Consider the following 43,829-nt stretch of genomic DNA (forward strand, 5'->3'; position numbering starts at 1 on the left):
CCCGAATGCAGCTATCCGCTGATCGCATTCATCGCGCTCACCGGTTGCCGAATGCGCGAGGCATTCGGGATCGAAATCGAGGATGTCGACTTCGGCAGGCGAGTTGTTCGCATCCACCCGAACTCCTGGCGGAGGCTGAAAACGCCTAGATCGACACGCGCCGTGCCGCTCTGGCCGCAACTCGCGGACGTTCTGTCTGACTATCTTGGCGAGTACGGCTCGCGGCTGAACAGACTCCTCTTTCCATCCGAGCGTCTGTTGGCATGTGGGAGGGAGGGATTGATCACAGACTCCCGAAAGATGCTCGACACGCTCGGCAGTCGGGTCGGTTTCCAGCCGGGAGAGGTGCGCTGGAACAAGCTCCGCCACGGCTATGCAACCGCCCGGCTGCAGACGCTCGACCGCGGAGCTCCCGTGTCGACCTTCACCGTGGCGCGCGAACTGGGCCACACGGGCGTGCACCTGGTCGAGCGGATTTACGGCCACTTGGGCGAAGTGCGTCACCGCTCAGAAGTGGTGGAGTTCCGAGTAGAGCAGCATCTCGACCGGTTGTTGCCACTGCTAACGAACTTGTTGTATAGCTTCTCTCTACCTCTCTCGGAGCCGTCTTCAAGCTCGACGTCCTACTAGGCCTGCTCGTCCCGATCCGGAACACTCGAGCAGAACGGCCTTTGAAGCACGCCCTCCGGTTGGCAAAGAAGATCGGTGCCCCGAGCCGACCACACGATTCTACGCACGATCAACACCGCCAAAAATCCAGTAGTGGAGCCGATTTCCACGAGAGACTACCGAAACGATTACTCGATGCACGCATGGCTGCCGCTGCGGCGTAGTTAGCCGTAGGTCAATCTTTCGAGCTACGATGGAGCAGAGATCGCCTCGGGTGGCGTTAAGCTCAAGCAAGAGTCTAGCTTACAATGGATCACGCATCCTCGCCCGTTGCGGCTCTCATGAGGGCAGATCAGCGGGTTTTTGCACCGATTTCGCAGTTCTTTTCACACAATTCTGCGCACGGAGCCGCTGAACTGGACGCTACAAACAGAAAAGCCCCCGCCGTAAGTTACGGTGGGGGCTCAACTTAGAGTACGCGCCAGGCTGGACTCGAACCAGCGACGTACGGCTTAGAAGAGCATAGGCGCTGTCACACGGCGTCACCGAGGGTGCCTAGATCCCACGGCTTTACTACGTTTCCGTCACCCAGCGTCACCCAGCAGCACGCGATAACTGTAAAAGATCTGCGAAAATTTCCCCTCCAGCGCAAGTGGCCACGGGGGGCGACGTGTAAGGGTGGTTCACCGAGCCCGATGCGGCGCTCCGCCGCTTGCAGTACCCGCTGGGAGAAGGGAGCGCGGGCCGGAGCGCCACCCGTCCACGCTGGATAGGACTGGCTTGGAACGGGTTTGTTGCGGTCCGGAGTGTCGGGAAGATCACCGCGGATGGAATCGCGCCTGCCGGAACGGCTACGGGGATGCCCCAAGCGAAAAAGTCGGGCGCTTCATAACTTGGGTGTGGAAACCGGGGTATCCGGAATGAAACAGCCCCGGTTCATTCCAAGTCGGGTCGACTCCCTCGGAACTTCAATAGGACCTGGTAGATCTCGGGGACTAGTGTCCTGAATCACAAGTCCGTTGCCTGTACAGCCGCGTTCCCGCCCGCATGCAGGCCGCGGGTCCGCAGCGCAGGTGGGAACGAACTAATTGATTCAGGACACTAGCATCCCCAATGCTGCACGCTCCATCGCCGAAGTACCGACCACCTGGAGGAGCGCGCTTTCGAGTCGCTCCAGCCCGGCCGGACAGAACTCGGCTGCAAACTCGTCCATCACGCCGCTGAGTCGACGCGCGTCTAGATCGGCGAGCATCGGTTTTCCCGCGCTAGCGGGTACGCTGAGCCCGAGCAGGTGGAAGGCCGATTCGCGCGCCGCGTACGAAAAAAGTCCAGCGACAAGCACTTCGCTGCCCACGTCTTGGAAGATCGGGCTAAACGCTCCTGGATCTTCGAGGAGGAGCCAGAGGCGCGTCGTCTGTCTCATCTAGACGGCACTGAAGCTCAGCTTTTGCCGCGTCGGGATCGATGAGGACCCACTCCAGCAAATCCTCCAATTTTCGGGCGGCGGCCTCCAACCGAAGAGCGTGCGAAACATAGAACGGGGCGCTCGGCTCGATTAGACAGGGGCTGTCGCCTGCGTCCCGGGGCACCTCACGCCAGACTTCCGCGACCACGTAGGTCTGGGGACAGCGGCCGCTCGGAGACACGAATCGCAGTACCGCTCACGACGGCGATCAGCCCAGTGTCGGACAGCGCGTCGAGGGGTCGCCACGAGCGGAAGCTCGTTCCCGGGGTCCAGCCGCTCCTCGTTGGTCGCCAGCCGACAAAGCTTGATGTAGGACGCGCGAATCGCCCCCAGCGTGGAGCACCCGGTTACTGCGCATCGTCCTTCCTACCTGGCGAGTACGGCGATGCGGAAGGCACCTGTCCGATGCGGGGCGCTCACCAGCGCGTCCCGCTCGGTCCCGTTGAGCAACGTCGACCGAGGATGCGCAAGGGGGGCACCTCCCGCGGGTCGCGATCCCAGAGGAGCTCTCCAGCGCTCCGTGGCGACTGCGTCCGTGGCGCGGGTCGCCGCGCCACCGCGGCGCCCCGGAAGTGGCGCGATGTCCCCGCGGAGATCACGGAAGACGGCTGCTGACCGGATCTCCCGGAAGCGGCGGGCTGGACCGGTTCCTCACTCATCGGAGATTCCATCGTCCTGCGGGGGCGAGCAGCTTTCCAGGCTACCGCACGGCTGCGCCGAGTACGGAGCCCTCAGTTCCGCGGGCACAGCGGCTCACGTTTCTGTCTCCCATGAATTCAGCCCACTCCGGGTCCGACATCTCCCGGTTCGCGATCCTGCACGCCATCGCCCTCCATGACTCCGAACGGAGATCCCAGATCAGGACCTCCCCGGTCCCGCTGTTCGTCGCCAGCCAGAGGCCGAGCGGACTGAAGGCGAGTCTCTGGTCAACTCCGTAGGCTCCGGTCCGCATCTCTCCGAACAGCTGGCCGGTGGCGGCGTCCCAGAGTCTCACCCTCCCCTCCGACCCTGCCCATGCCAGGATGACCCATCGGGACTGAATGCCAGCACTCCTCCGTAGCCGTCGTTCGTCGTGAGCTGGCGGCGGAGCCTGCGCCGGCGGGAGACGTCCCAGAGCGAGACACGGCGGTCCAGCGTCCCGGTCGCCAGCAGCCGGCCGTCGGGGCTGAACGCGAGGCCGCCGATCCCGGCGCTGTCCGGAAGCGAAGGCAGTCTGCTCCCCGTATCCGCGTTCCACCGATAGACGGTACCGTCCTGACTGCCACCCGCGAGCACCCTTCCGTCCGGAGAGAACGCAACACGGTAGATGGGGCTGGGCTCCTCGGGCTCAGATGGAGGTGAGCGACCGCCTCCCGCCCGCTCGCCCTCCCGGCTCCCCACCCTGGCGTCCCACCCCTCCAGGACCCGGGGGAGCGGCTGCAGCGTCGTGAGGTCCCGGCGAAGTACGGTACCGTTCCCGCTCCCGACCGCCAGCAAAGCGCCATCCGGACTGACCGCGACGTGCCAGGGGTACTCCGTGTTCGGCAACCCCCACACCTCATCCGTCTTCCAGTCCCAGACGACCACGCGGTCCTGTCCGGGGAACGCCAGACGCCGGCCATCCGCATCGAAGGCAATGCCGCGCATGGCGACGTTGCCCTCTGGAACGAAGCGAGCAGACGGTCGCCCCTCAGCTCCCAGACCGCGACACGCCCATCGCCGGCGGCTGCCAGCAGCGCTCCATCGCGGCTGAAGGCGAGGCCCGCCTGGCGGGCCGCAAAAGGGAGGGACCGGGCGAGCCGGTTCCGGATGGCAATGTTCCAGAGGATGACCTGCCCCTCGGAGTCTCCGCTGGCCAGCGAAGCGCCGTCGGGTCCCACGGCCACGGCCAAGATGTTCCCGTCGGCACCGGCTGTCGTCCGCCCGTACTCGCGGCCGGAAGCGACATCCCAGGAGATCAGGGTCCTGCCGCTCGTTCCCGCTGCGATCAGCCGCCCGGCGGCCGTGAACGTGATGAGCGCAGCCGCGTACCGCGGGGGACGCGCCACTCCCCCCGTTGTTCGGCGCGTCGCGGGATCCCACGCGATGATCTGCATGGTGTCCGCGGACGCCAGCGTCTTCCCGTCGGCGCTGAAGGCCAGGCCCACGACCGACGAGCGATGGCCCGTGATCGGGATCCCGTTCCCACCGCGCACGTCCCACAACACGATCTTTCCCTGGACGCAGCGGGTTCCTCCCCATTCCTCCTCCTGCTCCACCGTGCGGCCACATCCTCCGGAGGCCAGCGTGTTGCGGTCTGTGGGGCTGAACGCCACGCTCGCGTGGAGGTTCTCCGTGCCCTCATAGAGCGTCGACCACGCTGCCGTCGAGAAGTCATAGATGCTGATCGTCTGGTCGATTGCACCGGCCGCCACACGGGTGGCGGACGGATCGAGGGCGACCGCCACGATCGTAGAAAGGTTCGCCTTCGGTGAACGGATGGGCTGGCGCGTGGCCACGTCATACAGGGTGACCGTGCCGTCGAAGTTGCCGGAGACCAGCCGCTTGCCGTCGTGTCCGAACGTCAGGGCGTAGGCTTCTCCGCTGCGTCCCCACAGGTGGCCCACGAGCTCCGGGCTATGGACGAGGCTCGCCAGGAGCGTTCGCCGCGCGTCGAGCGTGGGCGCGATCCGGTCGCTCGCCAGCGAGAGAAGGAGCGCCCGATCGAGCCGCCGGTCCCGGTAGCTGAGCGCCTGCGCCGCGAGCTGGCGCGCGAGGGCGATGTCGCGCTGGCGCAGCGCCCTCCCGCGCTCGATCCAGGCCCACGCCGTCAGGGCGAGCAGCACGGCCGCAAGGGTGACGAGCGTACCCACCGTCCCCCGCCGGAGCTGCCGGCGCCGCGCCAGGCTCCGCTCCACGAAACGAAGCTCCCGCAGGTTCAGGCCGCTCGGCCCGCCGTCCAGCCGGGCAACCTGGTCCAGGCGGGGATCGTCGTCCCAGAGTCGTGCGGCGGGTCCATCTCCCCGGGTCGAGAGCCGGCGGAGGATGCGCCGCGCGCCGGCGCCGGGCCACGCCCCCAGGATCGCGCCGTTCTCCCGCCCGTCCGGCCGAGCCTCGTCGTCGCTGGTCACAGGATCCCTCGAGGGTGCAATGAACCCGGCGGGCGCCACCGGGCGTTCCGGTGAAGGGTACCATCCCTGATTCAAGGAGGAGCCACGGCCCGCAACCCGGGCCCGGCAGCGACATTCTATCCGACCCCGTGCCGCGGGCCGCACGCCGGCCGGCGCGGGCTGCACGAACCTCCAAGGCCGCGACGGCGGTGGAGACACGGTCCCGCCGCAAGGGCACGTGCAGCGCGCGATGCCGACTGCTTCGACCCATGGGAACTCGCCGCCGTCCGGCGTGCATCCCGGCTCACGGCCCCCGCCACCGCCCCACGACGACGCCGGCCAGCCCGTCGCCCCCCGCCGCGGCGGCGTTCAGCTCCGCGCGGAAGCCGCTGCGGACGGCCGGGTAATCCGGGATGCGCTTCATGACACCTTCCCCGTCCAGGCGCACCCCCATGAGTCCTTCCCCCAGGCGTGCCGCCCACGCGGCCGAACCAGCGGCCGGCGGAGCGACCGGCCAGGCGCGCACCACGCCCTCGTCGTCCAGGGTGAGGAGCCGCTCTCCCGCGCTGTCGAACGAGATGGCGACCACCTCTCGCAGGTGCGGGATCCCGTCGACCAGCGGCGTGCCGGTGGCCGCATCGAGCACGATTACCTCGGTCGCGTCCCCCCCGCCGCGGAGCAGCGCCAGCCAGCGCCCGTCCGGGCTGACCACCGCCACCCGGCTTTCGCGGAACGCCGGGCGTGGGGCAACCACGGCGTTGCCACGCCGCGTAGCGCGCACGGTGATTCCCTCCGTGGACCCGATCATCCGGAACGATGCGGCAGGCAGCGTGACCACCACCGACGTATCGCTGTCGCGGTGGACGGCGGTCGCCGCACGCAGGAGTGCCGTCGCCACGTTCCGGTCGATCCCGCTCCCCTCCTCCGCGTGCATCCGGGCCTGCTGGGTGTCTGCGGCGCTCCACTGCTGCAGCACGCGGCTGCTGAAATCCTCCAGAAGGTAGGCATCGCCGCCCGCGCTCATCGCCACCACCATGGCCCCGTGAAGCCTCGAGTCCCGCCAGAGGGGCACGCATCGCTCAGCATCCCATCGCTGCGCGCGCACGGTCACCATCTCCAGCTGCCACAGGAGCGTCGCGGTCTTCCGGTCGGGCCCGTACGCCGCGGTACGGATCCCCCCCTGGACCGGGATCCTGCATCGGACCTCGCCCGTGCCTTCCAGCAGGTAGAGCGCGGCACTGTCCCCCTGGAGCACGGCAAAGGCAATCCCGCCGCCGTCGACGCTCCAGCGAAGCTCCTGGACGGCGCGCCCCGGGACACGAAGCGGACGCGCCCAGAGGGGTGCCCCGGTCCGTGTATCCGCTACCGAAAGGAGCACGGAATCACCAACGAGGATGGTGGCCGCCACTCGCGAGCCGTCGGGTGAGAACGCGCCTGTCGCGAGCCGGTCCGGGAGCGCGACTCGCGGGGAAGATTGCTCGTCGAGTGGAAGCGGATGCCAGAACATCACCACACCATCGCGGGTGGGGAGCGCGATCCGCCCATCAGGCCCGAACACGAACGAACCCGCGGCATGGCGGCCGGGCGCCACCATGCGCTCACCCCGGTGGAGCAGCGCATCGGTGCCCATGGCCCACACCCGGGCGACCCTACTCCCGTCGACGGCCAGGTAGCGCCCGCCCTCGAGCAGGGCAAAGCCGTTCTGCGCGCGGTCCCGAAGCACGGTGACGGCTGAATCCGGGCCGTTTCCCCACCGGTGGACGGCGAATCCGCTGTCGCCGCGGGTGACCACGGACCCGTCCCGGCGGACTTCGGCGATGTGCTCGTGGGCGGTTGCGACCGGCGGGGTGAGCGGCGCTCCGGTCAGGGGGTTCCACGTCCGGAGCCGGCGGTGCCGTGCCGTGGCGGCGGCGGTGTCGCTCCGCGGGACCACGTTGGCCGTGAGCACCGCGACCGTGCTGGAGTCCGGGCCGAACGCCACGTCCAGGACCGGATCCGGGTGGACGAGCGGCCGCCGCGAGAGGACTCGTCCCGTCGCAAGGTCCAGCAGCCGCGATTCGTAGCCGCGCCCGTTCGAGGCCGCGCGGGTGAGGAGGACCCAGAAGCGCCCGGGAACGGCGAGCACGCCCACGCTCCGCGCACCCGTCGGGTCCGCGAAGCCCGTCGCGCCCGGGCTGGGCCGGCCCTGGAGGTACGTTCCGACCCGGGCGGGAACCATCGAAAGCATGGAATCGATGTCGGCCACGACCCGCCCCCCCTCCACGTCCCACACCCGCAGGCGCAGGTGCGACGTGGAGTCGGAGGCCAGGTCCCACTCGGCGAGGAGGAGGCGCGATCCGTCGGCGCTGAAGGCGAGGATCTCGGGCTGCCATTCGTGGAGCTTCACCATCCGCGTGGCGCCCGTCTCCGTCTCCCACACGTACAGCAGATCCTCCGGCTCCCGTCCCTCCTCTCCGCCGTAGGCGAAGGAAGCCGCCAGACGCCCGTCCTGACTGAACGCCTCGCCCCCCTGCGCCAGCCAGCGCCCCTTCGCGGTATCGAAGGGCGTGGGGAGCGGGCGCCCGGTGCGTGTGTCCCAGACCCCGAGCCACGCGTCCGGCACTGTGGCCGCCACGTGGCGCCACTGCGCGTCGAAGGTGTAGTACGTGACCGGGACCCCCAGATGGAGCACCCGGTCGGGGGCTCCGGCGGCCAGGTGCGCCGCACGCAGCGCGTACACGCCGCGGCGGGGGTCGCGGCCGGGCGACGCCTCGACGGCCGCCGCGAGGAGAAGGAGCGCCCTGCCGAGGTCGCCGCCGGACTCCGCCTCCTGCTGAGCGGCGGCGAACCGTTCCCGCGCCAGCGTAGACTGCGCCTCCGTCGCCGCGGCGCCGCGGAGGTAGGCGAGAACGGCCAACGCCGCTCCCACCCCGGCCGCCAGAACGGTAGCCACGGTGGCCCGAAGCCTCCTCCGTGCCACGCTCTCGCGCAGGAACGCCGCTTCTCGCGCGTTGAGCGCCAGAGGTGAGATGGCGTGGAGACGGCGTACCGTGTCCAGCCGTGCGTCGCGATCCCATAGCCGGGAAGGTCCCGCCAGGCGGGGCATGATCCGCCGCGACATACGCCCGGGCGGTCGCGGGGGCGGGGCGGGCCAGTGCCGGGAGCCGCTCACCGCGCGGCCCTCGCCACAGCTTCGTGCCACTCGCGCGCCGCCTCGCCAAGACGCCGTAGCAGGATCAGGTTCGCCTGCTCGTCGGTGATCCACTTGGAGAGCCGGTCCCACCCGCGCACCAGTTCGTCATGCGCAGGCTCCACGTACGGCTCCCCGTCGGCTCCCGTACCGCTCACGGTCAGCCGTGCTTCGCCGAGCATTGCCAGCACGTGCTTCACACGCTCGTTCTCCTTCCGGTCGTCGTACTCTAGCTCCCAGAGCGGGACGCGCCGACGCGCCACCTCCCCGCCCTCGAGCGCCACCATCCGCAACATGATCCGCCGCAGCGTCCCGCGGTGGTGGTCGTCTGGAAGGGTATCATGAACGCGGTTGGCGCTGGAGCGGAGCGATCCCACCACCCCTCCGATCCCCCTGTAGTCCTCTTTCCGCATCTCTCGGTCGTCCGCGCCGTCCGCGATGGCGCGCCGGTACAGCTCACTCAGAGTGAACGAGAGCAGCGGGAGCCCACCCGGGGCGTCCACCACCTCGTTGATGAGGTTTTCCACCAGCTCGGGAGGGTTGAAGAAGAGGACCTTGCGCTCGGCCGGCCGCACGATGATCTCGCGAAGCTCGTCCTGCGTGGGACGGCGGACGAAGAACCGCGCCTCCCCCCATTCACCCCGTACCTGAGGGGTATCGAAGACAGGCTCGAAGTCCGAGCGCAGCGTGAGCACGATTCGCACGGCGTCCGGGCACTCGCGCTTGGCACGCCACAGCAGGCGCATGAACAATCCGCTCTCCACCTCCTGGTGCCTCGCCTGCGTGACCAGCTCTTCCAGTTGGTCCACTACCAGCAAGACGCGCCGGCCGGGCGCGCGGCGCCACCACTCGCTCACCACTTCGGCCAGCGTGCTCTCCTCCACTCCGGGGCTAGGACCGGTCCACTGTTCTTCCGGGGGAATCTTTCCGGTCGCGGCGAGGGGGCTGTCACGCAGCATCCGGAAGAACGTGACCAGGGGGGACTCGCCAGGGCGAAACGGCGCGGGCGGCGCGTCCTCCCGCAGCGTGGGCGGGCCGTCCGAAGACGTGGGCCATCCTTCCCGCGGCGTGGGCGCGGGAAGGATCACGAGCCACGCATTCTGCTCGTCCGCGATCCTGGCGAGTAGTCCCGCACGCACCAGGCTGGACTTTCCGGAACCGGATGCTCCCACGACCACGGTAAGCGGGCTGGTTTCCACCTTCTCCCGAAGCTCCCTCGCCTGCTCGTCACGGCCGAAGAAGAGATCCCTGTGCTCTTGGCCGAACGCCTCCAGGCCTCGGTACGGGTTCGCGTCCTCGTCGAGCGGAGGAGCCTCCGGGAGGCTCGGCTCGCGCCCCGGAACCCGAAACACGTACTCGCCCGTGCTTTCCCGCCGCAACGGCCACAGCCCGGGCGACTGCCGCGCGTGAGGCACCAGCGCGGGAAGCGAGTCCGCCAGGTAGATGTACAACTCGGCCGCCGTGATCACGCCCTCTCGCCCGGGCAGAGGCGGGTCAGCGCCGCCATTGCCACCGCGCGGGGCGAGGGCGCGCAGCAGGGCAGTGGCGAACGGAGAGTGGGTGCCGCTTTCCAGGCGCACGCCCACCGGTGCTCCCACCAGAACGTCGACGGCCCGCTCGTTGAACGCGGCGGAGGTGATGAGCTGGTACGCCGGGTCCCGCACGAAGCGCTCGTAGCGCTGGCGGTACAGCCGTGGCGCTCTACGGACGTCACGAGTGCCGGACCAGCGCATGGCTCCAGCGAAGCAGCAGTCCATGACGACGAGGAGATGCCGGGAAGGGAGGGCGAGGAGCAGGTCGTGGACGGTACGCATCGGCAGGAAGGTTCGATCGTCGTCACGCGCCGCGTCCTGCGGAACCAGGTAGCCGTCCAGGTCCTTACCGTCGGGATCCACCACGCCATGGCCGGCGAAATAGAAGAGCACGCGGTCCTCAGAGCTCACGCCGGGGTTCTCGCCGGCGCCCTGAAGCCCCTGCAGCGCGGCCAGTATCCCTGTCCCGGTCGCCTGCGCATCGGTGAGGCAGGTCACTTGGTAGCCGTGGTGGCTCGCCAGAAGCACCGCGAGCGCGCGAGCGTCCTGCGTGGCCGTACGCAGGGGCCGGATGTTGTTCGTGTAGGCATTGATGCCCACGACCACGGCATGGCTGTGATTAAACTCGCTGTTCATTAGAATCAGGGCTTCTGACGTATCTTTAGAGGATCAGTGGGATCGTTCAGGCGTGGGCAGGTGCGCTCGTAGCGTAAGGCCGGGCCTACGAAACCTCGCCATTTTTTTAGCGTCAAGTTGCGTCCGACCCGGTCGCAGATTACTTCCGCGAGCGAACCAGAGGCTGCAGGCCAGACGCGGATGCGACCATCGTGGCCCGCAGCGGCCAACAAGCCGTCGGCGACCGCGACCGCGTTCGCCAGTCCACCCCGGTTCAGCAACACGGCAGGCCCGCCGCTGAAAGGCTCAATTTCCCAGAGGAGAACGCGCTCGTCCTCGCCCGCCACCACCAGCATCCCAGACCCACGGTCCCATGCGAGCATGGCAATTCCGCGCGCGCCTGCACGCAGACGACCGGAACCGGGTTCGTCCACCCTCCACACCCGCACCTCGCCGGCGGAATCGTAGCTGGCCGCCAAGCGCCTACCGTCGGGCTGGCCGCGAGGGAGAGGACGCGCCGCGGCCGTCCCTCAGTGCGGAGCGCGTGCTCGACCTGCTCCGGTCTCTCCAAGCGGCGCACGCGGACGCCGCCGTCTGCCCCGCCGGAGGCGAGCCATCGCCCCCGCGGATCGTAAGCCAGAGCAAACAGCCAGCCCGCGGAATCTCGAAGCACTCGCGCCGTTTCGGCTGGCCGGCGCGTATTCCAGAGTACCAACGTCGAGTCGTCGGCTCCCGACGCCAGGGTGTGTCCATCTGGTGCGAAGGCCACCGCCCACACGGCGCCCCGGTGCCTGCGCATCACACGCGGGGGGGCACCCGGTGTCCGGAGGTTCCAGACACGCACGGCGGAATCCGCCCCGGCAGAAGCCAGTATCCATCCGTCCGGCGTGAACGCGAGAGACGTCACCCGCGAGCGGTGGCCCTGCAGTTCGCCGGGTAGCGCACCCGCCCTGGCGAGGTCCCACAAACGCACCGCTCCATCGCTGCCGCCGGACGCGAGGAGCCGTCTACCCGGCGCGAACGCAAGCGCGAAGGTGCGCGGCCGGTGTCCGGGAAGTTCCAGGGGCTCCGCGAACGCGCTTCGGAGGTCCCACAGCACCAGCCGGTCGGAAGGTCCGATCAAGACCATGTGCTCGCCCCGGCAGTCGAAGGCGACATGTACGGCCAGGCGGCTGGGAAGCGAGCGCGCGCGGGAGCCCAGCGCGCCCGCGCTGGCGAGGAACTCGACGGAGTCTCCCCACGCGCTCGCGAACTGCCTCCGTCCGGAAGTCCACGTCGGCTACATCGACAGCGAATCGCCGGACGCCGGCCGATGCTCCGGTCCCACTTGGACGCCAGAACCGCAGGCTGGAGTCGGCACCGGCCGAAACCAGACTGCCCCCGACCCCGAACGCCAGCGCGCGAATGCCCCCCGCATGGCGGCCCAGCACCCGGGACGGCGTGCCCGGATGGGAGAGGTCCCAGACCCGGACGGTCGAATCGGCTCCGCCCGAGGCCAGCCACGTTCTCGCAGAATCCACCGCGAGGGCGTACACACCTCCCAGGTGGCCACGGAGGAGTCGGGCCCGGGGATTTGCCTGCCGGGCGAGGAGGAGCGCGCGCTCGTCGTCGCCGAGCGCACCTTCGAACTGCCGGGGAGCCTGGATGGCCAGCGTGCGTGCCGTGGCGATCAGACTCTGGCGCCGGGCCTACTGGCGCTGCACGTAAAAAACACCAGCGGCCCCCAGGGCGCCGACCACCACTCCCACGGTGAGGACCCGCAGTTGGCGGCGCCGAAGCGTACGCCGAGTTTCGCTCCGGGCGACGAAAATCCGCTCCCGGGTGTTGAGGTACGGCGTCTCTCCCGCAGGCTCACCGCATGGGATAATTGAGGGTGGCCGTCCCAGAGCAGTCCTTCCGCTGCACCGGACGCATCTCCACCGAGGAGGGCTCTCACCCGCCGACCCCAATTCCGCATCCAGGTGAAACGGGATCGTCGAATCAGGCCTGGAGCCATTCGAATATCTTCTCGCGGGCAGCCCTGCTCCCGAAGAACCCGCTGTGCGCCACCCCGTCGGACTTGGTGAACAGGAGTGGGCCCTCGATCGGGAAATACCCGGAGCCGCTGAGGTTGTGGACACCCCGGGTCGGCACCACCAGGTCGTTCTCGACTCCGAAGACGCGATCCATCAGGCGGTCCTTCACGAAGTCGCGCCATCCCGGAATGGTGGGCTCGTAGTCGGCCGCGAGCGCGAAGTACCGCGCGTCGCCTCGCGGTCCCGAGTTGAGCTGCCGGACGAAGTCGCCATCCGGGACCATGGAGCGCAGCCCGGGAAGACCCGCCACCACACCCACCGCCAGCTGCTTCGCCACCGTGATCACCCCCTCCAGCACGTCGGTCACCCCGTTGTCGGGGAGGAAGTTCAACAGATTGGTGTAGCTGTCGAGCATGTCGCCCATGTGACGGGTGTCGGCCAGCACGGTGCCGGCGTTGGGGGCGGCGGCGAACACCACCTTGTGCGCGCGGACGCGTCCGGACCCCTCCGGGCCGACATCCGGCCGCTCGGCCAACACCCGCGAAACCAGTCCTCCACGTGAATGGCAGATGATATCCACGTCCAGAGTCAGTCCCGCCGGGATACGTGACAGGAACCAGCGCGCGTTCGCGAAAGGATCGTCCGACAGAGTGAAGTGATCGAGCGCGAAGACACGTCCGCCGTACAGCTCGTGCAAGCGGCGGACGTCGTCGAGCGGCAACGCACCGAAAGCGGAGTGCGCGCGGCTGAAGGTACCGTGCACGAAGAGGAGCGCCCGGCCGGAGGAAAGCGATTCCCATTCCGCCGGCACGATTTCTCGCCCGTCCGGGCGCGCGTAATCGTCGGGGGTGAAGGTGCGTACGCGGTACGGGCGCCGAGCTTCCTCCCACTTTCGCGCGAAGTGCTCGCCGACGCGGCCGATCAGCGGGTCCAGCAGGGGAAAGACCAGCACCTTGAGGAGCTTTTTCCCGGCGGCTCCCAGGAGCCCGCGAGTCCCGACGGACGGATCCGCGGCCGGGACGGCGCGCCGCACCCTGTACGTCCGCCACCCGTCGCCCTGAGCCTCGCGCGCGCCGTCGACCGGAGCGGCCGCGAAGTTCCACGTCAGGACCTCGCCCTCGTCGGCCGCGAGCAGCATCTGCCCGAGCCCCGGCCCCGGGCCGGGGACCTCCACCTCCAGCGCGGGCTCGCCTTGGGCGGTGCTGCGGGAAGCCGGCGCCACCTCGCGCGCTTGCTCGATCTCCACGGAACGCTCCACCGTGACTCCCTCGGCCTCCAGCACCGCTTCGAAGCCGGGAGCCACTGCTTCCAGGTCGCGCGTCCGGCCACTGGAAGGTTCAGTCGCGGTGGCCCGGCCGAGCAGCCCCGCTGCGCGGATCCGCACTGCCCCAACCACCACCGGCGTGTCCGTGCCCGGGAGCTCGACCGAGGGCGCAGGGTCCCGGAGCACGATCCTGTGCGTCACGGTCGCCCACTCCTCGGGGGCCGGTCGGCGCTTGCGAACGACGTCGCGCGTCCCCATCCCCGCCAGCGCGAGGGCGAGGAGCCGGCCGAGCGGCGAATCCGCGCCGGGGTGCTCGGCGAGGTGGGCACCGTCTGTCTCCCCCCTGGACAGGGATACCGCGTCCTGGAGGAGGGGCTCCGGATCGAGCGGCGCCGAGGTCACGAACGCCTTGAAGTACTCGACGCCCTCTCTCGGGCGCGCGTCCGGTGTGGGCACGAACGGGAAGCCGGCCGGGAAGTCCAGCGTGAAGGCCCCGTCGTCGGACCCGTCCATCGCCACGCGCACCGTCACACCCGGCTTGAGCGGCTCCTCGATGCGGCCGTCGGGGGGATACAGCATCCCGATACGCCAGGTAAGCCCGAAGTCCAGGACGGTGACGTAGAGGTCGCGGTCCGTCCGGTTCGTGATCGTGAACCCGACGACGTCTCCCGCGTGGTACGCGATGCCGCCCCCCGGCTCCGGCAGGGCGGGTACCCAGCGACCGTCCGGGAGCCGCCGGTGGAGGACCATCTCCACGCTGGCAGAGAGCGGGTTGGCCGGGTCCCGGTTCTCGATCTCTAGGGCGTTCCTGTACCTAGCGATCACCTCAAGATCGTCCAGGACCTGCAGACCCGCCGTGGGGCTCGAGGAGGGGCGCGGTGGAGCCTGCACGGCGCCGTCGGTGCCAATGATCACCCAGGTGTGCGTCGTGAGCCTCCCAAGCTGCGGCACCGGGTCATCGGCCGCCGGCTCGGCACGCGGCGGAAGCAGGTAGACGCGTACGTCGCCGCCCTGGCCGGGCAGAACGAGGCCGAGCAGACGGTTCGACTCGATGTCCTCTGCCAGGCGCCGCCCCTCGTCGGCTCCGGACGGGACCTGGAGTTCCACCCGCAACGCGCCGGCTCCGGCGGGCGCGGCCTCTTCCACCGCTCGGCACCCCGACGTGATGGCGCCCGACGGCTCCTCGTCCACGACCTCCGCCTCCGAGGCCAGCGCGCCGACGCGTGTGACGCGGAGGGTTCCCAGGCGCCGGGCACCCTCCGTTCGCCTGGTCCCCTGCGGGTACACCGCCCACGACGCCTCCCTGGTCGCGCCGTGGGCCGCTCCCACGGCAAGGGTCGCCGTGCCGCCCTGCCGTGCCGTCACCCCGGCGAACCGGACCGGCACGAGGTCATCGACCCCGAACAGCTCCCGGTTGCGCGTACCCTCCATCTGGGGGTGCTGGTGCGCCTTGGCCGCCGTGACATGTGGCGCCGCGCGCTCGAAGACGTCCCGGTACGTGCTTCCCGGGGTGGGCGTCGGCGAGTTCCCTGGCGAGAAAGTACGTGAACGCCCCGTGGACAACCTCTTCCCCTCCCTCGCGCACCGTGTGCTCGTACGCGCTCTGGTCGGATCTGCACCCCGCCATCAACAGGTAGGTGGGGCCGATCGGGAGCCACCCGCTCGGGCCGATCCCGCGATGCCCGCCCTGGGCGAGGAGGGGATCCACCAGCGACGGGGGAAGCTCCTCCGGCGGCCGCTCGTCCGCTGGAATGGAGCGACCCATATCGCCGAATGCGTCGCGTGCGATCGTCCCGGAGTGGCAGGAGTCGAAGATCAGCGTCACGTGCGGGGTCTTCCGCCCGAGAAGCACCAGCTTGGCGTGGATCTCGTCGTCAGTGATGTCGCGGTTGGGATGCTCGCCGCGCCCACTGTCGAACGCTACGATCGTCTCGTCCATCCCGTCCGGCTCGTCGTTCTCCCGGTCGGTCATCTGCGAACCGTGCCCCGCGTAGAACATCACGACCACGTCGTCCTCGCCGGCGCGCTCCACCAGCGCGTCCATCTCCGCGAGGATCCCTTCGCGCGTGGCATCCGCGTCGAGGAGGAGCCGGACGTTCGAATCGGGAAACCCGAAGCGGTCCACGAGGAGCGCCCGCATCGCCCGGGCGTCGTTGACGCATCCACGCAGGGGACGAACATGGGGATAAGCGTTGATGCCGATCAACAGGGCGTGCCGGTTTGCCGCTGACAGTCGGGACATCGGTGGGCTCCACGCTGGAGATGAAGGAAGAGGTGATCAGGGCGTTTTCGCCTCGTCCTGCGCCGGGTTGGTGCGAGCGGAATCCCGTCCTGCCGCACGCCGCCCCTCTGGCGCGGGGGTCGCGGAGTTGGCGCGGCGGCGACCGTGAAGGGGAGCGCGGGACAGGTGGCGGCGGGGTTCCGGGAAGGGAGGTACTCCGCCCATTCGTCCGGGGTCAGGTTGCGGCCGGCGACTCGGCAGGCCACCTCGACGAGGTGCCGCGTATCAAGTCTCCAGAGCCGGGCCTCGTCGTCGTCGCCGCCGGTCACCACCCAGCGGCCGTCGGGGCTGACCTCGACGACATCCACTTCCGTCTTGTGGCCAGCGAGCAGGACCGGCGGCTCCTGCGGTTCTTCTACATACCACGCCCGGGCGAGGTTGTCCTGTCCCGTTGCGAGGAGCCGACGACTGTCCGGGCTGAAGCGGAGGGCCAGGATCGTGGCTTCGGCGCCACGCAGGACAATGGGCGGAGCACCCTCGCTCCCGGGCCGAAGCTCCCGCAGGTGCACTGTGGAATCCTCGCTCCCGGTCGCCAGCCAGCGTCCGTCGCCGCTGAACGCCACGGCGGTCACCTTGTGGCGGTGTCCCACCAGGATCGTTGAGCGCTCGCCCTGCGGCCCCCTAACCAGGTCGTAAAGGCGCAGCCACCGGTCCGCTCCGGTTTTGCTCAGGAGGCCTTGCTCCCACATCCCGGTGAGGAGCCACTGCCCGTCGGGGCTCACCTCGGCGTCGAAGAGCGGGATGACCGAGTCCGCGATCACCCGGGAAGCAGTGGTGGTTGCCGATTTGAGGGAGAGGAGCCGGACCGCTTCCTGGCCGACTCCCACGAGCCGGCTGCCATCCGAGGTGAAAGCGTAACGCGCGAACCGGTCCTGTGTTCCGAGCGACCGGGCTTCGGTCCACTTGTTCTCCTGCGTCGTCCACACCCAGGCCGTGCTGTCATACCCGACCGCGAGCAACTGGCGCCCATCCGGGCTGAACACCATTTGTTGGACACCGGCGCGTACTCGCACCCGGAGCGGCTCTCTGCCCTGCTCCGGCCGGTCCGAAGCCAGATCCCACAGGTAGGTCGGCCGGTCCAGTCCGCCGGTCGCCACCCAACGTCCGCTTGGAGCTACCGCGAGCACAGCCCCCGGCAGGCGCACCGGGACACGCGCCACTCCTCCGTGCCCGACACGCCACAAGAACGTTTCCCCGTCGAGATCGAGATCGGTGATCACCCAGCGGGAGTCCGGCGTCATGCGTACGCTCCGGATCCGGTACGAACCTTCGTGCAGGCGGACCGGGGCTTGCCACGGATTAGGCCGCCGGAGATCCCAGATCCGCAGTTCGTTGAAGCCGCCGAGGGTGACGAGCCAGCGCCCGTCATGACTGAAATCCGCGGCACGCGTCCCGTTGCCGTGTCCGTCGAGGACGCGCGGTTCTGTAAACGGAGACGCGGCATCGATCGGCCACACGCGTGCCCGCGCGTCGGCGCTTCCGCTGACCAGCCATCGACCGCTGGACTGGACGGCGGTAACCGTGTTCTCGTGTCCACGAAGCTCCATAGGGCGAAGCAGCGGCGCGGAGCCGTCCAGCCTCCAGAGGCGTACCGCGCGGTCGGAGCCGCCAGTCGCGAGCCAGCGGGAATCGGTGGAGAAGGCGGCAGTGATGGTGGTGGCACCCAATCCCGCCAGGGAACGGACGGCGGCGGTATCGGACGACGCCAGGCTCCAGACTCGAAGGGTCTTGGCGGCTCGGTCGCGGCGCGTGTTAGCCGGGAACCCAGTATAAGAGAGGGCCGCAAGCCAGCGACCGTCCGGGCTCACCGAGAGACGGGTGACTTCGTCCTCACCGGTGACCGACACGCGGACGCGCTGGCCGCCCCTTTCCAGGGAGAGATGGTGCACCGCGGCATCGCCGTTTCGGGCAATCACGTTTCCCGTCTCCTGCAGCCCGGTTCCCACGAAGAGGACGCGGTTCCGAGGGTCGAAGGCCAGCGCGGAGACACGTCCCTTCCCTGCGGGTCCCACGGTAAATGAATCGACGGGGGCTCCATGGTCCAGTCGCCATACCCTCACCCCCCGGTCTGCGCCTCCGGACGCCAGCCATTCACCGCGTACGCTCAGCGCAACGCTTGTCACTTCGCCGCTATGCCCGCGCAGAAGGACGGGGCGCTCCGTGGGATTCGGCGAGGAGAGACGCCAGAGCCTTGTTTCCCCGGTGGCCATCCCGGTCGCCAGCCACTCCCCGTCCGCGCTTGCAGCCACGGAGGTGACGGAGTCGACCGGAACGGGGAATGCGCGACCCGAGCGGGAAGGGTCTGCCGCCTGGAGATCCCAGACTTGGAGAGTGAGGGTTTCAGGGGGGGTACCGAGTGCAGACCTGCGTACTTCATAGTGCGGTACATTCCCGGTCACCAGCCACCGCTGGTCGGCCGAGAATGCCAGGAAGGTGACCGGGCCTGCATGGCCCCGCAGAACGATAGTGCCAAGGACATCGCCGTTCGCGCCGAGCCGCCAGAGGTGGGCGGTGCGGTCATCGCCACCCGTCGCTACCCACGTCCCGTCTAGGCTGATGGCGGCCACGTTGATGGGTCCCCCGTGTCCGCTAAGCGCCGTTCCACCGACGGTGCTCAGTATCTGCCGGAGCGCGTTCTCGGCGTCGACGACACGTACTCCGCGACGATACGCCACTCCCATCGCCTCGATCGCCAGAAGCAGGCTCCGAGCCGGGTGGCGCTCCAGCGTCGAGAGCGCTTGAGTAGCCAGGCGCCGAGCGTCCGCGATGTCGCGTTCGCGGAGCGCACGGCCGCGTTGAACCCACGCGATCCAACCACCAACCACCGACACTACGGTAGCCAGCAAGAGCACCGTTACGATCGTTCGTATCGTCCGCCGGCGCCGCCGCGCGAGCTCATTGCGGCGTGCGCGGCTGGCTAGGACAAACGCGCGCTCCTGGGAATTGAAGATGTGCGGGTCGTTCGCGAAAAGGCCCTCCGCCCGTTCCAGACGGGGCCCGTCGTCCAACAGGCCGGAAGTCACGCCGCTCGGCTCCCTTCGACCCCACCGCCCCGGGATGCGAAGCCAACCCTTCCAGCGTTTCGTGGTGCCTGCAGGCACGGTATCTGAGTGACGCGTCCCGACAGGAGGTACCATGTAGGTCTGATAGAAAATGGTCCAACAGATTGATTGACCACGCTACAAAGCGGTAACCCACACGCCGGAACTCGACGCGGCGAAGCGACCAGCCAAGGTTGGAATCGGCCGAAACCATGCGCCGCCCACGAATCATAAAGTGGGCGCCAAGCGCCTCCAAGAACTTTCCGCCGAACCCCCTCTCCGGCCTTCCACGGAAACGTTCGTGACCGGATTTCCGACGCGCGGGCTTGCGCCCACTGCCACGCTCGTCACTTCGTCGTCACGCGGGGAAGCCCGGTTTGGCGGCAGCCCGCAGCGGCGCGGGATCCCCCTGGCATATGAACGCCCCCCAGTACCTGGGAGGGGGCCGGGCCCCCTTGATCGCGAGTTGCGCGAGGCGGAGCGCCTCGGACCTTCCAGCCCCGGCAAGCAATTGCCTATAGAATTCCAGCATCAACGCCCGGGTTTCCCGGTCCGGCACCTTCCAGAGACTGGTGATGATCGTCCGGGCTCCCGCGGCTGTGATCGCGCCGCGCAAACCCACGACGGCCTCGGGACGGTCTACATGGCCCAGGCCCGTGTCGCACGCGGAGAGGACAACGAGTTCCGTGCCGGTCAGGTCGAGGCCGGCGATGTCGGCTGCCGTCAATAATCCGTTCTCCGCTTCAGGAGGAGGCTCCCCGTGAGAAAGCCAAGTGTTCGCCCCAGCGAGAGCGAGTCCTGACTGCCGCGCGAACCCAAAACTGCCACTGGCAATCCTGCGCAACCGATCCCCTAGCGGGGGAGGTTTCAGTCCAGCAGCGTAGCTTGCTTCCATTTCTCTGCCCAACACGCCGAAGAAGAATCCGTGCGTCGCAACGTGGAGAATCCGTGGAGCGCGGAACTCCCGGACCAGCGTTTTCAGCGCCCGGCTGCCCAGCAACGGGGTGACGCCGAGCAGTTCCGCGACCTCTTTCCCTTCCCTTTGCGCACTACCCAATTCCGAGAAAACCGCATTGCGCGCCGCTCCCTCGTCCTCTCGGCGCATACCCAAATTGAAATTGGGAGCCGCCACGACCACGTCGAGCCCGGCTTTCCAGTCGGCAGCGCCAACCCAACGCAGCAGATCCGCCGCAGTCGCCAAGTACGTGAATGAGTGTTCCTCCAAGAGGCATCGGCCCTCCCCCGTCGGAAGCACCCCTAGTGGTAGGTGAAGCAGGCGGTTGTCCAGACTGATGAAGAGGTGGCTCGCGGAGCCCACATGCGAGACGAGGGGATCCCACAATCGCTCACGCAGCGCCGTGCCCGCCGCGTCCCAGGCTGGGGGTTTCCCCCGTATGCTGCCGTACGCATCCCGCCAGGGTCCACCGCGACCCGTTCCGCCCATGCAGGCCCGAAAGGCGTCAACGGTCGAATCGATATCGGCAGCGCTCCCGAGGTCCACGGCTCCGAGCGCCCACGACTCGCGCTCGGGACCAGCAGCGGGCGCAAAGACAAACGCACAATAGCGGGCTGCACCCGTGCCGGCGGAGTTCAGTACGGCATCCTGGAGGTTCACGAACTCAAGTAGCGCGGACCCAGACGGCAGCGTCTGCGCGAGACGACGAACATCGAGCGGGGAGGAAATCGCCAGTGCGGACTCCCGGCTCGGTTGGGTCACCGCATGGTTTGTCGCACGAAGCTCATGCTCCAGCGCTTCCTCGCGTTCCCGCAACTGCTGGGTGCGCTCGGCGTGACCCACCCACGCTTCGAAGCCGCGGTCGCGAGGACCTTCGGCAAAGCGATGGGCGAGTTCTGCCTTTGCCCGCCGTAACTCCGAAAGCTTGCGCTGCCAAGGCCGATTCCGGCTCCGCGGAACGCAGGGTAGGACGTGCGAGCGTAAGCGTTATTTCCTTCCGCATCACGAGGGCCTCGAATGCCTCCGCGACGCGTTCCGGTCGGCCCTGGAAATTCTCGAAGACCAACATCACCAGTGCCTGTGACCGCCGGATCATTCCATAGGCGAGTTGCCGGCGCTCGGTGGGATTGCTTCCGGTATCCACCACGTTCCAGCACTGTCGATCTACGGCAACGGCAGCGCACATAGCCTCCATCGCCTCTTCGGCGCATCCATCCGCCACCAGAGAGAGGCCGAGCCAGTGCAGCGTATCCGCGATGGCTGGATGCGCCACCCCCACCATGGACTGCTGCAGCGCGAGCGCCTCGCGGTAAAGTCGCGCCGAGTCCCGGAACGCGCGCATCATGCGAGCAGCCGCAGCAAGGTTCAGCAAGTCCGAAACGACTGCTGGGGGCGCCTCACCAAGGGCGGCTCGCCGAATCGACAACGCTTGGCCGAATGCCTCGCGGGCAGCGGCGAAGTCCCCTCTCGCGAAACGCAGTTGGCCATAGTTCGAGAAAGTCGTAGCTGCCTCCGGATGGTCTGGGTAGGCCGCCCAGATACCTAGTGCGCGTCGGTACAGCCGTTCTGCTTTCTCGGGCTCGGATTGTGAGTGGTGGGCTACAGCGAGCGCGCCCAGGGTCGCCGCGACGGCCGGGTGTTTCTTACCCGCCGTGGCCCGCACGATGGTCAAGTACTCACGGTAGGGCTGGACACTTTCCGCGAAACTCCTGCGTTGGTAAAGAGTGGTCGCAAGCTGTAGCAGGGCCTCGGCTACCGCTGGGTGGTGTTTCCCAAGGGTTTTACGCCGAATGCTCACCGCTTCGCGTAAGTGCACTGCGAAACCCCACTGCACGCGGCGGCGAACTTCCATGACGGGCGGGTTCTCTAGCGCACTCTCGGCATAGGCAAGCCGCACCAAGGCATTTGCGAGCTCAGGATGCCGCCGCTCCAAGTGCTCTCGACACCATCGAACGGCATCCGCAGCGTACCTGTGAGCAGTCGCCCAATCGCTGCGGTTTGCAGCTTCGTTTGCCAGCGCGATCAACTGCGAATACAAGTCGCGGGATAAAGTCATATCGAACAAGAGGGAGCCGGAAGGAACGAACGCCCGATCACAGACCTAGCTACATGCGGGTCGTGGCGAGAACGATGGCGTCGCCGAGCTCGCTCGGGAAACCAAGCCCGTGGATCAGGGCTGGGGTGGTACTATCACGTCTCTGGTAGAGGAGGAGGATCATTAAGACCTCGTACGGGTTTGCCACCGGAATAAATCCGAAGTCCTCGGAAGCGTTTTCGACATACTCTAGAATGAACCGAGCACTTGACCTCGAGTTTTGAAGTTCATCATGGAGTGCCCGAACGGTTTTCAGGCCGAGTTCTTTCGCAAGGAGGAGCAACGAGCTCACCGCGTCATCATCCCCCCCGAAGCCTACTTCGGAAACATAGGGCCGGAACCCGGCGGACCGGGCCTCCTCGGCAAGCACACGGTGAATCCCGGTTTCCTGCAGATAGGCGCGCAGAGACTCGATATCGAGCACGATATCCAACGCTCCGTTTCGGACCCGCTCCCTGTGCGCTTGCATCCGGGCCAAGAAGGCTTCCCGGATCCGTGAGAACTCCAGGTCGCCGAGCTCAAGGAGTGCGCTTAGGCGAAAGAGATCGCGCTGCAGTGGCTCAGAAACAGCGCTGTGCGACTTGTAGCGGACCAGGTGATCGATCTCCGCCCATGCGTGCTGCAGGATTGTTCGAATTTGGATCTCGGCCGACATCCGCGGCGATCCGCGGAATTCGAGTCGCGATGGGTCGATCCGCACAACGTAGTGAATCGATCTATATCCGAATCGGTCGGGGTCCACGGGCTTCCACTTATCGACCGAGTTCTCCAGGTCGATGTCGAAATGATCGCGTACGAGAGCCGCGACGGCTTCGGCTTCTTCCAGGTGGTACGTCACGACCCGGAGCCCGCACAGATCGGTAACCTGGCCCAACGGATCCACGTACTGCTTATTTCGCCCAGAGATTTTTCTGTAAAAGCTCCTGACGGACTTCGCACGGCCCGCGGTGTACAGCACCCTGATCCGCTGCGCCGTTAAGAGCTTCCGGAGATGCGCGTGCACCGTCCGAGTACCCTGTTTGACCGCGGGCCGAAGCTGTCGGTACCGTTCCGCCCAAGTCTTCGCGTCTGGTGTGGACATCCATGCCTTTCAGCAGATCTGGAGCGAGCGGGTGCTGGAGATGGGCGCATGCGTACGCTCAGAGCTGGATGCAACCGCTCGTACCAATTCCACGCCTTTAGCGGTGGTTACGTTCCGCCGCGACCTCGACCAGCGCCTGTTCGACGTATTCTACTGGTTCGGGAACCCAGTCGAGCAGGAGCATGCCGATTCCCCCCATCGGCACGGACCACATGGCAGACTCGGATCGTGCGAGCGACACCGACTCCAGCGCCGCGAGCGAAGTAGACATCTCCTGGGACGACATCGCTGACGGGCCGGTCAGCTCGGTCAATCCGACGACATCCAGGAGCTCGCCCGGAGACAGCTGCTGCCCGAGCAGGAGCGCGCCGAGCGCGGCACGCATCGTCGCGGAACCAAGAGAATCCTCCAGGAGAAGCTTTCGCGCGCTCTCCCGGAACTCACCGCATTCGAAAGCTGATCGTACCATCTGCTGCGTGAGCAAGACAATCGTTCCGGGCTGCCGGCGATTCATCTTCTGGAAGATGCTCCATAGCAGCAACTGAAGCAGGCCAGGGTGGCCGTCCGAGAGGAAGGCAACTTGGTCCAGCACTCCCGGGACCTCCGGCTCGATACCGTACACGTCGAACGTCCAAGCAGCGATCTCGCGCACGGCCCCAATGGACAAGGGAGGGAGGGAAAGCGGTTCGATACCGGCAGGGACGGCGACCCTCCAGGTGAAAGCCGGATGCGCGGTGACCAAGCAGCGTAGCCTCGCTCCGTTCAACCGCTGCATCTCCGCGAGTGTCTCGAGCAGCTGGGTCGCAACGTGGTCGGGTAATGCGTCCAGGTCGTCGACAACGAGCAGGAGCGGCGGGCTGGACGGCTCGGCCGCAGGTGAAGGACCCGCTCGGGACGGCCAAGCCTCCATGCCAGGCACGGAAGCCGGCAGCGCTCCGTCGTCACCTGTGATATCGCGGCCCTGACAGAAACGCACGGTCCACCCCTCTGTGCGCGCAGTCTCGCATGCCCAGTGGAGAAGCGCGCTTCGCCCGGACCCGGAGGAACCGAGGAGGAGGAGCGGACGGTGATCCGCCGCGAACCGTGCCTGCTCCAGGCTTCTCCCCACGACAAAGCTTCCGTCGGGAGGCGGAAGCGGCCGTGGGAAGATGCGTTCGACCGGGATTGAACTCCCCACCTCACGCCGCAGGTTGTAACCGCGGTCTGGATCACCCAAAAGCGCGAAGATCGTGCGCGAGGTGAGGGGAACCGCGAGTTGCTCGGGCCATGCGGGAGGACGGGGGCCGAAGTGGAGGTAAAGCGAGCCTCCAGCAACGAATTGACCGGCAGGTCCTTCGGTCCTGGGACTGGCGTCCGCTGCCACTTGCGGTAGCAGCATGTTGCGCGTTTCGGCAGCAACGACAAAGGAAACGCCTTGGGGATAAGCCGTCCCTGGAAAGGTTTGGAGCCCGTGTCCTGCCAGGCGGCGAAGGCAGCCGACCCAGGCGCCCCGCTCGAACCGCACCTCGGGGGCTATACCAAGCGGATCGCTCCCGAGGCATCGTTCTAGGGCTGCGACCATGGCCGAAACGGCGGACGCATCTGGCGTGGCGCGCTTGTCCAGCAATGCGGCGGTCGCTTCCAGCAGCGCCGCGCCGTCCGCATCGCCGGGCGGGATCGCCCACTGCGCATGGAAGCTTCGCGGCAGCAGATCCTCATCGTCGCCCTGAAACCAGCGTAGCGCCTGCTCGTCGCTGACTCCGCGGGGGAAAGGCGGGCGCGGAAGCGGGATGTCCCGTAACACATCCCTGTGGCGGAATTCCCGGTCGCGCAAGAGCCGGCGCGCGAGGGGAATATCGGGCGGCAGGCTGTCCAGCGCGCGCTGTACGCCCTCCACGACCCAGGCCGTGCCGTCCTGCTCGCATTCACGTAGCCGCATCAACTCGGCCCGGAGCGTCCCGACCTCACTCCCCTCGGCCTCCACCAGGATCCGAACAGCCGAATCGAGCGCTTCGGCCGCGACCGCCGCGCGGCGCGTCGACGCGGATTCCGCCTCGTCGAGCCTTGTCTCGAACTCACTGGGCAATGGAGCCCCCAGGCGCTTCCCCCGCTCCCGCAAACCGGCGATGTCCGCGCGCAAATAGTGAAGACTCCGCGCCTGATGGTCGGTCAGCCGCCGCTGGGGATCCTTCAACTCCACGCCCGCCTGCTCCAGGATCGGAAGCATCTCCTGCGCGGCCGTGAACTCGCCCTCCGCGACCAGCTGGTCGAACGCCTGTTCCTCCGTCAGGGTCCGCAGCGAGGACTCAAGTACGGCACGCATCATCTCGGCCCGGCTTACGCTCTCGCCGGTAACCATGACGCGCGCAAAGATCCTGGGCATCTTCCATAGGCGCGGGGCCCAGGCAAGCACCACGTCATCCGCGATCGTCTGCATGCTTACAGATCCTTGCGTATTCAGTGGCAGCGGCCACTAGGCTGGCGACCCGCCGGAACAGCGGAGCCGATGCTTGCCTGGACTCCGCCCGGGAGCGTTCTAGGTCAGCGAGACTGGAACGATACTCGGACCACCTCAGGCCCATCTGGGCCGCACCGTTCAAGAAATAGGCGCCACGCCCGTCTGCTGGAGGTGGAACCGAATCCACCCAGGATTGCGCAGGCTCGAGGATCCGTTGCAACCTCGAGAGAAGTTGGTCACGCCGGTACCCTATGAAGACCGCTGCCGGACCGTCTGCGAGTTGAGCGGCACGGTTCACGAGCTCTTCCCGGGCTTGACGGCCGGAGTGGGCGGTGAGCCAAGCACGGGCACGCTCCACTTCTCGATTCTCCAGCATCTGCTTCAGCCGACCCACCAGCTCCGGACCGAACAGGGCGGTCGCGGTCCGCTGCCCGAACGGCAGTTCCATCCGGGCGGAAATAGCCTGATGATAGGCCGACAGCGCTGAGCCCCTGAACGCCTCCGCGGCCGTGGTGTCTCGCGCCACCTCGACGATCCGGGCCATCTGTTCAACTGGGACCGGAATTCCGTAGGTCTGCCAGAACTGCGTTAGCTCGAGCACGAGCGGCTCGAGTTCGGGAGGAGCAGACACTTGCTGCAGTAGATCGAGGGCAGAAGGAGAGCCGTGCTCTGCAACCGCGACTGCGGCAATGAGCACAGCGCATTCGACTTCCGACGCATCCATGTGGCAAAGCCGCTGCTTTGCGGTGGCGAACCGTGCCTGGAGCGCCGCTTCCGGCGCCCCGGCGTAGACCAGCGCCGTCAGCTCCGCAATCCACGGAGGTGGCAAGGTTGGAGAGGGTCGCCTGTCCTCCAGCATGGAGATGAATGTCGTCGCTGGCAGGAGTCGCTCGTGATGCCACGCGCGTTCGGCCAATCGCAGGAGCCAGTGCCATGCATCCTCTGTCAACAGCTCGCCTGCTTCCAGCAAGAACGCGGTCGCGGCAAGATCCACTTCCTCGGGCTGGAGCCCCGCCGCGTCGAGGACGGCAAGTCCATGCCAGAGTTCGTCACTGGTAACCGACCGCGCAAAAGCGCGCAGCACGGCGATCCGGTCCTGCCTGTCGCTCCCGGCAGAAAGAAGTTCTGCAAGCAGCCTGTGGACCGGCGCCACTTCGTCCGGCACACCGACCGGCTTCGGGGGCGTGTAGTCCAAGAGGGCCTTGACGGCCGCGCCATTCTCGACAACCTGGTCGATGATGGCCGACAGCACCCGGTCGCTGGCCTCCCGGCCCTGGATGTGAGCGCCGACCTCGGAGCGAACCCGGTACCGATCCGGGCCAGAATAGTCACCCTCAAACGAGAGGAAGTTGAAGCTCGAAACCACCGCGTTGTCGTCCCAGATCAGGGCCTTCGCATGCGAGCGGGCGGGAATGACGACGACCGAATCCGGGTACGCTGCTCGCAACCGCTCGAGCCGCGCACCGGCCTCCGCCGTGGGGTGCTGGAACACGAACGCCGTGCGTACGCCGCTCCGCACCGTCGACTCGATCTCCGCCACCAAGCGCTCGTCCACTACGTCGGACGTCAGCTTGTCGGATGCGATCACGAGACGGTGGCGCGCGTTCCGCAGGGCGGTCCAGAGGAGGACCGTGTGGTCGCCGTCCATCACGGGACGGCAGTACGTACCGGGCCATTGTGCCAGCGCCTCAATCCGCTCGAGGGTGCTGCGCCAAGCCTGCGCCCAACTCCGTACCAGGACCTGCGCCGACTCGCTGTTGTCATCCACGGCGGACGCGAGACCCGGTGCGGGGGGCATATGCACCGGAACGGGAACGGGCGGGTCCGTGACCGCTTCGCCGCTCGTGTCGAACGAGTCCGCGGCGGAAAGCAGTGCGGCCGCGGTAACGGGGTCGTTGAAGACCGTCCGGGCCCAGTCGATCATCTCGAGTACGGGGGCGCATGGACGCCCGTCCGCCGAGCGGACCGTTACCGCGATTTCCGCGGCGGGGGGGTGAGCCCGGGCGTTCAGGTAGTTGAAGCTCCCTACGATCGCGAGGTCGCCGTCGCGCAGGATCAGCTTGGCGTGCGTCCGTGCGGGTAGCCACTCCCAATACAGCGCCCCCCTCAGCCCGCCCTTGCTCAGCGCCGTGAGCCCGCGAGCGAACTCCTCGCTTAGGCGGTCATTCGGATGGAATCCCCAGAGCAGGAAAACGTCCAGGCGCCGGGCCTGCAGCACTTCCTTCAGGTCGTGCGAGAACCGTTCGAACGTTTCCGCGTGCACCCAGGGACAAACGAGAACGACCTGCCGTTTCGCTTCACGCAGGGCACGCCGGGCCGCGGCCAGGAACTGGTCGGCGCCCGCGAGGACTTCCACATCGACGCGATCATCCAGGCGTTGACGCGCCAAGTCGAGGATCTGCTCCCCGATCGCTTGGCAGCGCTCGTGGACGTCGTCCATCGTCCCTGCCCCGGAATGGTCCATTCTCGCCACGGCCCGCCGGAGCCGGTCCAGCTCGAACGGAAGCCCCCGCACAAGTGGGCGCAACCCTTGGTCGCTGGAGCGCTCGCGGAGACGCTTGAAGACCGGCAGTTCGGGCATCTCCCGGCTGAGTCGTTCGAGACCGGTCGCGATGTCGTTCCTGACCCGGGCCGCGAGATTCGAGGGTCCCACCACCTGGAAGGCTAGGCCCTCGTAGCCGACGGCGACCGATGAGCGCACACGGATGTGCATGAACCGCAGCTCCGTCGGGACGGGACGGCCGTCGATCGTCCGGTGCAGCACATCCGCGCTCATCAGTTGCTGTTCGCGTCCGGCGGGAGTGCGATCAAGCAGGCCTCTAAGCACCCGAAGGAGCTCCGGGCGCGTTGTCTCCGGCACCTGTCCCCGCACGATGCTAGGCGACTCGGGCGCGGTCAGCGCGTTGGGGTTGCGGCGGGTGCGCCGGTGAACGCGTAAGACGTGCCCAGAAACCAGCTCTCGCATGACCTTACGGGACTGCTCGCCCGCTCGCACGGGCTCCAACTCGTTGGCTGTGCCCGCCTCGACAGCAGTGCGCGCCTGTTCCGAAAGGAACACCTCGCCTTCGGCCAAGTTGACAACCACGTGCGATGCCTGCCAGAGCTCCAGAATCAGGTCGAGCATCATTCGCTCTGAGAGAGCGAACAGGTCCCGGAGGTTGTCCACCCGGTGCTCGCCGGCGGCCACAGCCTCCAGAACGAGCTGCTGCATCGCGCTTAGGCCCTTGTCAGGGCGGACCCGCGCGCGGAGGCGCAGGACTTCGCACGGGATGAAGAGGTCCAGCACTTCGCTACTCATTGATCTCAACCGGAACCGCGTCTTGGGGTTGGGCAGGCGTGCGCACGGCTCGGGGATCCAGCAGCCTGGCCGGGGAGTTCGGCAGATCGGCGTGCTCCCGCACGTACCGGCAGATCTTCCTCCAAGCCTCGATGCCGTCGCCGTGTGTGAACGCCGGATCCGTTCCGTGCTCATGCTCCCGACTGACCGCCGCCTCGAAGTGGCGCAGGTTCCCGACTATGACCAAGAGTCTCTTCGCACGCGAGAACATGACGTTGACGCGCTCGGTGCTGAGCAGGTATCCGAGGGCGTCCAGAGGGTTCGACCCTATGTGTCCGCCGCCGCCTCGGACCAGGCTCACAATCACGATCTCGGCCTCCCGGCCCTGTACGGAATCGACAGTGCGGATGTAGTCGGCGTATTCCTCGAGCTCGTGCCGTTTCAGAACACTCTTAATCGTGGAGCGCTGGGCCTTGTAAGGCGTCAGGATCGCAATCGATTCATCCGGCTTCCGTAACGGCGAACCCAAGGAGCGCAGCGGGTGCGGACGCAGCTTCTCGAGAACTGCCGCGACCACTTCGGCTTCACCCCGGTTGTACCAGCGGGGTCGCTCCCGGCAGTCCACCTCTTCCGACGTGTCGATCCAGACGAGCTTCTGCCCGCGGAACTCGGGCGGGGAGACCAAGCCGTGCGACTCGAGATCGGCATCGGGGTCGGTGTCGAGCTTGCCACGATAGAACACCCCCGAGATCAGGTCCCCAATCACGCGCGGCATCCGGAACTGGGTGTCCAGTTGGTCCACGGGCCTGCGCAGTGCGCCGTCGTCCTCGGGCGGCGGCGGTATGGGCTGTTGGTCTTCGTTTTCAAAGAAACTGCGGAACAGCTCGAACACGGCCATATACCGCTTCTTCTGCTTTCCATGGGTCTTCAACTCGTCCTCCCACGACGCCTCGCACTCGTCGAGGATCCGCTTCACCTCGTCTCTACGGTATGCGGGGAGCTGATAGTGGTCCCCGATCAACGTCCATCTCGTCCCGAGCGTGAGCGGCATCATCAGTTCGGTCGGCCAGGCTTTCGCCGCCTCCTCTATGATGATCCAATCGAACGGCTGGACCGCCCCGGTCACGCCCAGCTGCCGCTCGTGGCACATCGCACATGTCGCGAAGACCACGCTCGCGCTCCAGCGCAGGCGGTCCTCGAACTCCATGCGTCCGGCATCGCTGGTCAGCACCGCGATCCAGTTTGCGAGCAGCTCTCGTCGTCCGCGCCTGGCGTTCCTCGCGCATTCGTCCCGGATCGAGTCGATTTCTTTCGGCGCCAGCACTTCGGGAAGCAGGTGCCGCACCTCGGTCCCGACGCGGTCGGTGGTCTGCTCCGACGCGATCCGGATCACGTCCACTTTCGGCTCGTCGGAGATGTACTCGTAAACCTTCTCAGCCAGGTTGTCCAGCGCGTAGTGGGACTGCGAAGAGACGAGGATTCGCGCGGCTGGATGCGTGCGCAGGAGCGCGCGCACGGCGCGGGCCGCGATCGTCGTCTTGCCCGTTCCCGGAGGGCCCTGCAGCGCATAGATTGGCTCGCTGTCGAGCAGGTCCCGCAGCACCTGCGGAGCGATCCCGCGCAGCTTCCGGTATCGCCTCCGGCTGCGGCCCATGATCTCCCCGGCAACTCCCCTCCAGCGCCCCGACCTGTCCGCGAGCACAGCGGGGTCGAGGAGACTGCTAATCAGGCCTGCGCGCTCGGTGAGCACGGCTTTGGCCTCCTGCTGGCGGCGGAGCGAGACACGCTCTCCATTATCCGCTTCCGGCTCGAGCCACCCTTCCCCAGGGAGTACGGGATTACCGCCCTTCACCATCACCCGGATCCGCTGCGGCCCCAGCCGCCCCTCTACCGACACGGTCCCCTGAGTGGTGGGCTTTCGCTCCGGGGCACCGTCGACGTCAAGCCTCCACCGCATGATCAGGCCCTCTTCGCTCTCGGCCAACGCACCGAAGAAGTCGCCGAACCGCGGGCGTCTGCGCTCTGAGTTCGCGACGAGGGATGCCACGGCCGAGCGGCGAAGTCGAGCCGCATCCCTAACCTCATCGAAAGCCAACGTCGCGAACTCACCCTCCCCCTGCTCGCACTTGAAGGCGTACTGCCTGCAGTCTAGCTCCGTCTCCCGCAGCTGGAGGAAGAAGTCCAGCGCGTCTTGGAACGTCTGCTGGTTCGTGAGTGTGGCCGGCCTTTGGCGGACATCTACAAGCAGCGGGTCCCATTTGGGATAGGCGCCCAAGTCCCGCCGCAGCACGGCAGCGTCGGAGGAGACGACCTCGATCGGTGGCAGCGCCCGACGTACCGGAGAACGGGGATACTTGTGCCCGTCCCTGGCGATGTTCAGCACGTACTTCAGGATTAGCACCTCGGGGACCACCCTCTCGGAACGGGACGATCCGTAGCCCGCGTGCTGCTTGTGCGGTTGCCCGAAATAAATTCCTTGGTGCCCGATCGCGACGTACTGGGCCGCCTTGGCGGCCAGCGAGGTTTCGCCGCTGACTTCCGCGTATCCACCTGGGAAGAATTCGAAGCTCGCCCCTCGCAGGTCCCGCTCAATGAACGTCTTCAACTCCGTGAACCCAACGGGGTCTTCGCCGGAGCGCCCGATCCAGCCCCACGGGAGAGCGGTCTTATCCCACTCGCGGCGGATGATCGAAACCATGTAGGGACGCGTCGGCTGCGTGTATCCGAACCCCGCGATGATAGCTTCGTAGTTGGCGCCGACGTGTGCGGCCACCTCGGACGCGAGGAGCCGGTTGCGCGGCCTTTCGGGGAGCATCCCCTCAAGCAGTTGCCGCAGGGGCGCTGGTAGTTGGGCGGAAGAACACTGCTGTATGCGTCTCCACATCCAGCCGTGGAGTTCCGACCATGCGGCTTGGTCATACCCATAAGGGAGCGGAGCACCAGGAGCCTGCTCGGGGAACGCGCGCCGCAGAAGGTCCCCGTCCAAGGGCTCGATGAACCACTGAAATGCCAGGACGCCCAGCGAATAGACATCCCCGCGGGGCTCTTCCGGATCCCGGGCAGGATGTCCGAACAGCGTGTCGAGACGCTCCCTCGGCGAGCACGCGAGAGCCGACCGCCCCTGACCCACGTACCGAGCGACCGCTTCCCTGGCCCCTCCGCGATCTTGCATGGTGGAGCGGCGCAGGAGGTTCGCCTGCCAGAGGCTCATCTCGAACCGGGAAAGCCGCAGTTCGAGGAGCTCCGTTGTCTCGTTAGTCCTTACCTGGATCGTCTTTTCCCAGAGATTCCGGTGCAGGAACCCATCGGCGGCGAGCAGCGAGAGTCCCTCTGCCAGCATTCCCAGTTGGCGCAGCGAATTCGACCGCTGGGCCTGGAGCACCTCAAACACTCCGGGCGTGCACAGGGTGTCCGGCCAGAGGTCGGTCAGGCTGAAGGCGAAATCCTTGATCTGACCCCCTCGTCCGGGAGTTCGGCGGCTGGCGCCGCGTAGGATGCGCGGAAGTGCCGGGTGGCGTTGGGCGTTGAACCGGATAAGGGTCTGTAGTTCTTGGTTCCACAGTGCGGTGCCGAGCACTCCCGGGTTGACGAAGAGATGCAGCGCCGCATCCCGATCGTCGAGCGTCGTGACTGGGACCCAGAAGAGCGTCCCGTCGAGCAGGACGTCGGCGCCCTCGGCCGACACGTCACTCAGGAGATTGAGACCTCCTCTCCCTTTGCGATCGCGAAAGACTTCGCGGACGAAATCCAGTACCTCTTCCAATTGCAGCGGTGAAGGTGTCGTTGACATCCGATATGAAGGATGGGGTGGACGATCATGCGGTCGGCAACCGGACTAGCGGAGTGCGGGACGCAGTTCGCCGATTTGCCAGTAAGAGCTTGTTAAGAATCCTGGCTCTTGATTGAAGCGCCTTGATTTCCTGAGGGAGCGCACACCTGGAACCGTAAGCCAAGTCAACCGTTTGCGCCCGACCGAAGGATCTCGTCTCGGCCATCGTGGGGCTGGCCTCGCGCCACTGATCCAAACCCTCGGTGCTGCCGGCGAGATCCTTCGGTCGGCGCCAAAGTGCCTCCGTATCAGCAGGTTCGGAGCGGCGCCTCCCTCAGGAAATCAAGCTCCAGAGAGATTCTTAAACACACTCTAAGAGGCGGGAATACTATATCATTCACGGCCCCCACTCTATCCACTTGAAGACATTCTGTCCTGATGTACGCCAGCCGTCAACCTTTTTCTCATGATAACCCCAGTCATCTGAGCCCGCCCGACCGGATACGAAGACCAGTGAGATTATGCTGATGGCTTCCGCGTACCCGCCTTGCTGGGGGCGGAGAGAGCCGCTACACAACGCCAGGGCGCTCGCGGACGCCATGGAGCGGCTGTTGGATGCTCGCCGCATGGTCGGGGGCGCCAAGTGGACCGCGAGGTGCTCGAACGATCGGGCGCCATCAGCCAGGGTTCATGGACGTGAAGGAGAAGGGCCAGGAGGTGAATGGTGATCTCAAGCGGCTGCTCGCCGCGGTAGACGGACTGCTCCGGTTCCGGCACAACACACTGGCCGCGTTCCGTGAGTTCCTTGCGCACGAAGGTTATCCGGACAGCCGCGAACCGCTGGAGGAAGCGCGTGTACGCGTCGAACCGCTGGCGGCGCTTGCCCCTGACCTGCGGGCGGGCCATCGCACGCCCGCTGACGTGGAACGGCTGCTGATCCTCGTCCCGGCACAGAACTGACAGACTTTAATGTGCTCTCGCACTCGGCGGATCCGGTACGCCAAGAGAAATGTGGGGAACAAAGCAGGGGCCGGTCGACGAGACCGGCCCCTGCGCACGTATGAAGATCAAGATCTATGTACAACCGCGGTTTTCGACCGGTGTGTAGACGTCCATGCCGTTTGCCGCGTAGACAGTACCGATCAGGAAGAGAACCTGGGACCACGCCGCTATGCTGACGTGGCGCGGCCTGCCGAGAACATGCGAATGTCCAGGTCACAGCCGCTCGGCCGAGTCCTCGAGGACGCCTTCGTCTTCGGGGCTGTCGAGCTCCGTTAGCGCGAACCCGCTGATGTATTCGCGGATGATTCTCTCAAAGAAGAGCGGCGCGGGGAGCGTCGTCCACTCCGCGTAGTGGCCAAAGCCATAGCGCAGCCACTCCACGAGTTCGTCATTGCGATCCGGATCGTCCCCTTCCCGCCGCAGGGCGACCACGATCTCCAGCGGATTCGGCGTCGGCCACTGGTCCACGTGCGGCTGGCGCGCAGTCATCTGCAGGAGAGCGCTGCCCGCGGCGTTCTCCTGTCCCACGCTCCGCCACCGCCCGTCACCCGGACACTCGGCTTCGCCGCGATCCGGGTGCTCCGATAGCAGCTCAGCCCTCGGGCGTTCTTGTGGAGGGTCTTGTTGCCGACGGACAGGTACGCCACGCACCCGGCCGAGGACGGGGTGTTCAGACTGTAGAGCGCCGAAACGCTAGTCGGCCTCCGCAAGACCACATCTGCTTCCAGCATCCCCACGGGCCGCGCGTCGTCCGTCGCGCTCTCGGCGTACGGCTCCGACTTGTCCTCCACGATCCCAGGCGCCAAGTCCTGGCGGACCCGAACGATCCTCGCCCCGTTCCACTCCTGCTCCATCCACTGGCGCGCCCCGACCTCGATGCGGGTGGTGCGCAGCTCCCGGTCGGTGAGCCAGCCCCACAGGCCTGCGCAGTTCGAGGAGTCAATGACTACGAGCGGCTGGGCGTGGGCCTCCACCGCGTCGGTGATCACCTCATGAGCTGGTCCGCAGCGGCGACAATATTCGCGTAGCTCGAATCAAAGATTCGCACCCTGCGTTGCACCGCGGCCAATGCTGAGCCGCCTGTCTGAGCTTCCAGTGGCGCTGCGGTCGAACTCGGACTAGTCACTCTGATTGGAGTATAGCAGTTACGCAGTTGCTAGTTATGGACACGTGGTGAATAAGCAAGGGATATGATATGATAGATCCACCCTCGTAATGGTTACCTCGCTATCCCCCCTTCCGTTGGTGTTCCTTTCGACGTAAGATGTTTCCAAAGGTGCGCGCCGGTGCCAATCCGGTCGATCGCTGCTCCGCTCCCTCCTGATCGAACATCCACCCTCGGTCCTTCTGCATGTCTGGCGACCTGATGCAGCGGGTGACGGTGAATGGGCTGCGGCAGTGGGAGGAGGTGCACGCGTCCGCGTCGGATGCGGCGGTGCACACCCTCGACCGCATCTACCGGTAGAGCCATGCCCTGCTCCGTTGCGGGGATCCTCTACGAGATCGCGATAAAGGAGCCGCCGCCGTTCTCGTCTCCCGTTCACTGGGCGTGGGAGACCAGGTGCGCGTCTTCGCGGTGGAGCACACAAGGGGCTGGAGTTCCACGCCGTGTTCCTGATGGATTTCGAGCCCCTGAACCGAAGGGCGGGGACCTGCCGATGCGCTATCTGTACCTGGGGCTCACCCGGTCCGTGATGTTCCTGGGCGTTACGATGACGGGACGTTTCCCGCAGCGGCTCGCACCACCCGCGGAAGTGCTGGTGAAAGGCGACTGGCGGCGGTTCTTGAACCCGGCCGCCTGACCCGCCGTGCTCCACGAGCCGAATTCGAACCGGTATCGCGACCCCGCGCTCCGGGAGAGCGTCGACGACGCACGGTTCCTCACCGCGGACCGGAACACCGCCCGCTATCGGCTGATCGTCCGCTACTTCTGCGACCAGATGGAGGAGCGGCAGCGCGACTGGCTGGCGGCGGAAGAAATCGTTGAGCTGGTCCGCACCGTCCACGATCCCGCCTACACGCCCGAGCAGGCGGATTCGGATCTCGCCCAGCTCGTGGCCTGGGAGAACCTGCTGCCGGACCACGACCGTTCCCGTGCGCGGACGGTGGAGGAGTTCAAGCGCCGACGGCAGGTCTACCATGTCCGCGAGCGGACCGTCGCGCTCGACCGCCTCACGCGGATGCTAGACCGCGACGAGGCCGGGGGCGGCGCGCTGGACGCCAGCCTCCTGGAGCGGCTCTCAGCCGCGCTGGACGGACTCCGGCACACACTGGAGGAGACCGTTCCCGACCGGCCATCCGAGGAATTCCTCCGCCAGCGGGTCTGGTCCCCCTGGGACGACGCCTTCCGCCTCTTCGAGCAGCTCCGCACCGGTGCCGTGGACTTCCACCACGCCCTCGGCGCCGCCCGTCCGCAGGACCTGAACCGCACGAACGACTTCCTGGCGTACAAGGACGTGCTCCTGCGCAACCTCGAATCATTCATCCTTCAGCTCAGCGCGCTGGCCCCGCGGATCCATCATCTCTTCCGCCGGCTGGAGGAGCACGGCTCCGATCGCGTGCTGATCGGCCTCGTCACGCGCTACCGCATGGAACACCTGGCCGATGCCGCCGGGACCAGCTCGCCGGATATGGTACGCGAGAAGCTGGAGCGGCAGGTGCGCGGAGTCGCGGACTGGTTCCGTCCCGGGGAGGGCGCTGATCGCCTGAAGGACACCACGAGAGACGCCATCCGGCTGGTGGTCCGTCATAACCAGCGGGTGGTGGACCGCCATCGTGTGGGAGTGAGCCGGGCGCGGGACCTGGAGCGGCTCGCGCGCGCCTTCGCGGCCTGCCCGGAGGCCGCCGATGCCCACCGGCTCGCCGCACGGTCGTTGGGATGCGTGCTCTCGCGCCACATCCAGGGCTCTCTGGACGCGCACGAGATGGCGTCCGGCACCCCGGTCTGGCTCCAGCCGTCGCAGGAGGTGGCGCTGAAGCGGATCCGCCGCGGTGCGCGCCGGCAGCTCGGCGCTGGCGCGAAGGTGCGCGACTCGCGCGAGGACCAAGCGAAGATCATCGAGGCGCAGATTCGCCGCGAGCAGCGGGAAGCGATCGCGTGGGCGCGGATCTTCACCGGCGGCGCCGTGGAGTTGGCGGGGCTACGGGTGGACGACCCCGCCGTCCGCGACCGCCTCCTGGCGCTGGTGGGGGAGTGCCTCACCTCCCCGGATCGCACGGCCGTGGGGCCCGACGGCACCCGCCTGCGGCTGGTGCTCCCCGCCGAGAGAGAGCCGCCGGGAGACATGGCCGCACCCGACGGCGTGGTCTTCGGACCGCGCGCCACCCTGCTTCCCGCCACCGACGGGGACGTGTGAGCCGGAGCGACCGCACCCCCGAGCAGCACCGCCCGTACGTGGACCTGGTAGACCGCGTCGCGATCACCAGGGCCACGGATCGCGCCGCGTACAACCGCGTCCGTGGACGCCTGGACGAGCTGCGCGCCTGGTTCGCGGAGAACCCCGGCTGGCAGCTCATCGACAGCCACGGCGTGGCGCGGCTGGTCAAGACCCCTGCGCGCGCCGGCTCCGGCCAGGGGATCGCTCCCCTCCAGTCGCCGCTGGATTACGAGCTGCTGGCTTGGGTGCTGTGGTTCGGTGAGAAGACGGAGGCGGAGCAGTTCATCCTCTCAGAGCTGGTGGAGGAGATTCCGCTCCAGGCGACCGACGACGACGGAGCGGCGCGGCTCGACTGGAAGCTGCGGCCGCACCGCGATTCCCTGGAGCGGGCCATTCGGGCGCTGGAGGCGATGGGGGCGCTGCGGACGGTAAACGGCGAACTGTCCACCTGGGTGCGCTCACGCGAAGGCGATACGCTGTACGAGTTCACCGGCGTTGCGCAGCACCTGCACATCGACCTCCCCGACGCCCTTTACGACGCGCTCGTGCTGGACGACGATCCGCACGCGCTGAAGCGTGGGGAGTCCACCGCCGGAGAGCGGGAGCGGGTGTACCGCACGCTCCTCCTCTCCCCCGCCCTGCACGCAGCCGACGATCCCGAAGCGTTCGCCTGGCTCAGCCGTCGCGACCGCCGCGAATCCGTGGCCCGCGACATCGCGGAGCAATTCGGGTGGGAGTTGGAGATGACCAGCGGGTATGCGGCGCTCCTGCGGCCGATCGCCGACGCCGTGGGCCGGCGCGTGTTCCCCGCACGGTCGGCGCTCTCCCACGCCGCCCTCCTGCTCGGCGGTCACCTGCGGGAGCAGGTGCAGACCGGCGTCCTGACGGCCGACGCCCACGAGTGCATCACCCTTCCCCAGGCGGCGTTCGAAACGCAGGTGCTCGAGGTGCGGACGCGGTGGGGAAACAACTGGGGCGTGGGCCTGAACGCGCACAAGCTGGAGGCGCTCGCGGAGGCGCTGCTCAGCGAGCTGCGCGACTGGGACATGCTCCAGGGCCCGGACCGCGACGGCTACGTAACGGTGATGCCCCTCGCCGCCCGCTTCTCCGGCGTCTACCGGGAGCATGGCGAGGGACTGGACATGCGTGAGGACTGATCCGATGGACGAGACCGTCTCAATGCTTCCGGACTTCCGGCGCCCGTCTGCGGAGATGCTGGACCACCTCCTCCGAGTGGACGAGGGAGGCGAGCGCTGGCGGCCGCACCGGCTTCTGGTGGTCAACTGGTGGCTGTGGGACCAGCAGGAGTTCTACTTCGGGCGAGGATGGCAGCTATTCCGCGGCCCGAACATGGCGGGAAAGTCCCTCCTGCTCACCACAGTGGTCCCCCTGATCTTCGACGGTGACAAGCGGCGGCACCGCCTGGACACCTTCGGCGGGGACGGCCGCAACGCCGATTACTACGTCGTCGGCGCCTCGGAGGCGACTTCCGACTCCGACTTCTGGTACGAGGAGCGGATCGGTTACGCCGCGCTGGAGTTCCGTCATCCGCGGACCGGGGAGTACCGCACTATCGGCATCGGGCTACACGGCCGCCGCGTCGGGGCCTCGCAGGTCGACTCCGAGTTCTGGGGGTTCGTCGTTCGCGACGGCCGCCGCGTCGGAATCGACGTACCGCTGGTGAACCTGGAAAGTGGCGCGCCGCTAACCCGCGCGGAGCTGGAGGAGGCGCTGGGCGCCAATCCGGTGGTGGGCCGGCCGGCGGACTACCAGGCCGCTGTGAACGATGCCCTCTTCGGCTTCCGCACGGTCGAGGAGTTCCGGCACGCAATGGACATCACCCTGTCGCTCCGCCGCCCGGGGCTGAACAAGGACCTGAAGCCGGAGGACATGTGCCGCCTCCTCTCCGAGTCGCTCCCGGAGATCGACCCCGACGTGCTGGGGCAGATGGCGGGCACGCTGGAGGACATCGACCGGACGCGAAAGTCGATTGAAGACACGGTCCGGCACCTGAATGCCGTCCGCAGCGTGGACGAGGCGCTCGGCGCATACCTCAACCAGCTCGCGCAGCGCCGCGCTCTGCACTTCCAAGGAGCGGAAGCCGGGTGGGCGGCCGCGGACGCGGCGCTGGCATCGTCCCGCGCAGTCCTCGCGAGCGAGGCGCAGACGATCCGCGAAGCCTCGGAGCGGCGGCAGGCGCTCGACGAAGAGGAGGCCGGCGCGCGCGGGCGGAAGGCCGAGCTGGAGTTGAGCGAAGCGTATGCGGACCAGAGCCGGCTGCAGGCTCTTCAATCAGAGGTGCACGGCGCCGCGGAGGCTGTGGACCGGGCCGCGCGCGCTGTGTCGGACCGGGAGCGGGACATCGAGCGGGCCGAAGACCGCGCTCACCGCGTGCGCCGCGAGTGGGACGGGGAGCTGGCCCGGCAGTGCGAGGGCCAGTCCGAACTCCGAGAGCAGGTGGAGGCCGCTCGATGGAGCGAGGCCGGCGGATACCTCGCGCGGCTGGGCTCGGCGCTGGACGCGCTCCGCGAGCCGGGTGCGGAGGGCGCCGACTCCGCACCCGTAGCGGTGCTGGAGTCGCTCGGTGAAAGCCGGCTCGGAGCGCTCGGCAAGGCGGAGGAGGCGCGCGCTGCCGTCGATGCGGCCGAGGCGGCGATGGAGCGGGCGCATGACCGCCTTGAGCACGCCCAGAAGGAGCGCAGCCTGGCGGAGGAGGGCCGTTCGCAGGCCCAGGAGGCGCTCACGGACGCCCGCACCAATGCCGCCGCAGCCATCATCCGTTGGGCGGAGGGCACAGTGGAGGTCACCCTCGCCCGTGACGACCGGACCGAGATGGTGGACGGGGTGCACGCGTACGCACAGCACGCCGACGATCCCTCGTCACTCGCCGGCCCCGCCGAGCGCGTGGGCGCTCGGCGGCAGGAGGAGGTGGAGGTGTCGCGCGCCGGAGCGCAGCTCCAACTCGGCGAGCGGCGCACCGCGCGGGAACGGGTCGCGAACGAGCTGGAGGAGTGGAAGGCGCGGAAGGAGGCGGTGCCCGAGCCGCGCCCCGGTCAGGTGGAGGTGCGCCACGCGCTGCATCAGGCCGGCGTGCGGTGCGTTCCGCTCTACGCCTGCGTAGACGTCCGTCCCGGCGTCCCCCAGGCGGTGGCGCTGGCGGTGGAGGCGGCGCTCGAGGCGGCCGGGCTCCTCGACGCCGTGGTCGTCGCCGGAGAAGACCGGGACCGCGCCCGGGAGCGGATCGCCGCCTCCGCGCGCCTGGCGGGCGACCGCTGGCTCGATCCGCAGGCTCCCGCGGTGCCGGGGCGGTCGCTCCTAGAGGTGCTGACGCCCGTGGAGTGCGACGTTCCGGCGCCGGACGTGGCGACGGTGCTCCGCTCGATAGGGCTGAACGAAGCTGGGCGATCAGTGTCGATGATCGGGGAGGACGGAAGCTGGCACCTGGGCGTCCTGGGAGGCGCCTCGTCGGCTGGTGAGCCGTCGCTACGCTTTGTGGGCGAGACCAACCGGCGCCGGGTCCGTGAGGAGCAGATCCGCGCGCTGCAGTCGGAGGCCGCGGTGCTGGACGGCGAGATCCGCGACCTTGAGGCGTCCATCGGGGTGCTCACCGCCCGCTTGGCAACCATCCGCACGGAGGTCCACGCACTCCGCGCCCTTCCCGAACTCGCCCGGCTCCGGAGTGCCGCGTTCGCGCTGTCCGAGGCCGCGGGGCAGGTGGCCCGGCTGAGTGAAAAGGTGCAGCGGGAAACCGAGGAGGTGAACCGGCGACACGGAGAGGTGCTCCGGACGCGCACCACGCTGCTCGCGGCACTCGCGGAGGTGCCCGAAGCCGGAAGGGACGCGACCGTCTCCGGCCTTCGGAGCCTGGCCGAGCACACGCGGGCGGCGATGCGCACCGCCCGCGTCGTCTCGCAGGCGCTAGAGCGGTTTTCCGGACTGCGTGCGCGCTTGGCGGAAGCGGGGTTGGACGAGGCGGCCGCTCGCGACGCGCTCGTTGAGGCGGCGACGGCCCTCGCGTCGGCCCGGCTGGAGATGCGCGGAAAGGAGAGCCAGCGCGATGCCCTCCGGGACCGGCTCCAGCGGATGGGGCTGGACGACCTGATGACTCAGATCCATCAGCTTACGGAGACGATCGCCCGCTGCGAGCGCGAGCGCCTCGAAGTGGTGGAGGCCCGGGCCGCCGCAGCGGCCCGGCTCCAAGGCGCGGAGAGGGATGTTGCCGCGGCGGAAGCCTCCCTTGAGGTGGCCGTGCGGCAACGGGAGGACGCCGTACGCGAGCTGCGAGCTGCGGTGCGGATCTACCCCGCGCCCGCGCTGGTCTCCGCGCGTGGCCTCCTGGAGGACCCGAACGAGGGTCCCCCGGCCGCTGCCAGGCACCTGCTCCGCCTGCGGCGGTCGACGCCAGAGCGGCTGTCCCAGGAGGTGGAAGAGGGCGTCGAGCGCCACCAGCGGGAGCTGTGGGCGGCCTTCGCCGACACGCGCTCCACGCTGGCGGAGTACGCTCCGGAGCGGCGCGACGACGGGATGGTGACCTACCGCTTCCACGGCAGCCGGCTGCTCCCGCACGCCATGGCGGCCGAGATCGGCAGGCAGCGCGAGGCTCAAGAAATGGCGCTCAGGCAGGACGAGGACCGGCTGTACGAGGAGTTCTTCCTCAACGAGCTGTCTTCGGAGATCCAGAAGCGGATCGAGGAGGCGCGCGAGCTGAAGAAGCGCATCAACGCCCTGCTGGCGGGAAAGCGTTTCGGGCGGGGCGCGCTCGCGTTCAGCGTGGACTGGAAGGCGCGTGCCGACGCGGGAGGCGAGTACGCCAAGCTGGTGGAGCTCCTCGAGCGAGACGTGGATCTCCTTCCCCCGGAGCACGTTGCCTGGATTAAGGACTTCTTCCGCCGGCAGGTACTTCACGTGCGCACGCAGGAGGCGGACGGGAAGCTAGAGCACACCTACGCATTCGCACTGCGGGAGGTGTTCGACTACCGGAAGTGGTTCGAGTTCCGGCTGTTCTCCCAGGAGGGCGATGGTTCGAAGCTGGAACTGCGGGGGGCGCGCTTCCGGCGCGGCAGCGGGGCGCAGAAGGCGCTGGGGATCTTCTGTCCGCTGGTGGCGGCCGCCCACGCGCGCTTTTCCGGCGCACGGAATGCCGATGCGCCGCGGGTGATAGGGCTCGACGAGGCGTTCGCGGGGGTGGACCCGGCCAACATGGACGAGATGATCCGCTTCCTGGTGGAGCTGGAGTTCTCGGTGGTCATGACGAGCGAGAAGCTCTGGGGCACCTCGGCTTCGCTCCCCGCCTGCGCGACTTACGACCTCCAGAGCACGGGGAGGGTGGCCGCCGCGCGGCTGTGGCTGTGGGACGGGGCGGTGCGGGTGCCGGACATGCCAGCTTCGGGGACGCTGCTGTCGATCCCCATCGAGGTGGCCCATGTCGAGACGGGTTGAGCTGCGGGAGTACCTGCTGAGCCGTACCGCGCTGGCGGAGGTGCTGGAGGCGGTCGTGAAGAAGTACCATGACCGCAACGGCGTGAGCGGCAGCGTGCGGCTGAGCTCCGACGAGCAGGTGACGGCGCTGCGGCGGCTGGGGTGCAGGCGGCTGGGCAGCGGCAGGCTCCACCTGGACGACCTGGAGAACGCCCTCCGAGCCAGCCCCTTCCAGTGCGGCGTGGTGGATGCCCTGGAGGCGTGGTCGGGCCGGCCGCCCACGACGCGCGCCGGCGTGCGAGGCGCGGCGGATGCGGCGTGGGCGTGCTTTGCGGAGCGGCTCACCGGCGGGCGTTCGGAGCGCGAGGGCGACCCGGTGGCAATCTGGCTCGCGGAGGATGAGCGGTACGTGCGCGGCGAGTGGGAGCGCGGGGGGGAAAATGTGGGAAGGGACCTCCTGCGCGTCGCGGACGCCGGACGGGCCCTGCGCCCGGAGCACGACGCGCGGCCTCTCGCCGTGTTCGCCAACGAAGTGGCGAAAGATCCGCACGCGCTCGACTTGGACCGTCCGGCGCGCCGGTTCTTCGACCGATTGCTCCTGGCGCTTTTCGCTGATGCGGAGGTGGCGCTTCCGCTCAGGGCCGAGGGGCGCGAGGCGCTGCTCGCGGCGGCGGGGCTGGCGCCGGACGACATCTCGTCGGACGTGGTGGTGGCGAACCTCGAAGGCGAGGGGGCCATCCCGATGGCGATGCGTGCCACGGGGCTGCCGCTGACGCTGCCACTGATGACGGTGAACGCGCTGGGGCCGGTGCGGGCGCGATTCGGTGTGGCGTGGGTGGTGGAGAACCCGCCGGTGTTCCGGATCCTTCTCGGGAGCCTCGCGGATGTGCCGCCGGGACAGAGGCCGACGCTGGTGTGCACGGCGGGGCAGCTCAGCGTGGCGGCGCGGAAGCTACTGGACGTGCTGGTGGGCGGGGGCGCGACGCTTCGGTACAGCGGGGACTTCGATCCCGGCGGACTGAAGATCGCGCGCGGACTCGTGCGCCGCTACGGCGAGGCCGTGCGGCTGTGGCGGATGGACGCGGAGTCGCACGCGCGCGCCGTGCAGCCGAATGCGCCGAAGCCGCCGCCGGGGTCGCTGCGGACGCTCCGGGCGGCGTTCCCGGAGCTGTGCGCGGCGGTGGAGGAGCATGGGGTAGCGTACCAGGAGTCGCTGGAGGAGGGGCTGGTGGCGGACGTCCTCGCCGAGACTGACCCTGACCGCCCCGAAAGAGCCGGGTTCATGTGAGATGAGCATGTAGCTCCCCTTCTCAGAGAGGGGGATGTGAGCGCGCGAGAACTGCTTAACATCATCTGCCG

General features: G+C 67.8%; 24 protein-coding genes and 2 pseudogenes. 7 read left to right on the forward strand and 19 right to left on the reverse strand.

The annotated features are described in order from the left end of the window. The coding region (locus VF665_RS22390; protein WP_331055700.1) for a tyrosine-type recombinase/integrase at positions 1-630 on the forward strand (630 nt) is incomplete at its 5' end. 1,072 nt (positions 631-1,702) lie between these two features. Here the strand turns inward: VF665_RS22390 and VF665_RS22395 are convergent. The 17 genes and pseudogenes from VF665_RS22395 to VF665_RS22455 form a co-directional block, all read right to left on the reverse strand. After that, positions 1,703-1,963: a hypothetical protein gene (locus tag VF665_RS22395; RefSeq protein ID WP_331055701.1), complete on the reverse strand. Its 261-nt coding sequence runs from the start codon at positions 1,961-1,963 to the stop codon at positions 1,703-1,705. Positions 1,964-3,064: 1,101 nt separating this feature from the next. Further along, entirely contained in the window at positions 3,065-3,700 is a 636-nt protein-coding gene (locus VF665_RS22400) for a hypothetical protein (RefSeq protein WP_331055702.1), read from the reverse strand. A gap of 440 nt (positions 3,701-4,140) precedes the next feature. Next, positions 4,141-5,361 (reverse strand): annotated as a pseudogene (locus VF665_RS26040) (WD40 repeat domain-containing protein); the annotation flags it as partial. Positions 5,362-5,446: 85 nt separating this feature from the next. Continuing rightward, on the reverse strand, positions 5,447-8,074 hold the full coding sequence (locus VF665_RS22405; protein WP_331055703.1) for a WD40 repeat domain-containing protein: 2,628 nt from the start codon (positions 8,072-8,074) through the stop codon (positions 5,447-5,449). A 215-nt stretch (positions 8,075-8,289) separates the two neighbouring features. Further along, complete coding sequence (locus VF665_RS22410; RefSeq protein WP_331055704.1) at positions 8,290-10,479, reverse strand: caspase family protein; 2,190 nt, start codon at positions 10,477-10,479, stop codon at positions 8,290-8,292. 5 nt (positions 10,480-10,484) lie between these two features. Continuing rightward, a complete protein-coding gene (locus VF665_RS22415; protein ID WP_331055705.1) occupies positions 10,485-10,937 on the reverse strand; it encodes a hypothetical protein in 453 nt (150 codons plus the stop codon). 110 nt (positions 10,938-11,047) lie between these two features. Then, a pseudogene (locus VF665_RS26045) lies at positions 11,048-11,557 on the reverse strand (WD40 repeat domain-containing protein); the annotation flags it as partial. Continuing rightward, a complete protein-coding gene (locus VF665_RS26050; protein ID WP_414679332.1) occupies positions 11,466-12,131 on the reverse strand; it encodes a hypothetical protein in 666 nt (221 codons plus the stop codon). The pseudogene VF665_RS26045 and the gene VF665_RS26050, both read right to left, overlap by 92 nt. Positions 12,132-12,438: 307 nt before the next feature. Next, on the reverse strand, positions 12,439-15,168 hold the full coding sequence (locus tag VF665_RS22420) for a DUF7379 domain-containing protein (protein WP_331055706.1): 2,730 nt from the start codon (positions 15,166-15,168) through the stop codon (positions 12,439-12,441). Then, positions 15,128-15,943: a caspase family protein gene (locus tag VF665_RS22425; protein WP_331055707.1), complete on the reverse strand. Its 816-nt coding sequence runs from the start codon at positions 15,941-15,943 to the stop codon at positions 15,128-15,130. The genes VF665_RS22420 and VF665_RS22425 overlap by 41 nt, the downstream gene beginning before the upstream one ends. Further along, positions 15,940-19,041, reverse strand: coding sequence for a hypothetical protein (locus VF665_RS22430; protein WP_331055708.1), 3,102 nt, complete (start codon positions 19,039-19,041; stop codon positions 15,940-15,942). The genes VF665_RS22425 and VF665_RS22430 overlap by 4 nt, the downstream gene beginning before the upstream one ends. A 376-nt stretch (positions 19,042-19,417) precedes the next feature. Next, positions 19,418-20,857, reverse strand: coding sequence for a CHAT domain-containing protein (locus VF665_RS22435; RefSeq protein ID WP_331055709.1), 1,440 nt, complete (start codon positions 20,855-20,857; stop codon positions 19,418-19,420). Next, positions 20,799-22,070 carry a tetratricopeptide repeat protein gene (locus tag VF665_RS26055; protein ID WP_414679334.1) on the reverse strand — a complete coding sequence of 424 codons (1,272 nt, stop codon included), beginning with the start codon at positions 22,068-22,070 and terminating at the stop codon, positions 20,799-20,801. Before VF665_RS26055 ends, VF665_RS22435 begins: the two co-directional genes overlap by 59 nt. A gap of 49 nt (positions 22,071-22,119) precedes the next feature. Beyond that, positions 22,120-23,190 carry a hypothetical protein gene (locus tag VF665_RS22440; protein ID WP_331055710.1) on the reverse strand — a complete coding sequence of 357 codons (1,071 nt, stop codon included), beginning with the start codon at positions 23,188-23,190 and terminating at the stop codon, positions 22,120-22,122. Between the two features lie 97 nt (positions 23,191-23,287). Beyond that, positions 23,288-25,606 (reverse strand): hypothetical protein, encoded by a 2,319-nt coding sequence (locus VF665_RS22445; RefSeq protein ID WP_331055711.1) that lies wholly within the window; start codon positions 25,604-25,606, stop codon positions 23,288-23,290. Further along, a complete protein-coding gene (locus VF665_RS22450; RefSeq protein ID WP_331055712.1) occupies positions 25,587-28,925 on the reverse strand; it encodes a hypothetical protein in 3,339 nt (1,112 codons plus the stop codon). Before VF665_RS22450 ends, VF665_RS22445 begins: the two co-directional genes overlap by 20 nt. Beyond that, a complete protein-coding gene (locus tag VF665_RS22455; RefSeq protein ID WP_331055713.1) occupies positions 28,918-32,667 on the reverse strand; it encodes an AAA domain-containing protein in 3,750 nt (1,249 codons plus the stop codon). The genes VF665_RS22450 and VF665_RS22455 overlap by 8 nt, the downstream gene beginning before the upstream one ends. A gap of 696 nt (positions 32,668-33,363) precedes the next feature. On the opposite strand from VF665_RS22455, the gene VF665_RS22460 reads away from it, so the two are divergent. Continuing rightward, positions 33,364-33,633 carry a hypothetical protein gene (locus tag VF665_RS22460; protein WP_331055714.1) on the forward strand — a complete coding sequence of 90 codons (270 nt, stop codon included), beginning with the start codon at positions 33,364-33,366 and terminating at the stop codon, positions 33,631-33,633. Between the two features lie 255 nt (positions 33,634-33,888). Here the strand turns inward: VF665_RS22460 and VF665_RS22465 are convergent, their stop codons facing one another. Together VF665_RS22465 and VF665_RS22470 are read right to left on the reverse strand one after the other, a co-directional pair. Next, positions 33,889-34,164 (reverse strand): RNaseH domain-containing protein, encoded by a 276-nt coding sequence (locus tag VF665_RS22465; RefSeq protein WP_331055715.1) that lies wholly within the window; start codon positions 34,162-34,164, stop codon positions 33,889-33,891. Next, positions 34,161-34,664, reverse strand: a complete 504-nt coding sequence (locus VF665_RS22470; RefSeq protein ID WP_331055716.1) for an RNaseH domain-containing protein — start codon at positions 34,662-34,664, stop codon at positions 34,161-34,163. The genes VF665_RS22465 and VF665_RS22470 overlap by 4 nt, the downstream gene beginning before the upstream one ends. A gap of 669 nt (positions 34,665-35,333) precedes the next feature. Here VF665_RS22470 and VF665_RS22475 point away from each other — a divergent pair. Genes VF665_RS22475 through VF665_RS22495 form a run of 5 tightly spaced genes read left to right on the forward strand, consistent with a single transcriptional unit; the run spans position 35,334 to position 43,758 of the window. Then, positions 35,334-35,477 (forward strand): hypothetical protein, encoded by a 144-nt coding sequence (locus VF665_RS22475; protein ID WP_331055717.1) that lies wholly within the window; start codon positions 35,334-35,336, stop codon positions 35,475-35,477. A 6-nt stretch (positions 35,478-35,483) separates the two neighbouring features. After that, the gene (locus tag VF665_RS22480; RefSeq protein WP_331055718.1) at positions 35,484-37,031 is read left to right on the forward strand and encodes a TIGR02677 family protein; all 1,548 of its coding nucleotides are present in this window, start codon (positions 35,484-35,486) and stop codon (positions 37,029-37,031) included. Further along, on the forward strand, positions 37,028-38,209 hold the full coding sequence (locus VF665_RS22485) for a TIGR02678 family protein (protein WP_331055719.1): 1,182 nt from the start codon (positions 37,028-37,030) through the stop codon (positions 38,207-38,209). Before VF665_RS22480 ends, VF665_RS22485 begins: the two co-directional genes overlap by 4 nt. A 4-nt stretch (positions 38,210-38,213) precedes the next feature. Beyond that, entirely contained in the window at positions 38,214-42,491 is a 4,278-nt protein-coding gene (locus VF665_RS22490) for a TIGR02680 family protein (protein WP_331055720.1), read from the forward strand. After that, positions 42,475-43,758: a TIGR02679 family protein gene (locus VF665_RS22495; protein ID WP_331055721.1), complete on the forward strand. Its 1,284-nt coding sequence runs from the start codon at positions 42,475-42,477 to the stop codon at positions 43,756-43,758. The genes VF665_RS22490 and VF665_RS22495 overlap by 17 nt, the downstream gene beginning before the upstream one ends. Positions 43,759-43,829 lie beyond the last annotated feature (71 nt).

It is taken from the genome of Longimicrobium sp. (assembly GCF_036387355.1).
Classification (GTDB): Bacteria; Gemmatimonadota; Gemmatimonadetes; order Longimicrobiales; family Longimicrobiaceae; genus Longimicrobium.

Bases quoted from the DNA above. Each gene is read 5' to 3' on its own strand.
- VF665_RS22400 (WP_331055702.1), bottom strand. From the start codon at position 3,700: ATGCGCGGCATTGCCTTCGATGCGGATGGCCGGCGTCTGGCGTTCCCC.
- VF665_RS22410 (WP_331055704.1), bottom strand. From the start codon at position 10,479: ATGAACAGCGAGTTTAATCACAGCCATGCCGTGGTCGTGGGCATCAAT.
- VF665_RS22420 (WP_331055706.1), bottom strand. From the start codon at position 15,168: ATGGAGGGTACGCGCAACCGGGAGCTGTTCGGGGTCGATGACCTCGTG.
- VF665_RS26055 (WP_414679334.1), bottom strand. From the start codon at position 22,070: ATGACTTTATCCCGCGACTTGTATTCGCAGTTGATCGCGCTGGCAAAC.
- VF665_RS22440 (WP_331055710.1), bottom strand. From the start codon at position 23,190: ATGTCCACACCAGACGCGAAGACTTGGGCGGAACGGTACCGACAGCTT.
- VF665_RS22445 (WP_331055711.1), bottom strand. From the start codon at position 25,606: ATGCAGACGATCGCGGATGACGTGGTGCTTGCCTGGGCCCCGCGCCTA.
- VF665_RS22450 (WP_331055712.1), bottom strand. From the start codon at position 28,925: ATGAGTAGCGAAGTGCTGGACCTCTTCATCCCGTGCGAAGTCCTGCGC.
- VF665_RS22460 (WP_331055714.1), top strand. From the start codon at position 33,364: ATGGACGTGAAGGAGAAGGGCCAGGAGGTGAATGGTGATCTCAAGCGG.
- VF665_RS22465 (WP_331055715.1), bottom strand. From the start codon at position 34,164: ATGACTGCGCGCCAGCCGCACGTGGACCAGTGGCCGACGCCGAATCCG.
- VF665_RS22475 (WP_331055717.1), top strand. From the start codon at position 35,334: ATGCGCTATCTGTACCTGGGGCTCACCCGGTCCGTGATGTTCCTGGGC.
- VF665_RS22490 (WP_331055720.1), top strand. From the start codon at position 38,214: ATGGACGAGACCGTCTCAATGCTTCCGGACTTCCGGCGCCCGTCTGCG.
- VF665_RS22495 (WP_331055721.1), top strand. From the start codon at position 42,475: ATGTCGAGACGGGTTGAGCTGCGGGAGTACCTGCTGAGCCGTACCGCG.